This window comes from Pseudomonas sp. LJDD11 (assembly GCF_024584215.1).
Classification (GTDB): Bacteria; Pseudomonadota; Gammaproteobacteria; order Pseudomonadales; family Pseudomonadaceae; genus Aquipseudomonas.
In genome coordinates this window covers 1-56,487 of the sequence record NZ_JANJFL010000013.1, presented here as the reverse complement: position 1 = coordinate 56,487, position 56,487 = coordinate 1, and the positions used below count along the sequence as shown (strand labels likewise).

The 56,487-nt window shown below is 61.1% G+C and carries 52 protein-coding genes and 1 pseudogene (1 of these 53 only partly in view); 23 read left to right on the top strand and 30 right to left on the bottom strand.

Annotation, left to right across the window (positions count from 1 at the left end; genetic code table 11):
* From NRB16_RS16170 to NRB16_RS16145, 6 genes are all read right to left on the bottom strand, one after another.
* On the bottom strand, positions 1–942 hold the 5' portion of the coding sequence (locus NRB16_RS16170; protein ID WP_045482216.1) for an ABC transporter permease. Its footprint begins 84 nt before the window's first position; the window shows 942 of its 1,026 coding nt (coding positions 1–942); the start codon lies at positions 940–942; the stop codon falls past the left edge of the window.
* A 71-nt stretch (positions 943–1,013) separates the two neighbouring features.
* Positions 1,014–2,525 carry a sugar ABC transporter ATP-binding protein gene (locus tag NRB16_RS16165; protein ID WP_231906551.1) on the bottom strand — a complete coding sequence of 504 codons (1,512 nt, stop codon included), beginning with the start codon at positions 2,523–2,525 and terminating at the stop codon, positions 1,014–1,016.
* Positions 2,526–2,622: 97 nt separating this feature from the next.
* Entirely contained in the window at positions 2,623–3,570 is a 948-nt protein-coding gene (locus tag NRB16_RS16160; RefSeq protein WP_045482222.1) for a sugar ABC transporter substrate-binding protein, read from the bottom strand.
* 194 nt (positions 3,571–3,764) lie between these two features.
* The gene (locus NRB16_RS16155) at positions 3,765–4,994 is read right to left on the bottom strand and encodes a carbohydrate porin (RefSeq protein ID WP_045482224.1); all 1,230 of its coding nucleotides are present in this window, start codon (positions 4,992–4,994) and stop codon (positions 3,765–3,767) included.
* A 204-nt stretch (positions 4,995–5,198) separates the two neighbouring features.
* Positions 5,199–6,128, bottom strand: coding sequence for a sugar ABC transporter substrate-binding protein (locus NRB16_RS16150; protein ID WP_045482227.1), 930 nt, complete (start codon positions 6,126–6,128; stop codon positions 5,199–5,201).
* A 390-nt stretch (positions 6,129–6,518) separates the two neighbouring features.
* Positions 6,519–7,517: a LacI family DNA-binding transcriptional regulator gene (locus NRB16_RS16145; protein WP_257106505.1), complete on the bottom strand. Its 999-nt coding sequence runs from the start codon at positions 7,515–7,517 to the stop codon at positions 6,519–6,521.
* A 177-nt stretch (positions 7,518–7,694) separates the two neighbouring features.
* Here NRB16_RS16145 and NRB16_RS16140 point away from each other — a divergent pair, with 177 nt between their 5' ends.
* A complete protein-coding gene (locus NRB16_RS16140; protein ID WP_253115046.1) occupies positions 7,695–8,633 on the top strand; it encodes a TIM barrel protein in 939 nt (312 codons plus the stop codon).
* Positions 8,630–9,799: a Gfo/Idh/MocA family protein gene (locus NRB16_RS16135; RefSeq protein WP_253115045.1), complete on the top strand. Its 1,170-nt coding sequence runs from the start codon at positions 8,630–8,632 to the stop codon at positions 9,797–9,799. Before NRB16_RS16140 ends, NRB16_RS16135 begins: the two co-directional genes overlap by 4 nt.
* A 221-nt stretch (positions 9,800–10,020) precedes the next feature.
* Here the strand turns inward: NRB16_RS16135 and NRB16_RS16130 are convergent, their stop codons facing one another.
* Genes NRB16_RS16130 through iolC form a run of 7 tightly spaced genes read right to left on the bottom strand, consistent with a single transcriptional unit; the run spans position 10,021 to position 18,527 of the window.
* The gene (locus NRB16_RS16130; protein ID WP_045482243.1) at positions 10,021–10,881 is read right to left on the bottom strand and encodes a sugar phosphate isomerase/epimerase family protein; all 861 of its coding nucleotides are present in this window, start codon (positions 10,879–10,881) and stop codon (positions 10,021–10,023) included.
* Positions 10,882–10,893: 12 nt separating this feature from the next.
* Positions 10,894–11,904 carry a Gfo/Idh/MocA family protein gene (locus NRB16_RS16125; RefSeq protein ID WP_045482246.1) on the bottom strand — a complete coding sequence of 337 codons (1,011 nt, stop codon included), beginning with the start codon at positions 11,902–11,904 and terminating at the stop codon, positions 10,894–10,896.
* Between the two features lie 60 nt (positions 11,905–11,964).
* The gene (gene iolD / locus NRB16_RS16120) at positions 11,965–13,902 is read right to left on the bottom strand and encodes a 3D-(3,5/4)-trihydroxycyclohexane-1,2-dione acylhydrolase (decyclizing) (RefSeq protein ID WP_257106504.1); all 1,938 of its coding nucleotides are present in this window, start codon (positions 13,900–13,902) and stop codon (positions 11,965–11,967) included.
* Positions 13,903–13,936: 34 nt separating this feature from the next.
* Entirely contained in the window at positions 13,937–14,773 is an 837-nt protein-coding gene (locus tag NRB16_RS16115; RefSeq protein ID WP_045482252.1) for a TIM barrel protein, read from the bottom strand.
* Positions 14,774–14,821: 48 nt separating this feature from the next.
* On the bottom strand, positions 14,822–15,631 hold the full coding sequence (gene iolB, locus NRB16_RS16110; RefSeq protein WP_257106503.1) for a 5-deoxy-glucuronate isomerase: 810 nt from the start codon (positions 15,629–15,631) through the stop codon (positions 14,822–14,824).
* A gap of 11 nt (positions 15,632–15,642) precedes the next feature.
* On the bottom strand, positions 15,643–16,539 hold the full coding sequence (gene iolE / locus NRB16_RS16105) for a myo-inosose-2 dehydratase (protein WP_253115041.1): 897 nt from the start codon (positions 16,537–16,539) through the stop codon (positions 15,643–15,645).
* 50 nt (positions 16,540–16,589) lie between these two features.
* Positions 16,590–18,527: a 5-dehydro-2-deoxygluconokinase gene (gene iolC / locus NRB16_RS16100; RefSeq protein WP_257106502.1), complete on the bottom strand. Its 1,938-nt coding sequence runs from the start codon at positions 18,525–18,527 to the stop codon at positions 16,590–16,592.
* A 245-nt stretch (positions 18,528–18,772) separates the two neighbouring features.
* Here iolC and NRB16_RS16095 point away from each other — a divergent pair, with 245 nt between their 5' ends.
* Positions 18,773–19,681: a MurR/RpiR family transcriptional regulator gene (locus tag NRB16_RS16095; protein WP_253115039.1), complete on the top strand. Its 909-nt coding sequence runs from the start codon at positions 18,773–18,775 to the stop codon at positions 19,679–19,681.
* 11 nt (positions 19,682–19,692) lie between these two features.
* On the opposite strand, the gene NRB16_RS16090 is transcribed toward NRB16_RS16095, so the two are convergent.
* Positions 19,693–20,823, bottom strand: a complete 1,131-nt coding sequence (locus NRB16_RS16090) for a cysteine desulfurase family protein (RefSeq protein ID WP_257106501.1) — start codon at positions 20,821–20,823, stop codon at positions 19,693–19,695.
* A 196-nt stretch (positions 20,824–21,019) separates the two neighbouring features.
* Here NRB16_RS16090 and NRB16_RS16085 point away from each other — a divergent pair, with 196 nt between their 5' ends.
* The gene (locus NRB16_RS16085) at positions 21,020–21,469 is read left to right on the top strand and encodes an Lrp/AsnC family transcriptional regulator (RefSeq protein ID WP_045482269.1); all 450 of its coding nucleotides are present in this window, start codon (positions 21,020–21,022) and stop codon (positions 21,467–21,469) included.
* A gap of 106 nt (positions 21,470–21,575) precedes the next feature.
* Here the strand turns inward: NRB16_RS16085 and NRB16_RS16080 are convergent, their stop codons facing one another.
* Complete coding sequence (locus NRB16_RS16080; protein WP_253115036.1) at positions 21,576–22,388, bottom strand: helix-turn-helix transcriptional regulator; 813 nt, start codon at positions 22,386–22,388, stop codon at positions 21,576–21,578.
* Positions 22,389–22,556: 168 nt separating this feature from the next.
* Between NRB16_RS16080 and NRB16_RS16075 the strand changes: the two genes are divergently transcribed.
* A complete protein-coding gene (locus NRB16_RS16075) occupies positions 22,557–24,005 on the top strand; it encodes a sodium:alanine symporter family protein (RefSeq protein WP_045482283.1) in 1,449 nt (482 codons plus the stop codon).
* 182 nt (positions 24,006–24,187) lie between these two features.
* A complete protein-coding gene (locus tag NRB16_RS16070; RefSeq protein WP_257106500.1) occupies positions 24,188–25,174 on the top strand; it encodes an asparaginase in 987 nt (328 codons plus the stop codon).
* A gap of 179 nt (positions 25,175–25,353) precedes the next feature.
* Here the strand turns inward: NRB16_RS16070 and NRB16_RS16065 are convergent, their stop codons facing one another.
* The 9 genes from NRB16_RS16065 to speB all read right to left on the bottom strand — a co-directional run bounded on the left by NRB16_RS16065 (position 25,354) and on the right by speB (position 36,055).
* Entirely contained in the window at positions 25,354–26,778 is a 1,425-nt protein-coding gene (locus tag NRB16_RS16065) for an aldehyde dehydrogenase family protein (RefSeq protein ID WP_257106499.1), read from the bottom strand.
* Positions 26,779–26,894: 116 nt separating this feature from the next.
* The gene (locus tag NRB16_RS16060; RefSeq protein WP_257106498.1) at positions 26,895–28,496 is read right to left on the bottom strand and encodes a 5-guanidino-2-oxopentanoate decarboxylase; all 1,602 of its coding nucleotides are present in this window, start codon (positions 28,494–28,496) and stop codon (positions 26,895–26,897) included.
* The gene (locus tag NRB16_RS16055) at positions 28,493–30,010 is read right to left on the bottom strand and encodes an amino acid ABC transporter permease/ATP-binding protein (RefSeq protein ID WP_257106497.1); all 1,518 of its coding nucleotides are present in this window, start codon (positions 30,008–30,010) and stop codon (positions 28,493–28,495) included. The genes NRB16_RS16060 and NRB16_RS16055 overlap by 4 nt, the downstream gene beginning before the upstream one ends.
* Before the next feature lie 200 nt (positions 30,011–30,210).
* Positions 30,211–31,005 carry a transporter substrate-binding domain-containing protein gene (locus NRB16_RS16050; protein WP_257106496.1) on the bottom strand — a complete coding sequence of 265 codons (795 nt, stop codon included), beginning with the start codon at positions 31,003–31,005 and terminating at the stop codon, positions 30,211–30,213.
* A gap of 32 nt (positions 31,006–31,037) precedes the next feature.
* Positions 31,038–32,075 (bottom strand): isopenicillin N synthase family oxygenase, encoded by a 1,038-nt coding sequence (locus tag NRB16_RS16045; RefSeq protein ID WP_257106495.1) that lies wholly within the window; start codon positions 32,073–32,075, stop codon positions 31,038–31,040.
* On the bottom strand, positions 32,072–32,932 hold the full coding sequence (locus NRB16_RS16040; protein WP_257106494.1) for a sugar phosphate isomerase/epimerase: 861 nt from the start codon (positions 32,930–32,932) through the stop codon (positions 32,072–32,074). Before NRB16_RS16040 ends, NRB16_RS16045 begins: the two co-directional genes overlap by 4 nt.
* A 46-nt stretch (positions 32,933–32,978) precedes the next feature.
* Complete coding sequence (locus NRB16_RS16035; protein WP_257106493.1) at positions 32,979–34,481, bottom strand: cytosine permease; 1,503 nt, start codon at positions 34,479–34,481, stop codon at positions 32,979–32,981.
* 228 nt (positions 34,482–34,709) lie between these two features.
* Entirely contained in the window at positions 34,710–35,099 is a 390-nt protein-coding gene (locus NRB16_RS16030) for a nuclear transport factor 2 family protein (protein WP_257106492.1), read from the bottom strand.
* Positions 35,096–36,055: an agmatinase gene (speB, locus tag NRB16_RS16025; protein WP_045482302.1), complete on the bottom strand. Its 960-nt coding sequence runs from the start codon at positions 36,053–36,055 to the stop codon at positions 35,096–35,098. The genes NRB16_RS16030 and speB overlap by 4 nt, the downstream gene beginning before the upstream one ends.
* A gap of 411 nt (positions 36,056–36,466) precedes the next feature.
* Between speB and NRB16_RS16020 the strand changes: the two genes are divergently transcribed.
* Positions 36,467–37,357, top strand: a complete 891-nt coding sequence (locus NRB16_RS16020) for a LysR family transcriptional regulator (RefSeq protein ID WP_253142947.1) — start codon at positions 36,467–36,469, stop codon at positions 37,355–37,357.
* A 48-nt stretch (positions 37,358–37,405) separates the two neighbouring features.
* On the opposite strand, the gene NRB16_RS16015 is transcribed toward NRB16_RS16020, so the two are convergent.
* Positions 37,406–37,642 (bottom strand): hypothetical protein, encoded by a 237-nt coding sequence (locus NRB16_RS16015; protein ID WP_257106491.1) that lies wholly within the window; start codon positions 37,640–37,642, stop codon positions 37,406–37,408.
* Positions 37,642–38,127: a hypothetical protein gene (locus tag NRB16_RS16010; protein ID WP_253115025.1), complete on the bottom strand. Its 486-nt coding sequence runs from the start codon at positions 38,125–38,127 to the stop codon at positions 37,642–37,644. The genes NRB16_RS16015 and NRB16_RS16010 overlap by 1 nt, the downstream gene beginning before the upstream one ends.
* Positions 38,128–38,456: 329 nt before the next feature.
* Between NRB16_RS16010 and NRB16_RS16005 the strand changes: the two genes are divergently transcribed.
* The 6 genes and pseudogenes from NRB16_RS16005 to NRB16_RS15980 all read left to right on the top strand — a co-directional run.
* Entirely contained in the window at positions 38,457–39,560 is a 1,104-nt protein-coding gene (locus NRB16_RS16005) for an HNH endonuclease signature motif containing protein (RefSeq protein ID WP_257106490.1), read from the top strand.
* A 277-nt stretch (positions 39,561–39,837) separates the two neighbouring features.
* Entirely contained in the window at positions 39,838–40,353 is a 516-nt protein-coding gene (locus NRB16_RS16000; RefSeq protein ID WP_257106489.1) for a Bro-N domain-containing protein, read from the top strand.
* 244 nt (positions 40,354–40,597) lie between these two features.
* Complete coding sequence (locus NRB16_RS15995) at positions 40,598–40,783, top strand: hypothetical protein (protein WP_257106488.1); 186 nt, start codon at positions 40,598–40,600, stop codon at positions 40,781–40,783.
* Positions 40,780–41,502 (top strand): DUF4225 domain-containing protein, encoded by a 723-nt coding sequence (locus NRB16_RS15990; RefSeq protein ID WP_257106487.1) that lies wholly within the window; start codon positions 40,780–40,782, stop codon positions 41,500–41,502. Before NRB16_RS15995 ends, NRB16_RS15990 begins: the two co-directional genes overlap by 4 nt.
* Before the next feature lie 332 nt (positions 41,503–41,834).
* Positions 41,835–42,245, top strand: coding sequence for a hypothetical protein (locus NRB16_RS15985; RefSeq protein ID WP_257106486.1), 411 nt, complete (start codon positions 41,835–41,837; stop codon positions 42,243–42,245).
* Positions 42,246–42,294: 49 nt separating this feature from the next.
* Positions 42,295–42,606, top strand: a pseudogene (locus NRB16_RS15980) (type II toxin-antitoxin system HigA family antitoxin); the annotation flags it as partial.
* Positions 42,607–42,747: 141 nt separating this feature from the next.
* Here NRB16_RS15980 and NRB16_RS15975 read toward each other — a convergent pair.
* Positions 42,748–43,152, bottom strand: a complete 405-nt coding sequence (locus NRB16_RS15975; protein WP_045482325.1) for a DUF2177 family protein — start codon at positions 43,150–43,152, stop codon at positions 42,748–42,750.
* Between the two features lie 121 nt (positions 43,153–43,273).
* Between NRB16_RS15975 and NRB16_RS15970 the strand changes: the two genes are divergently transcribed.
* The gene (locus NRB16_RS15970; RefSeq protein ID WP_045482327.1) at positions 43,274–43,906 is read left to right on the top strand and encodes a DsbA family protein; all 633 of its coding nucleotides are present in this window, start codon (positions 43,274–43,276) and stop codon (positions 43,904–43,906) included.
* Between the two features lie 185 nt (positions 43,907–44,091).
* On the opposite strand, the gene NRB16_RS15965 is transcribed toward NRB16_RS15970, so the two are convergent.
* Entirely contained in the window at positions 44,092–44,928 is an 837-nt protein-coding gene (locus tag NRB16_RS15965; protein ID WP_257106485.1) for a S1 RNA-binding domain-containing protein, read from the bottom strand.
* Between the two features lie 224 nt (positions 44,929–45,152).
* Between NRB16_RS15965 and NRB16_RS15960 the strand changes: the two genes are divergently transcribed.
* Together NRB16_RS15960 and NRB16_RS15955 are read left to right on the top strand one after the other, a co-directional pair.
* Positions 45,153–45,881 carry a TorF family putative porin gene (locus NRB16_RS15960; protein WP_253118173.1) on the top strand — a complete coding sequence of 243 codons (729 nt, stop codon included), beginning with the start codon at positions 45,153–45,155 and terminating at the stop codon, positions 45,879–45,881.
* A gap of 62 nt (positions 45,882–45,943) precedes the next feature.
* On the top strand, positions 45,944–46,849 hold the full coding sequence (locus NRB16_RS15955) for a DUF6279 family lipoprotein (protein WP_257106484.1): 906 nt from the start codon (positions 45,944–45,946) through the stop codon (positions 46,847–46,849).
* 266 nt (positions 46,850–47,115) lie between these two features.
* On the opposite strand, the gene NRB16_RS15950 is transcribed toward NRB16_RS15955, so the two are convergent.
* Both NRB16_RS15950 and NRB16_RS15945 read right to left on the bottom strand, forming a co-directional pair.
* Positions 47,116–47,505, bottom strand: coding sequence for a hypothetical protein (locus tag NRB16_RS15950; protein ID WP_045482340.1), 390 nt, complete (start codon positions 47,503–47,505; stop codon positions 47,116–47,118).
* A gap of 120 nt (positions 47,506–47,625) precedes the next feature.
* Entirely contained in the window at positions 47,626–48,960 is a 1,335-nt protein-coding gene (locus NRB16_RS15945) for a DEAD/DEAH box helicase (RefSeq protein ID WP_045493702.1), read from the bottom strand.
* Positions 48,961–49,128: 168 nt separating this feature from the next.
* Here NRB16_RS15945 and NRB16_RS15940 point away from each other — a divergent pair, with 168 nt between their 5' ends.
* The 7 genes from NRB16_RS15940 (at position 49,129) to NRB16_RS15910 (ending at position 56,355) form a co-directional block, all read left to right on the top strand.
* Complete coding sequence (locus NRB16_RS15940; protein ID WP_257106483.1) at positions 49,129–50,154, top strand: ligase-associated DNA damage response exonuclease; 1,026 nt, start codon at positions 49,129–49,131, stop codon at positions 50,152–50,154.
* The gene (locus NRB16_RS15935; RefSeq protein WP_257106482.1) at positions 50,151–51,851 is read left to right on the top strand and encodes an ATP-dependent DNA ligase; all 1,701 of its coding nucleotides are present in this window, start codon (positions 50,151–50,153) and stop codon (positions 51,849–51,851) included. Before NRB16_RS15940 ends, NRB16_RS15935 begins: the two co-directional genes overlap by 4 nt.
* 309 nt (positions 51,852–52,160) lie before the next feature.
* Positions 52,161–52,943: a transporter substrate-binding domain-containing protein gene (locus NRB16_RS15930; RefSeq protein WP_045482349.1), complete on the top strand. Its 783-nt coding sequence runs from the start codon at positions 52,161–52,163 to the stop codon at positions 52,941–52,943.
* A 79-nt stretch (positions 52,944–53,022) separates the two neighbouring features.
* The gene (locus NRB16_RS15925) at positions 53,023–53,751 is read left to right on the top strand and encodes an ABC transporter permease (RefSeq protein WP_257106481.1); all 729 of its coding nucleotides are present in this window, start codon (positions 53,023–53,025) and stop codon (positions 53,749–53,751) included.
* Positions 53,748–54,458 carry an ABC transporter permease gene (locus tag NRB16_RS15920; protein ID WP_257106480.1) on the top strand — a complete coding sequence of 237 codons (711 nt, stop codon included), beginning with the start codon at positions 53,748–53,750 and terminating at the stop codon, positions 54,456–54,458. Before NRB16_RS15925 ends, NRB16_RS15920 begins: the two co-directional genes overlap by 4 nt.
* Positions 54,459–54,469: 11 nt before the next feature.
* Positions 54,470–55,582 carry a succinylglutamate desuccinylase/aspartoacylase family protein gene (locus tag NRB16_RS15915; RefSeq protein ID WP_253116866.1) on the top strand — a complete coding sequence of 371 codons (1,113 nt, stop codon included), beginning with the start codon at positions 54,470–54,472 and terminating at the stop codon, positions 55,580–55,582.
* Between the two features lie 8 nt (positions 55,583–55,590).
* Complete coding sequence (locus NRB16_RS15910; protein ID WP_257106479.1) at positions 55,591–56,355, top strand: ABC transporter ATP-binding protein; 765 nt, start codon at positions 55,591–55,593, stop codon at positions 56,353–56,355.
* The last annotated feature ends 132 nt before the right edge of the window (positions 56,356–56,487 follow it).

Below are 56,487 nucleotides of genomic sequence, written 5' to 3'. Positions count from 1 at the left end.
GTAAGCGTCCACGCCGAGGAAGGTGAAGCCGCTGGCCATCACGCCAAGGATCAACGCGCCGATTACCGTACCGGTGATACGGCCCACGCCGCCCGCCAAACTGGTCCCGCCGATCACCGCAGCGGCGATCGCGTCCAGCTCATAGGACATGCCCATGCCGGCCTGGCCGGTGGCGGCACGTGCCGAAGCCACCACCCCGGCCAGCCCCGCCAGCAGACCGGCGATGCTGTAAACGATGACCAGATGGCGTTTGACGTTGATCCCGGAAATGCGCGCGGCCTGCATGTTGCCGCCAATCGCGTAGGTGTACTTGCCGTATTTGGTATAGCGCAGGGCGACATGGAAAATCACTGCCACCACCAGGAAGATAATCACCGGCATAGCGCCATTGCCGATCGCGGTATAGCTGTCTGAAAGCATGCTGACCGGCTGACCTTCGGTGTAGTAACGGGCCAGGCCACGGGCCGAGACCATCATGCCGAGGGTGACGATAAAAGGCGGGATGCCGGTAATGGCAATCAAGCTGCCGTTCACCGCACCGGCGAGCAGCCCGACGAACAGGCCCGCCATGACCGGCACCCAGACCGGCATGTCGGTCAGCGAAGGAAACACCGCCCGGCCAAAATCAGAGGTTTGCGCCAGACTGGCAGCGACCATCGCTGACAACGCCAGCACCGAGCCGGAGGACAGGTCGATACCGGTGGTGATAATCACTTGGGTAACCCCAATGGCCAGCAGGCCGATCACCGAGACTTGCAGGATCATCAGCACCAGGCGCTGAGAGTTCATCAAAAAGCTCTGGTCGCGAATCACCCAGCCGAACGCTTCAAAGGCCAGGCCAATACCGAACAGTACAAGCAAAATACCCAATTCGGTGGGCATGCGCCGCCGGCGGCGTGGAGCGGATGTTTCCAGGGTCTTCTTGTCGGAGACGGCAGTCATGGGAAGGTCCTCTTGTTCTTGGAATTTTCGACGAATGAACGGGCGCCGCTGCTGCGCCCGTCAGGCGCAAGTCAATGGATCACGGTGTTGCCCGACGCCAGGTGCATGACCCGCTCCTGGGTCGCCTCCTCACGATCCAGGACACCGGTGACCTGCCCCTCGTGCATGACCATGACCCGATCGCTCATGCCGAGCACTTCGGGCAATTCGGAAGAAATCATGATCACCGCCAGGCCTTCACCGGCCAGGGCGGCGATCAACCGGTAGATCTCGGCCTTGGCCCCCACATCGATACCACGGGTGGGTTCATCAAGAATCAGAATCCGCGGGTGGGTCATCAGCCAGCGCGCCAGCAGTGCCTTTTGTTGGTTGCCGCCAGACAGGTTGGCGATGCATTGGTCCAGTGAGGGGGTCTTGACGCGCAACTGCGTCCGCATCTCTTCACACAGTTCGTGCAGCCGCTGCTGCTGCACGAAACCGCTGCTGGTATGGCTGGAGAGCACCGCCACCTCCATGTTTTCCTGCACGCTCAGGCAGGCAAAGATGCCGGTGTCCTTGCGATCTTCGGTGAGCAACGCCAGGCCCTTGCGAATCGCCAGGCAGGGGTCACTCATATTCACCACCTCACCGTCGATGATGATCTCGCCGGAAGTGGCCGGGGTCACGCCGAACAGGGTCTCGGCAACATTGGTGCGCCCGGAGCCCATCAGCCCGGCGATACCCAGAATCTCGCCGGCATGCAGGTCGAACGAGACGTTCTCGAATACCCCTTGCAGGCTCAGGTCGCGCACCGACAGCAGTAACTTGTCGGTGGGTGCACTGCGCTCGGGAAACAGCTGAGTCAGCGGCCGGCCGACCATCATCGAAATCAGGCTGTCGCCATCCATGCTCTCGGCACTTTGCAGACCGATGTAAGCGCCATCACGAAACACTGCCACTTCATCGGCAATGGCAAAGACTTCATCCATTTTGTGGGTGATGTAGATAATGCCCTTACCCTGGCTCTTGAGGTCGCTGATGATCGAAAACAGATGGGCTACCTCTTTCTCGGTAATGGCCGAGGTCGGCTCATCCATGATCAGTACGTCGCTGTCGTAAGACACCGCCTTGGCGATCTCGACCATCTGCCGACCGGCGATGCTCAGGCTGCCGACCAGCTCTTCAGGGTCCAGGTCCATGCGCAGGCGGTCGAGTAACTCTTGTGTGTTTCGATGCATGACCCCGTGATCAACCATGTGTAGCGCATTGAGGGGCTCGCGACCCAGCCAGATGTTCTCGGCGATGGTCATGTAGGGCATCAGGTTAAGCTCCTGATGGATCATCGCGATGCCTGCCTGCAAGGCCTGCAAAGGCGTCTCGAAGCTGATCGGCTCTCCACGCAGGCGCAGCTCGCCGGCATCAGGCTGATAGATACCGGCGATGATCTTCATCAGCGTCGACTTGCCCGCACCGTTTTCGCCCATCAACGCCAGCACACTGCCGGGCCGTACCCGCAGTTGCACATCGGACAGGGCAACCACGCCGGGGAAACCTTTGGTCAGGTGAGTGATTTCGAGCAGGAACTCGCCGTTCACAGAGGCCATGCGGCTGGCGGCAAGTGTGGCGGTCGAAGGGGCAGCACTGAGCATGTTCACGATCTCCTCAAAGGGCCCAGGGCGACGGGCGCCCACGGGCGTCGGATCATTTTTGTTTGAATTGCGCGTAGTTGTCCGGGGTGACCAGGTGCACGGGAATCCAGATGTCGCCCTGCAGCGCCTCGCCGTGAGCCAGCTTGACGGCGGCATCGACAGCGCCCTCGCCCATCGCCACCGGGTCACGCAGCACGGTCACCGCCAGTTGCTTGCGTTTGATCGCTTCGAGGCCATCAGGTGTGCCATCAATGCCACCGACCAGCACCGTGGAAGCACCGGCACGTTGCAGCGCCATTGCCGCGCCAATGCCCATTTCGTCGTTGTTCGCGGCGACTGCATCAATTGCACGGCCACCCAGAATCCAGTTGTTCATCAGGTCCAGGCCCTTGTCGCGCTGCCAGTCGCCGGACTGCTCCTCAACCACCTTGATAGCGGGGTAATCGGCCAGTACATCCTTGACCCCTTGGGTGCGCTTGCGTGTGTCGTCGTGGGCCAGACGGCCAAGGATGATCGCCAGATTGCCCTTGCCGTCCATTTTCCTGGCCAGATACTCCATCTGCAGACGGCCGATGGCACGCTCGTCGGTACCGACGAACACCACCTTGGCGGGAAACGCTGCGACTTCAGGGCGACTGTTGAGATACACCAGAGGTATACCAGCCTTGGTCGCACGCTCGGTGATCTTCGCGGTGGCGGCGGTGTCGGCCGGGTTGACGATGATTACGTCGACTTTCTGCGAAATGAAGTTCTCGACGTGGCCGAGCTGGCGCACCACATCGCTGGCCGAATCCTCGACCTGCAGGCTGGCACCGCCCTCTACGGTCTTGGCGCGGTCCTGCATGGCACGCACCAGGTAGGCGATGTAGTTATCGAGGTTGCCGACCGTGACACCGACTTTCAGCTCGGCGAGAACGGGCGTACTGCCCAGCGTTAATACAGCCGCCAATAGCAGGCCACGGGGACGGAAAAGCGTTCGCAGGGAACGAGAGATTTGCATGACGACACCTTATTTATTTTTGTTGGTCGCTACGGCACCAAGGTGGTCCGTGCAGTTATTCGTCTACCTTGAAGACGACTTTATTGGAAAATATTTTCCAGTCAACATGTTTTTGGAATTTTTGTTTGTTCGGGAATTTTAGACGCAAAAAGGCACCTCCCACCAGGCGAGGTGCCTTTTTTTAAACGTCGCGCTTACCAGCTGTGATCGATGTGCACGCCGATGTTAGAGCCATGCAGGTCCGAGCCGAAGCTGCCGGTGCTGGACAACGCCGAGTCAGGGTCATAGAGGTCCGCAGCTTGCTGAGCGGCGCGGTTCCAGGCGGCGTAGGTGTAGAACAGACGCACCTCGGTGGGCGATTTGAATTGTGGCCCTTTGGGTGACCAGGTCGGCGCCAGGGTGATCTTGCTCAGTTGCCGGGTGCCAGCCGGAGCCTGTACGCGGTCATGGCCGATTTCAGTGGAGAACTTGAACTGCTCGCTGATGCCGTAGACCAGACGCGCACCGAGCGAGGTCCAGCGCAGGTCATCACCGTTGGGTCGCCGGTCTTTCTGGTACACAGCAGCGACCTGGCCACCCCAGCGTGGTGTGATCTGCCAGTCGAAGAAATCGAGCACCCGGTAAGACACATCCGCACTGCTCAGGTTGTTGTCGCCGGTACTGCCCAGCCCGGTGCCCGGACCCTGCCCGCGTTGCAGCGCGACGGTGTTCACGCCGTTCCAGCCCATGAAGTTCTGCTGTTTATGCTGCAAGGTCACTGCCCAGCCGCTGTTGGCATTGGGCCGGTTGGAGGGTTTGTCCAGATAGCTCACCCCGACTTCCAGGCTGCCATTGGGGTTGGTGTCAAAGCCTGCGACGTTGAAGTCGTAACGATTGACGTAGTCCTTCTGGTTGAAGTTGTCCTTGCGCGAGAACGCCAGACTGTACTTCAGCCCGCCGATCTCGACGTTCTCGATGCCGCCCCCGGTGGCACTCTGGTTCCAGTAGAAGAAGTCAGAAATGGCGATGTCATTACGTTTGTAGTAACGCCGCCCCGCCCACAAAGAGCCGCCGTTAAGAGCCGCCACATTCTTCCAGTAGCCGTAGGCCTGAGGCAGGCGGATTTCACCGCGCTCACCATTGAACGTCGGCGTGCGGTCGTACTGGTTGTACAGGCTGCCCATGCCAAACACGCCCACGGTGGAGCCGTCATCGAGCTTGGTGATCTCCTGCTCCAGCGACAGCTCGGCGTACTGCTCACACTCGTTACCAAGGCGATATTTCGACTGTGCGCCCTGCAGCTTGAAACAGCGCTGGGAATCGGACCCCGAAGACGTCCCGAGGCCGCCGCGCAAATAGCCGGTGAACTCCAGTGCCTGCGCCGGCGGTTGTGCAGCCACCAGTGCGCAGAAAGCTAGCCCGGTCTTGATTGTTGTCCTGCTCATTGCATCACTCCGTGTCTTGTTGTTGTTCGAAGCGTGTGGGTCAATCACTCTTGCCAGGCCGTTTTGCGTACGCACACGAACGCCCCGCCAGCGATGCCGGCAAGTGTCGGGAGCATTCAGGGAGTACGGCGCGAGCGAACAGCTGTCGCCCGCGCCAGGCATGGCAGGTTCAGCAATCCGGAGCCAGGGCTGCGGACACGATGACTATTGCTTGGTCAGCGCCTGGAATTGGGCCAGGTTGTCGACGGTGATCAGACGAAACGGAATCAGAATGTTCTTCTCGACCGGCTGCTTGTTGATCAACTTGACGGCAGCCTCCAGCGAGCCCTCGGCCTGGCCCCGGGCGTCCTGGAATACCGATACCGTCAGCAAACCACGCTTGATCGACGCGAGACCATCAGGCGTACCGTCGACACCGCCAACCAATACATCTTTTTTCCCGGCCTGGCGCAGGGCCATGGCCGCGCCGATGCCCATCTCGTCATTATTCGACAGCACTGCGTCAATCTGCTTGCCCGCCAGCAACCAGTTGCTGGTCAGGTCCATGCCCTTGTCGCGCTGCCACAGGCCGGTCTGTTCTTCAACAATCTTGATGTTGGGGTGTTTGGCCAGTACTTCCTTGAATCCAGCGGTGCGGTTTTGCGTCGAGTTGTTGGTCAGATCACCGAGCAGAATGGCGACCTGGCCTTTGCCGCCGAGCTTGTCGGCAATGTACTCGGCCTGCAGACGTCCGGCTTCCTTGTCGTCCGACGTCACCGTGACCGCACGCTCAGGCAGCTTTGGATCGTCCGGTTTGCGATTGATATAGACCAACGGAATGCCGGCCTTGATGGCCGCCTCGTTGATGCCCTTGGTCGCAGCCGTGTCCACCGGGTTGACGATGATCGCGTCGACTCCCTGACTGGTGAAGCTTTGCACCTGGTTGAGCTGTTTGACCACATCGTTGCGGGCATCTTCGAACTGCAGCGTTACCCCCTCGGTCTTGGCCTTGGTGCTCAGGTATTCACGCAGGTAGGTGAGCCAGTTGTCATCGAAGGTCGACATGCTGACCCCGATTCTGATGTCCGCAAGCGCGGCAGTACTTGTCATCAACAGCGAAAGAGCGATAGCGGCAAAACGTGGCTTGAGGCGCATGGAATGACTCCGATCGTTATTGTTGTTGCGGAACGGGGCTGGGCGTGGGTCCGTAGACGCCTTGGACTATGGACGTGACGACTCGCCGACACTGGGCGGCAAGCAAGGAACGTAGGGATGGTGAATCAGCAGAAGCAGATGCTCACAGCGCTCGGCAAGGACAGCTGTGATCTGCGGAGCAATAGCGCGGAGCCTGTTACGCAGGCGTGCAGCAGCGAAGCGAAAAGACAGTTTCATGGGCCGGCACCTATCTTGTTTTTTTCGAAGGTCCGCTTGCCAGCGCTCACTGGCAAACAGGTATTGCGGCAACGTGAAGGCCAATCTATTGGAATATTAATTCCAGATCAATATTAATTAGAAAATATTTTTCCTCTGGATTTTACCGTCCCCCTAGATGCTCTCTGCCACGCTCAGTTGCAATGCCAGCCAGTGTTTCTCGGCGTGCGCATCGCCTGGCTGAGTCAGCGCTGCCAGCGCCTGCTCGGCCAGTGCCGGCAACGGGTGGGACAACACCGCCTGCACCAGCCCCTCAGCCAGAGCGCTGCGGGTAATGGCAGTGAGGTCATGACAGATCACCGGCGGCAATGCGCCGCGTGCCGCACGCAACTCGCGTAATGCCGGTAATACCCCCTCTATTCCGCCGCCGCCGACGTAGAGCCCGGCCAGGTCGGGCCGGGCACTGAACAGATCAAGCGTGTTCTCATAGGCATACGCCTCGTCCTCCAGGGTCAGGCGCGGCGATAGCAATTCCCAGTCATCGCCCTGCTCGGCCCAGAACGAACGAAAGCTCATTTCGCCCAACTCTTGGCATTGAAAACGCTGAGTGCCCAGCAACACAGCGACCGGTCCGGGCTGTGCCGCCAATTGTCGGATGAACCAGGCAGCAGTGCGCCCGACCTTGCGGTTATCCAGGCCGACATAGCCCACACCGCCCAGCTCGGACACCAGCGACAGCACTGCCATGCCCGATTCACGCAAGCTGCTTACCGCCGTGCGGATCGCCGGATGATCGGGCACCACCACCCCCAGCGCATCGATCTCGCCTTGCAATGCCAGCAAGCGCTGGGCAGTGGCGAGCGGATCCAGGTTGTCCAGATAGCTGATCACGACCCGCACCTGAGCGTGTTCACAGACCGTGGCCGCGGTATTGAGCGCTTGAGCAAGACCTTGATAGAACGCCGTGCCGCGCTTTTGCAGAACAAAGCCTACGCGCATAACCGGCCGCGCATTGGCCACCCGCCGCTCAAGTACCCCGCTGGCGTGAAAACCGAGCTGGGCCGCCGCCTCGGCGATCCGCTGTGCGGTGTCACCGCGCACCTTGGCGCGCAAGCTCAGCACCCGATCCACCGTCGAGACGCTCACACCGGCCCTGTCGGCTACATCCTGCATGGTGGGTCGGCGGCGAACCAAGGGGGGATTCTCTGACATGTTTTGACAGCCTATGAAGGGTTTATGACAGGTTTTGAAAGATAGTGAAGGCGCACTATAGCGGTCATTTCGACGCGGCCCTAGCATCCAGAAGCGAGGCAATATCCTCCGACAACAACAAACATAGGGAGCCCTCCAATGGCCATGCACATCTGCACCGCCCCTTGCTGCTGGGGCATCGACGACATCAACAATCCCTACCTGCCGCCCTGGACACGGGTGCTGGACGAAGCCTCCCAGGCCGGTTACCACGGCCTGGAACTCGGCCCCATCGGCTACATGCCGCTCGACGCCGGGCCATTGGCTGAGGCGCTGGGCGAGCGGCAGTTGCGTATCGTCGCGGGCACCATTTTCGATAACCTGGTGGCGCCGACCAACCTCGCCAACCTGCTCGACCAGACTCACCAGATCTGCGCCCTGCTGCGCCAGTTGCCAGCCATTGCCATGGAGCCGGGGCAGCGTTATGGCGCGCCTTATCTGGTGGTCATGGACTGGGGCCACGAAGAGCGCGACTACGCCGCCGGACACAGCGACCGCGCCCCGCGTCTGGCTCCTGCGCAGTGGCAGGCGATGATGGATCACATCCGCCAGATCGCCGAACTGGCCTGGCAGGAATATCGCGTGCGTGCGGTCATTCACCCGCACGCGGGCGGCTACATCGAATTCGCCGATGAGCTTGCCCGGTTGACACAGGACATCCCGTACCAGACGGCCGGGCTGTGCCTGGACACCGGTCACCTTTACTACGCCGGCATGGACCCGGTCGCCACCCTGCGCCAGTACGCCGCCCACATCGACTACCTGCACTTCAAAGACATTGATCAGGCGGTGTTCGAGCAGGTATTGGGCGAACGCATCCGCTTCTTCGATGCCTGCGCCAAGGGCGTGATGTGTCCGATCGGTCGGGGCGTGATCGACTACCCGGCGATTCGCCGGTTGCTTGCCGAGCTCGATTACCACGGCCATATCACCGTCGAACAGGAGCGCGATCCGCGTAACGCCGCTGGCAGCCTGCAAGACGTCGCCGCCAGCCGCCAGTTTCTCATCACCGCCGGATTCACAGGAGTCGCCGCATGATCAATGGAAGCAAACGTATCGCCCAACCCATCCGCTGGGCCATGGTCGGCGGCGGATCAGCCAGCCAGATCGGCTATATCCACCGCAGCGCCGCCCTGCGCGACCAGAACTTTGAACTGGTCGCCGGTGCGTTCGACATCGACGCCGAACGGGGTCGCAGCTTCGGCGTACAACTGGGCGTCAGCGCCGAACGCTGCTACCCCGACTACCTGAGCCTGTTCGAACAGGAAGCGCAGCGCCCCGATGGCATTCAGGCAGTCTCGGTGGCCACGCCCAATGGCACTCACTTCGCGATTACCCAGGCCGCGCTGGAAGCCGGGTTGCATGTGGTTTGCGAGAAGCCGCTGTGTTTTACCCTGGAGCAAGCCGAGATTCTGCGGCGCCTCGCCAAAGCCCGTAACCGGATCGTCGGGGTCACCTACGGCTATGCCGGGCACCAGTTGATCGAGCAGGCCCGCGCCATGATTGCCGCCGACGAGTTGGGCGAGATACGCCTGGTGCACATGCAGTTCGCCCATGGTTTTCACAGCGCCCCGGTGGAAGCCCGGAACGCGGCCACCCAATGGCGCGTCGACCCGCGTCTGGCCGGCCCCAGCTATGTGCTCGGCGATGTCGGCACCCACCCGCTGTACCTCTCTGAGGTGATGCTGCCGCAGTTGAAGATCAAGCGCTTGATGTGCTCGCGGCAGAGCTTCGTGAAAAGCCGCGCACCGCTGGAAGACAACGCCTACACCTTGATGGAATACGAAGGCGGTGCCATGGGCATGGTCTGGTCCAGCGCGGTTAATGCCGGCTCCATGCACGGCCAGAAGATTCGCGTCATCGGCTCGCGGGCCAGCCTTGAATGGTGGGACGAGCGGCCCAACCAGTTGTCGTTTGAAATTCAGGGGCAGCCGGCGCAGATCCTGGAGCGGGGTATGGGCTATCTGCATCCCGACGCGTTGCTCGATGACCGCATCGGCGGTGGTCACCCGGAAGGCCTGTTTGAGGCCTGGTCGAACCTCTACTACCGCTTCGCCCTGGCCATGGACGCCAGCGACCGTGATGACCAGCAAACGCTAAGCACCCTGCGCTATCCGGATATCGAGGCTGGTGTTAAAGGAGTGCGTTGGGTTGAACGCTGTGTGGCGTCAGCAGACCAGGGTGCGATCTGGGTCGACTATTAAGGAGCGAGCGAACGGCGATCCGTCTCGCTCGTGAAAGGGCGCATAAAACCGGCACATCTGCTGTGAAGGTAATGCCGTCTTCACGAGCTAGTTCCCACCGTATTTCAGGTCAGAATCGAGGTGGGCCAGCTTGCTAGCGAAGACTGCCGCACATTCACAGCAGAAACGACGCGAAGCCGTTGCAGTACCTGCCAACGGCTTCACGGCTCACGAGCAGAGGCTCAGCGCATCAACTCGCTGCGCACCCGCTCAAGCATGAAGCGGCTCGACTCGTCGGCCCGTTCTTCCTGGCCGAATACCGCCACCGTGGCAATGCCGTCGAACTTCATCTCACGCAAGGTACCGAAGAAGGCATCCCAGTTGACCTCGCCCTGGCCGATGTCGAAGTGCTGGTGCACGGTGGCGACCACACCGGGCGGGTTGACGATATAGCGCAGCCCCGATGAAGCCCGGTGGTTCCAGGTGTCGGCGATGATCACGTGGGTCAGCTTGTCACCCGCGTACTTGAGCATAGAGGCGATATCGCCCTTGCCGTCGTCATAGAAGAAGGTGTGCGGCGCAGCGTAGAGATAATTGACGATGTCCGTGTCGAGACCACGAATCAGATCAACCGATTCGTTATTACGCTCGCAAAAATCGTACGGATGCGCCTGGATGTCGACCTTGATGCCCTCACGCTCGAATATCGGCAACAGTTCTTCCATAGACTTCATGAACTGGTTTTCGCACACCAGTGCTTCGTCGGCCTTGCCCGCGAACTCGGTGTTGATCAACGGGCAGTCCAGCTCCACGGCAATCTGTACCACACGCTTCCAGTTGCGCACGGCCGCCTTGCGCAGTTCTTCATCAGGCCCGGCCCAGTGGTACACCGGCAACAGCGAAGACAGACCGACCCCGGCATCGCGCAGTGCGGTCTTGATCTCCTTGATTTTGGCCTTGTCTACGCGCGGGTATTTGTAGAACGGCAGGATGTCGTCGCGCGGCGACAGTTCGATCCATTCGTAACCAAGCTCCGCGGCCTTGTCGATGGTTTCTCGAATGGACAGGAAGCGATACATATTGGGGTCAAGAGCGATACGCATGGCTTATCTCCTTCACGCGTAGAACGTCGGGCGCTGCGGTAGCTTGACCGGCTCAATTGCACCGCTGCGCTGGGCGGCGACGCAGGCATCGGCGGTGACCGCCGCGGTGTAGCCATCCCAGGCACTTGGGCCTTGAAGCTGACCACGGGCAACACTGTTGATGAAGTCCTGCAACTCGACGTCATAGGCGGCAATGAAGCGCTGCTTCCAGTCGACGAGGATGTCGGTCGACAGCTTGGCGCCGCTGCGCATCTGTACCGAGGACGGCTCGGGCAACTTGGCGATGCCTTTCTCGCCGACCACTTCGCACTGGATGTCGTAGCCGTACTGACAGTTGACGAACACCTCGACGTCGATGCGCACCCCCTTGGCGGTTTCGAGCAGGACGATCTGCGGATCCTTGAGGTGGGCAAAGGCCTGGGAGGTCTTGCGCGGATAGATGACCTGGGCCGAGACATACTGGTCGTCGAGCAACCAAGCCAGGGCGTTGATTTCATGAATCAGCGTGTCGACGACGGCCATGTCTGTGGTGTAGGACTCACCCACGGTCGGGTTGCGGTGCGCGCAGTGCAGCATCAGCGGCTCGCCGATGCGGCCCTCGTCGATGGCCGCCTTGAGCGCCCGATAGCCTTGGTCGTACGGGCGCATGAAGCCCACCTGAACCAGGCGTTTGCCATGCGCCATCTCGGCCTCGACGATGTTCTTGCAGCCCTCAGCGGTGACCGCCAGCGGCTTCTCGCAGAACACCGGCTTGCCGGCACGAATCGCCGAGAGCACGAACTCTTCATGGCTCGGCCCCCAGGAGGTGACGAGAATGGCATCGACGTTGGGCGCGGCGATCAACTCGTGACCACTGGCGTAGACCTCAGCCTCGATACCCAGATCCTGTACCACCTTGCGTGCCTGCTCCGGGTTGATGTCGTTGACCGCGACGATCTGCGCGCCGGACAGCGCGAAGTGGCAACGACGGATGTGGTCCTGACCGATCATGCCTGTTCCGATTACACCGATATTTAGCGCCACGTTTGTGTTCTCCAGTTGGAATTGTTGTATTCGAACGCACACTTCATTTGCAGCCGATGATCAATATTGCCGGGCCTTGGCGGTGTTCTCTTTGAGCATCCGCGAGACCGCCTGCACCCGCTCACTGGTCGAGACTTCGGCACCGCCGACCCGCCACCACGACAGGTACTTGTGGATCATGGTCTTGGGCAGGACCTTGATGTCGATCAGGGTCGAGACTGTCTGCTGGCGGGCGTCCTGCAACGCTGCATGCAGCTCATCGAGGGTCTTGACCCGGTAGGTCTTGCAACCATAGGCCGCCGCACTCATGGCGAAATCCACCGGTACGAAACCGCCATCAAGCTTGCCGGTTTCGGGGTTGCGGTAGCGGAACTCGGTGCCGAAGCTGTCCATGCCGTGTTCCATCTGCAGGTTGTTGATGCAGCCGAAGGTCATGTTGTCGAGCAGCACCACGTTGATCTTGCGCCGCTCCTGAATCGAGGTGGCCAGCTCCGAATGCAGCATCAGGTAAGAGCCGTCACCGACCAGTGCGTAGACCTCCTTGTCCGGCTCGGCGAGCTTGACCCCCAACGCGGCATTGACCTCGTAGCCCATGCAGGAATAGCCATACTCCATGTGGTAGGTGTTCTCGCCCAGGGTGCGCCAGGCACGTTGCAAGTCGCCCGGAAGGCTGCCAGCGGCGCCGACAATAATGTCCCTGGCGCCAAGGCTGGCATTCAGAACGCCGAGCACACGGCTCTGGGTCAGGCAGGAGCCGGTCAGTTCTATGAACTCTTCGAGCACCGCACGCGGCATGGCATCGGCGATTTCCGGGACGAAATCCTGCGCGGCATATTCGACACCGTAGACCCGGTCGATCTCCACCCGATAGGCCTCGCGCGCCTCGGCGACGGCATTGCCCCAACTGGCGCTGTAGCCACTGCTGGCCAATCGCGTGGTCAGTTCGCCTAGCGCCTCACGGGCATCAGCGAGCACCGCGAGTGCGTCCAGCTTGCCCGCGTCGAAGCGGCCGATATTGAGGTTGAGAAACTGCACCTCGGGGTTCTGGTACAGCCACTTCGATGAGGTGGTGAAATCGGTGTAACGGGTGCCGACGCCAATGATCAGGTCGGCCTCTTTGGCCAGCGTGTTCGCCGCCAGGCAGCCGGTCTCGCCGATGCCACCGACGTTCAGCTCATGGGCAGAAACGATCGCGCTCTTGCCCGCCTGGGTTTCCGCGAAGGGAATCCCGAACTTCTCGGCGAAGCGCTGCAGTGCCTGCCCGGCGCCGGAATACTTGACCCCGCCACCGCAGATCAGCAGCGGCTTGCGCTTGCCTTTGAGCAGGGCCACGGCCTCTTCCAGCACCGCTTCGCTCGGCCGGGGCCGCTCGATACGGTGCACCCTTTTGGCGAAGAAGTACGTCGGGTAATCGTAAGCCTCACCCTGTACGTCCTGCGGCAACGACAAGGTCACCGCACCGGTTTCGGCCGGATCCGTGAGCACCCGCATGGCACTGATTGCGGCGCTCATCAACTGCTCGGGACGGTTGATCCGGTCCCAGTATTTGCTCACCGCCCGGAACGCATCGTTGGTGCTGATCGACAGGTCATGGAACTGCTCGATCTGCTGCAGCACCGGGTCTGGCTGGCGGCTGGCGTAGACATCGCCGGGCAGCAACAGCAATGGAATGCGATTGGCCGTGGCGGTGGCCGCCGCCGTCAGCATGTTCGCCGCCCCCGGCCCTACCGACGAGGTGCAGGCGTAGATCTTGCGCCGCAGGTTCTGCTTGGCAAAGCCGATCGCGGCATGGGCCATGCCCTGTTCATTACGGCCTTGGTGAACTACCAGCGAACCGGCGTCCTGCTCCAGGGCCTGACCCAGACCCAGCACGTTGCCGTGGCCAAAGATCGTAAAAATGCCCTCGACGAATTTGCTTTCGACACCGTCGACGCTGACGTACTGGTTGTCGAGAAACTTGACCAGCGCCTGGGCCATGGTCAGTCGGATCGTGCTCATGTACTCACCTTATGTTCGTCTTGAGAGCAGAAACTCACGCCGCCTTGCCAGCGGCCACACGCTCGCACAGATGCTTGATGCTCGCCTGCAAAGCCGGCTGCACATCGTCCAGACCGTGCACACTCGCGGCAAAGGGCTCGAACGACAGATGCCCGTTGTAACCGCTGCTCAGCAGGCGCTCGATCTGCGCGGCATTGCCGAGAATGTCTGCATCGCTGACCAGTACCCGGTGGGCGTCACGGATGGTGCTGAGCGGCAGCGCGCCGTCTTCCACGCCGGAGATATGCACCAGCCCGGTCAGTTCGGGGAAGAACTCCTCCTCACCGGCCAGATGGTGGTGAAAGGTGTCGTGCACCAGACGGAACACATCCAGCCCGCCGACCGCCTTGATCGCGTCCACGGCCTGACGCTTGGTGCGCAGCGAACACTCGACAAACCCCAGCGGCTCAACGAAACCGAGCAGACCGTGATCGCGCAGGATCGGCGCCAGCGCAGTGAGCGCGGTGCGCAGGTCACGGGCACGTTCGGCCGTGGAGCGGGTATCGCCGGTGTCGTTCAGCGGGCACATTACCAGCGCCTCGGCGCCGCACGCCTGGGCATAGGCCGCAAGCTTGAGGGTCTGCTCGCGGCGTTCGTCGTTCCACACATCGAACGGGTACAGGGCATTGATCGACAGCACCCGCAGCCCGGCGGCCTGGCATTGCTCGCGCACCTGGCTGGTCGGGGTGCCGTCTTCAATCTCGATGCCCTTGAGGTCGTTGCGCAGCTCGATGGCATCACTGCCAAGGGTCTTGGCCAAGGCGATGAAATTGGCCAGGGTCAGGTTAGGGGCAACCATCCGATTAAGGGCAAAACGCAGCGGCTGATTCATTGTTATTGGGCTCCGGTACGCAGGGTGTGGGTGAAAGATGCAAAGTTTTTATAGATCAAGCAGCCACTCGTGCTGCGGATCGTTGTGGAATTTCCAGACCCGCTTGGGCCCGGCCATGACATTCAGGTAGTACGAGGTGTAGCCATACGGCACACACACCGGGTGGTAGCCCTTGGGCACCAGCACCACGTCGCTGTCTTCCACGGCCAGCGCCTGATCAATCGAGCGGTCGTCGGTGTAGACCCGCTGAAAGACAAACCCCTGAGCCGGATCAAGGCGGTGGTAATAGCTTTCCTCAAGAAAGCTCTGGGCCGGCAGGTCATCGGTGTCGTGCTTGTGCGGCGGGTAGCTGGAGGAATGCCCGGACGGGGTAATCACCTCCACCACCAGCAGCGAATGGGCTTGGGCGGTGTCCGGCAGGATGTCGCACACATAGCGGGTGTTGGCGCCCTTGCCACGCACCGAGCGTTTCATGTCCGCCGGCTCGATCAGCCGTGGCGCGCGGGTTTCTTCGGGGTTGCCCGGCGCGCGGCATAGGGCAACCTCGGCGCGACCATGGGCCTGGATGCTGATCGAAGTGTGCGGCGGCAGATAGAGGGCATAAGGCGATTTGTCCTCGAACACGCTCTGCCGCTCGCCGATGTGCTCCCAGCTCTGATGGCCATGACGGGCATGCTCGCAGGCGGCGGTGACCTTGCCCAGCAACAGCACCACGCACAGCTCGCGATCATCGCCGGTGATGTTCAGAGACTCGCCGTCAGCCAGTTGATGGGCACTGAAATCGACATACTCCAGTGCATCGACGGGGACCTCGACGAGGGTCGGTGTCTGTTTGTTGGCTTTGACCAGCAGGTTCATCACAGTCCTCCTCAGGCGTAGAGACGCGCCACCAGATCGCGCAGGGTTTGATAGCCCTTCTGGGCGTATTCGTAGGCCGGCGCCACGGCCGGGTCCTGCTCGGCCTCGACCACCAGCCAGCCGTGGTAATCAGCCTTGACCAGCTCGCCCAGCAGCGCGGCGAAGTCGATGTCGCCATCACCCGGTACGGTGAAGGTGCCATTGATGATGCAATCGGGAAAACTCCACTGGTTATTGCGCGCCAACTGCACCACGTCCTTGCGCACATCCTTGAAATGCACGTGACAGACACGGCCAATGTGTTTCTTGAGCACGCTCAGCGGATCACCGCCGCCCATGTAGCAATGCCCCGAGTCGAACAACAGCCCCACTTGCGGGTCGGTCAGCGACATCAGCCGGTCGATGTCTTCAGGCGCTTCGACATAGGCGCCCATGTGGTGGTGGTACGCCAGACGCACGCCGCGTGACAGGGTGAATTCGGCGAGCCGGGAAATCTTGTCAGCGTAGGTTTGCCAGGCGGCATCGCTATGAAATTTCGGCCGCTCGATCAACGGCACGCGCTGGCCCTGAATGGAACCTGCGACTTCGCCATAGACCATCACCTTGGCGCCGTTCTCGGCCAGCAGTCGCAGGTGTGGCTCGATGGCCGCGATTTCGCTTTCGACGTCACGATGGGCCAGGCCGCTGGAGTACCAGCCGGACACCAGTTGCAGGTCGTATTGGCCCAGCACATCGCGCAGGGCATCGGGCTCGCTGGGAAACTTGCCACCGAGTTCGAAGCCCTGAAAACCGATCTCTTTGCCTTCACGCAAGATGGTGTCCAGCGGAGTATCGCCGCCCAGCGAAGGCAGGTCGTCGTTGGCCCAGGAGATCGGGTTGATGCCGATCTTCACTTTGGTTTGAGTCATGTCCACACCTGTTTATTGTTGAGTTATCGACGGTGCAATGCAGGCACATCTCAGGCGCGTGCGTCGCGCCAGGAGCGGATCAGAAATTCGAAGGTCTCACGCACCCTGGACACCACCTCGGCGTCATCGATCTCACCGGCCAGCCAGGCCCGGGCAGGCTGCTGGAAGATCGTCCGGCCCACCGCAAATCCGCGGCAGACCTGGCTGTTCGCCGCCTGGCGAAAGCCTTCGGCGAGCGCTTCAACCGGTGCATTGAGCCCGAGCAATACGACGCCACGGCAATACGGATCACGGGCGGTGATCAGCTCGTCGAGCTGACGCCATACCGATCCGGGCTGCGTTTCGATCTTCCACCAGTCCGGGTAGATGCCGATGTTGTACAGCCGCTTGATCGCCCGATACAACACGTCGGGGCGGGTCGAAGCATGGTTCTTCGCCGGGATCACTTCCAGCAGCAGTTCGTGGCCGCTGATCTGCGCGGCGTCATAAAGCCCCTTGAGCTGGGCTTCCTGCTCCAGCCGCAGCAGCGGCTCATCGTCCGGGTGAAATTGCACCAGGCACTTGATGATCTGCTCACCTGGCCACTTGACCAGGTTGCTGCCAATCGAGCGGCCATGCTCAAACGCCAGCGGCCGCGAGTTCTGCAGCTCGACCGGACGGGCCAGCCACCAGCCGCGACCGGTGGCGGCATTGAGCGCATCCTGGCCGAAACGTTCATCGGCCAACAGACCGACATCTGCCACCACACCCTGGGCGGCCAGGCTGCGTTCGACCTGCTCTATGGCCTGCACGAACAACTGCTTGAGCTGTGGTATCCGGGCCGGATCGGCGCCGGCCTGCTGGGCACTTTCGACCAACTGGAAACGGTGGTCGAAGGCAAAGATAAACAGCGGATTCCAGCTGCGACGCGGCACGCTGACCCGGTGCAGGCGGTTGAGCACAGGGTCCAGATCAGGGCGGACAATCGGCACCGGGCTATTGAACAGATAGTCCAGTTCGGCAAGGCTCGGCATCGCCGGCGCACAGGCATGGCGCGAGACCACCAGGGCGCCGCAAGCGTTGGCCAGCTGGCAGCAGCGCGCATCGTCGTCGCCGCTGAGCCAGCCGCGCAGGAAGCCAGACATAAAGGCATCGCCGGCACCCAGCACATTGAGCACTTCGACGCGCACGCCCCGGTGAATCTCGCCATCCTCAAGGCACGCCGGAATCGCCCCGTGGATCACCGTACAGCCTTGCGCACCGAGCTTGACCACCAGGGTTGCGGCAGTAATTTCACGTACCCGACGCAGTGCGTCGAGCAGGTCTTCGCTGCCTCCGGCGATCTGGAATTCTTCTTCAGTACCCACGATCAAATCGAAGCGCGGCAGGATCTTCTGCACATGGGCGCTGACCTCGGCGCTGGCGATAAAGCGTGTTTCGCCGTCGGCCTTACCGGTCAGGCCCCAGAGCACCGGCCGGTAGTCGATATCGAGGACGCGTTTGACGTTGTGTTTCTCGGCGTAGTCCAGCGCCTTGCTGCTGGCCTTGAACACGCTCGGCGTCGAGAAATGGGTGCCGGTGATCAGCAACGATTTACTGCTGGCTATAAAGGCTTCGTCGACATCTTCCTCGACCAGTGCCATATCGGCGCAGTTCTCGCGGTAGAACACCAGCGGAAAGGTTTCACGATCTTTGATGCCCAGCAGCACCATGGCGGTCAGCCGCTGGGAATCGACCTTGATACCACGGGTATCACAGCCCTCGCTGCGCAGTGACTCGGTCAGGAAGCGGCCCATATGGTCATCACCCACGCGGGTCAGCATCGCTGACTTCAATCCCAGACGCGCCGTACCGAACGCAATGTTGGCAGAGGATCCGCCCAGGTACTTGGCAAAGCTACTGACATCTTCAAGGCGCGCACCGACTTGCTGCGCGTAGAGATCCACACCCAGTCGACCCAGACAGATCACATCCAGCTGGCGGCCTGATGAAAAGGAAATGTCACCCATCGATGGCTCCTGTTTATTGTTATTCAGCCATGGAACGCGCACCCGTCAGGGGGTCTGGCTCCAGTTGCGTTCAGGCTAGAACGCCGCCAACAAATAATCAATAAATTTTCCACAAAACTCAATATGGAATTTAATTTCCATAAAAGCTCAACATCCGTTACCCTGCCAGCCAACGTGCAAGCTTTCGACGTCAGCCCATGAATGCTGTAACGTGCGATGTCAAAACAAGATGATTGAGGTCCCGTATGCCAATCGCTTCGTCCGAATCGCCCACCAGCGGCCAGACGCCGGAAGCCCCTTCCACCGTCGAGCAGTTGCTGCAGCTGATTACCGAGGACTACGAAGCGTTGCCGCGCCAACTCAAGCGCGTGGCCGGTTATATCAGCCAGCAGAGCGACCGGGTGATGGTCGATCGCATCAGCGATATCGCCCAGCAATGCGAAGTCCACCCTTCGGCCATCGTGCGGTTTTCTCAGCGCTTCGGTTTCAAGGGCTTCAGCGAGATGCAGGCGCTGTTTCGCGAAGCCTATACGCACAAGACCACGCCGGTGCAGAACTACCAGCAGCGCATCCGCAGCATGATCGCCAACAAGAGCCAGCGCGCAGCCAGCGCCGATCTGGCGCGCGAGTGCATCAACGCGACCCGCTCAGGCCTGGACCGGCTGAGTGAGGATCTGGACGACAAGGCCTTTGAGAAAGCCGTAGACCTGCTGGTCAATGCTGACAATATCTATGTGGTGGGTGTGCGCCGCTCTTTCGCCGTGGCCGACTATCTGGTGTACAACCTGCAGCACACCAACAAACGCATCCATCTGGTCAGCGGTATCGGCGGCGGCTACCGCGAGCAAATGCGCAGCATCCGCGCCGGCGACCTGCTGGTCGCCATCAGCTTCAGCCCCTACGGCAAGGAAAGCCAGCAGTGCGTGCGCATCGCCCAGCACAACCAGGCCGACACGCTGATCATCACCGACAGCACCCTGTCACCGCTGGCCAAACGGGCCAGCTCGTTGCTGCTGGTCAGTGAAGGCAGCGCCTTCGCCTTTCGCTCACTCAGCGCCACCCTGTGCCTGTGCCAGGCGCTGTTCCTGGCCGTGGGTTATCGCCTGGAGTTGAAGCTGGACGAGATCCAGCTGAATCTGGATGAGGATGACTGAGGGGGTGTTCGTCAGCCCAAACGCTGAAGCACCACCTCAATGGCCTGATTCACATCCTCATCGGTGGTAAAGCGTCCCAGGCTGATGCGCATCGACTGACCGGCCTGCATGGGGTTGAGGCCCAGCGCCAGCAGCACATGCGAAGGCGCATTGCTGGCCGAGTTGCACGCCGAGGTCGAAGACAGGGCGATCTGGCCGGTAAAGGCCGCAGGGCTGAAGGCAAAGCGCTCGATGCTGACGTTCAGGGTATGCGGGATACGCTGCACCGGGTCACCGTTCAGACGCACCCCTGGCAGGGTCAGCAGCACTTCGCTCAGCCGCGCTGACAGCCGCTCAATACGCTCGAACTCCGAATGCATTTCTTCAGCCGCCAAGGCATAGGCACGGCCCATACCGACGATCTGGTGGGTGGCCAGGGTGCCGGAGCGCAGCCCCTGCTCATGCCCGCCGCCATGAATCTGCGCCTCCAACACACCACGGGCACGCTCGCCGACATATAGAGCACCAATGCCCTTGGGGCCATAGGTCTTGTGCGCCGAAATGGACATCAGGTCCACCGCCAGGCTGGCCAGGTCGATGGCCACCTTGCCGGTCGCCTGCGCCGCATCGACATGCAACAGCGCGCCATGCGCACGCACGATCTGGCCGATGCGCTGAACATCAGTCAGGGTGCCCAGCTCGTTATTGACCAGCATCAGTGACACCAACAGCGTGTCTTCGCGCAACGCATCAGCGACCATCTGCGGGTGAATCAGGCCATCGCTGCCGGGCTTGAGCCAGGTCACTTCATGGCCCTGCTGCTCCAGCTGCCTGACGCTGTCGATCACCGCCTTGTGCTCGATGCAACTGCTGATCAGATGACGCCGCCCTTCGGGCGCCATCGCGCAGACACCTTTGAGCGCCAGGTTGTTGGATTCGGTCGCGCCGGAAGTCCAGACCATCTGCTCAGGCTTGGCGCCGATCAACGCCGCCACCTGTTGACGTGCCTGCTCCACGGCCAGGCGCGCCTGCAGACCATGTTGATGAGAACTGGAAGCGGGGTTACCAAAAACCGCGCGCTGGCCCATGTAGGCCAGCATGTCAGTGACGACACGATCATCGATGGGGGTGGTAGCGGCGTAATCGAAATAGAGTTCAGACATGGGCGTTCACGGATAACCGGGTCGGTGAAGGATGGAAAAATGATAGAGCCGAACCCAGGAAAACCGATTGATAAATAAAGAACGGAATTGACCTTTTATAGAAATTTATTCCGGTTAAATACAATAAAAAGAAATAGAATTCCACAACCGGGCTTAATGGGTAAATCCAGGCCAAGCGACACCTGAAGGTGACTGAGTGGATAAATTCGATAAAGCGATTCTGGAACTGCTGCAACAGGACTGCACCATCGCCCTGGCCAACATCGCCGAGCGGGTCGGGCTGAGCAACACCGCCTGCTGGCGACGCATCCAGAAGCTGGAAGAAACCGGCGTGATCCTCAAGCGCGTGGCGCTGCTGAGCCCCAAGCAAGTTGGCGTGCCGGTCACGGTATTCGCCTTCGTGCGCACCAGCCGCCACGATCTGGAATGGCTGGAGACCTTCCACCGGCGGGTCAGCGAAATCAGGGAAGTGGTCGAGCTGTACCGCATGGCCGGCGTGACGGATTACCTGCTGCGGCTGGTGGTGCCGGATATCGCGGGGTACGACGTGGTGTACAAACAGCTGATCCAGATACCGGGCATTACCGACATCAGCTCCAGCTTCGCGATGGAGCAGATCAAATCGACGACGTCGTTGCCGTTGTAGCGCTCCGGTGGTCAGACTGGCTGGCAGCGCGATGCGTTGCATTCGTCGGCTGAGCCACCCCCCACCGAGACCCAGCCAGACCGCAAGATGGCTTGACCAATCAGCCTCACTCCACCTCAAACAACCCATCCCTCACCGGCGCATGCGCCAGTATCTGGCGGATCTCTGGATCTATGCGTGGGTCATCAGGCGCATACAGCATCACTTGCCGGTAGGCGCTGATGCGGTTGATCTCGGTGCCGAGAAACTCCCAGACCACGCGGGTGCAGGCCGGGGTGCGGCGGTCGCCGCTGGAGACGCCGGTTTTCAGGCCGTTGAGGCGGGTGATGCGGCTTTTGAAGCTGGGGATCAGGATGGTCTGGCTGACTTCGTTGAAGGTCAGAGACTCGTAGTCGATCAAAAACAACCGGTCTTGCAACTGGAAGGCCGCGCCCAGATAGCGGCAGCGCGCCGACTCTTCGACTTGCCCGCCATTGGACAGCACCTGGCGCTCCTGGCGTTCGAACATGAACACCCCGCCCTCTTCGCGCATGTGCACCAGTGACAGCAGGATGGTGCCTGGCACTGACATGCAGTTGGCGTATTCGAAGTAGTAACCGCAGTAGCGGGTCAGGTCGCCGGAGTGATCGCGCAGGGGCTGGAGCAAGGTCTGTAGCGCATCTTGCTGCGCCGGCGCCCCCACATGGTTGCCGCGTGCGCCGATCAGGCGGGCGAACTGCTCGCCCGGCAGGCCAAGCTCATAGGTCTCGACGCCGAAAAAATCACCGATCTTTTTCAGGTTGTAGGCCGTCGGCTGGCTTTCGCCGGACAGGTAGCGGTTGAACTGCGCACGGTTGAGGCCGAGCTTGCGGCAGACCTGCGCAATAGAGCGGTAGTGGCTGCACAACAGGCGCAGGTTTTCACCAAGATGACTGGACATGGATAGACGGCTCAGATGACGCGACTGGCGCCAATATAGCATCAAGTAGCGCCATATCGGATCGACCCGCGAAATTGTTTCGGCAAATGTCTTGCTCAAAAATCAGCCACCGCATAACGCGTCGCCTTGGCGTGCCAACAATCACAAGAAGAATCGAGGATTCTCATCATGCTCGAAGTACTGAACGACTTCCTGTCCGGGAAGGTGTTGATCGTGCTTATCGTCGGCCTGGGTAGCTACTTCACCCTGCGCTCGCGCTTCGTCCAGTTCCGCCACTTCATCCACATGTTCAGCGTGTTCAAGGAATCGCTGCGCAGCAGCGGCGGGCAACTCAGCTCGTTTCAAGCATTGATGCTCAGCCTCGCCGGCCGCGTTGGCGCCGGTAACATCGCCGGTGTCGGCATCGCGGTCACCCTCGGTGGCCCAGGCGCCGTGTTCTGGATGTGGGTCACCGCACTGGTCGGCATGTCGAGCAGTTACTTCGAATGTACCCTGGCCCAGGTCTACAAGCGCAGCGACGGTGACGGCCTGTACCGTGGCGGCCCGGCCTACTACATTCAGCACGGCCTGAAGCTGCGCTGGATGGCAATGACCTTTGCGGTCCTGCTGCTGGTCACCTACGGCCTGGCGTTCAACGGCCTGCAGTCGTACACCGTGACCCACTCGCTGCAAAACGCCTTCGACATCCCGGTCCAGTACAGCGGTATCGCCCTGGCCGTGCTGCTGGCGCTGGTATTCCTCGGCGGCATCAAGCGTATTGCTGCGGTCTCTGACCTGTTGGTGCCAGTCAAAACCCTGATCTACATCGCGGTGACCATCTACGTCATCGCCATCCAGATCGAACACGTACCGGCCATGCTGATGACCATCGTCAAGAGCGCCTTCGGTCTGGACCCGGTGTTCGGCGGCCTGATCGGCAGCGCCATCGTAATGGGCGTCAAGCGCGGCGTGTTCGCCAACGAAGCCGGTCTGGGCAGCGCCCCGAACGTGGCAGCCGTAGCCTCGGTCAAGCACCCGGCCGCACAGGGTGTGGTTCAGGCGTTCAGCGTGTTCCTCGACACCTTCGTGATCTGCACCTGCACCGCGCTGCTGATTCTGCTGTCGGGCATCTACGACGTGGGCTATAGCGGCGACGGCATCGTCCTGGCGCAAAACTCGCTGGCCGCGGTGGTAGGTGACTGGGGTCGCACGTTCATCAGCGTCGCGCTGAGCCTGTTCGTGTTCACCTGCATCCTCTACAACTACTACCTCGGTGAAAACGCCCTGCAGTTCATGTTCGGCCGCAGTAAGGTCGCCCTGCTGACCTACCGTGGCATGGTACTGGCGCTGATCTGCTGGGGTTCGATGCAGAACCTGGGCACCGTGTTCGCCTTCGCCGACATCACCATGACCTGCTTGGCATTCGTCAACCTGACCGCCTTGGCCATGCTGATCAAAATCGGCCTGCGGGTGATGAAAGACTACGACGAGCAGCGCAAGGCCGGTATCGAGCAACCCGTGTTCGACGGTTCGAAGTTCACCGACCTGGACCTGGACCGCGCTTCGTGGCCTGCGGTCAAGGCCGCCGACAGCGTGCAAGCTACTGCCACCGCTGAAGGCTTGCAGACTCAACGCTGAGTCTCGCTGAGCGAACGGCACATTCGCTGCCGTTCGCTGGCCCCCTTCTTGCTGCCGCTTCTGCTCCGCCTGAGCAAAGCGGCACGCTAATTTTCAGGAAACCGGATTTGCCGCCTGCCTCACAAGGCAATCGGCGCTATCCTGCCCGTTTCCAAATCCCTAACTCTAATAAGGAAATCGTTATGCCCGCCGTGCAAAACCTTCTCGTGCTCTATACCGGTGGCACGATTGGCATGCAGATGAGCGCCGACGGCCTGGCCCCGGCTTCCGGTTTTGAAGCACGCCTGCGTGCCCAGCAGGCTGAGCAACCGCAACAAGTGCCCGCGTGGACCTTCCGCGAGCTGCTACCGCTGATCGACAGCGCCAACATGAGTCAGAGCAACTGGCTGGCGATGGTGGCGGCCATTCGCCAGGGCGTAGAACAAGGGTGCGACGGCGTGCTGGTGCTGCATGGCACCGATACCCTGGCCTACAGCGCAGCGGCGCTGAGTTTCCTGCTGCTGGGCCTGCCAGTGCCAGTGGTACTGACCGGCTCGATGCTGCCGGCCGGCGCTGACAACAGCGATGCCTGGCCCAACCTGTTCGGTGCCCTGCAAGCCCTGCACGACGGTGTGCCAGCGGGCGTGCACTTGTATTTCAATGGTGCGCTGATGCACGGCGCCCGGGTCAGCAAGCTGCGCAGCGATGCCTTCGATGCCTTCCAGGTGATGCCGCGTCTGCGTCAGGGCGAGCACCTGGCCGAGTTGCCAGCGAGCATCGACTACCGCCAGCCGCGCGAAGCGGTCAATCTGCTCAGCCTGCCACTGGTTCCCGGCCTGCGCGCCGAACACCTGCGCGCCCTGCTGGGCAGCGGCGTACAGGGCCTGCTGCTGGAATGCTACGGCAGCGGCACCGGGCCTTCGGACAACGCCGAACTGCTCGAGGTACTGCGCCAGGCGCATGCCCAAGGCGTGGTGCTGGCCGCTATCAGCCAGTGCCCGCAGGGGCACGTGGACTTTGGTGTGTACGCGGCGGGCAGCCAGCTGGCCTCGACCGGCTTGGTGTCTGGCGGTGGCATGACCCGTGAAGCGGCGCTGGGCAAACTGTTTGCGCTGATTGGCGCGGGGTTGGCGCAGAAAGAGGTTGAGCAGTTGTTTGTGCTGGACTTGTGTGGCGAGCGTAGCGAGTGAGGGGTCATTGATTTACATCGATGCCCCGGTGGGAGCAGCCGGCCGGCGCTCCGGTTGCTCGTGAAGAGGCCAGTAAAGTCACAGCATCTACTGCGAATGTGCGGCAGTCTTCGCGACCAAGGTCGCTCCCACAAAGGCATGCTGCGCGACAGCGCGGCGCCGAGGCGGCGGGCGATCTCCTACAGGCAACGGGTCACGTGCTTGACCGACTGATACGCTGCCAGCCCCCACGGCCCCAGCTCGCGGCCAATGCCGCTGGCTTTGGTGCCGCCCCAGGAGGTTTCGACAAACACCGCCTGGACCGAGTTGATCCACACATGCCCCACTTCCAGCGCATCGGCGACCCGCTCGGCACGTCGCAGATCTGCGCTGGCCACCGTGGCAACCAGGCCGAAGCGGCTGTCATTGGCCAGGGCAATGGCCTGTTGTTCGGTGCTGAAACGCCGGGTGCACAACACCGGGCCGAAGATTTCTTCCTGCCACAGGCGGCTGCTGTCTGGCACGTCGACATACAGCGTCGGGCTGACGAACCAGCCGGCGCGCTGCGGCACTGAACCACCGGCCAGGCACTGCAACCCCTCGTTACGGGCAAACGCCAGATACTCAGTAACCTTTTGCCATTGCGCCTCGCTGGTCAGCGGGCCCATGTCGATGTCTTCGGTCAGCGGGTTACCCACACGCAACGCAGCAAAGGCCGCCTGCAAGCGCGGAATCAACGCTTCGGCAATGCCCTCCTGAATCAACAAGCGCGAGGTGGCCGAACACATTTGCCCGGCGTTCCAGCAGATCCCTGCAACGATCCAGTCGACGGCCTGGTCCGGGTCGCAATCATCGAACACGATAAACGCCGACTTGCCGCCCAGCTCCAGGGTCACCGGTCGGCAATAAGCAGCAGCGCTGCGCATCACCTGGCTGCCGACGCCGTTGCTGCCGGTGAACGACAGCTTGTCGAGGCCGCGATGCTCGCTGAGCGCCGCGCCGGTGGCGGCCTTGCCGGTAACGATGTTCAAAACGCCGACGGGCAAGCCAAGTTGCTCGGCGATCTGGCCGTAGGTCTGCTCGATCAGCGGGGTGATTTCCGACGGTTTGAGCACCACGGTGCAGCCCGCCGCCAAGGCCGGGGCGAGCTTCCAGGCGCTGGTGACCAGCGGAAAATTCCACGGCACGATCAGGCCCACCACACCCACCGGCTCCAGGCGGGTGCGCGCAGTGAAGCCCGGTGCCGCCAACTCGACCTGGCGGTCGGCGGGCTGGGTTTCGATCAGGTTGGCGTAGTAATTGAAGGTCGCCACGGCATCGTCGAGATCCACCTCGGCCTCATGCCGGGGTTTGCCGTTGTTGCGCATTTGCAGGGTGATCAAGGCTTCACGGCGCTGAGTCAGTTGCCCGGCAAACTGGCGCAGGATAGCGGCACGCTCGGCAACCGGCGTGGCTTTCCAGACCGGCAAGGCCAAACGGGCAGCCGCGACCGCCTGATCGACCTGGGCGGCGCTGGCCGAGATCAGTTCAGCGATGGGCTGACCGAGCGCCGGGTCGTGTACCACAAGGACGTCATCGCCCTCGCCGGTCAGCCACTGGCCGTTGATGTAATGAGGGGTGTGCATGGTCAGTCTTTCCAGAGTGTGAAATGGAATGCGCGTTGTAGGAGCGGCTTCAGCCGCGAAGGCTTCGCCGCTAACGCAGATCGCCGCCCGGTCGCTCCTGCAGGGTCAGGCCGATATCAAGGCGCAAACGGCGGAGCCTGGTTGATTTCGATAATCAACGGCCGATCACTCGGCGCTTCGCGCAGCAGCGCTTGTATATGCGCATGGTCGCGGGCGCGTTCGGCGGCGCAGCCGAAGCCGCGGGCGATGGTCAGAAAATCAGGGGTATAGATATCCACGCCCAACGGGGTGATGTCGCGGCGCTGCATGTAGCTTTTGATCTCGCCATAGCCCTGGTTATTCCACAGCAGCACGATGATCGCGACCTGCGCCTCCACGGCGCTGGCCAGTTCCGGCAGGCTGAACTGCATGCCGCCGTCGCCCATCAGGCTGATCACCGGTCGACCCGGCTCGGCCAGTTTGGCGCCTATGGCGGCCGGCAGGCCGTAACCCAAAGTGCCGTAGCCGGTGGACGAGTTGAACCAGCGGCGCGGGCCGGGCAGTTCCATCAGGTGGTTGCCGCTGTACACGGTCTGGGTCGAGTCGCCGACAAAACGCGCTTCGGGTAACACCTCCAGCACAGCGTCGAACAACCGCCGGTAATGCGCCCAGCCACTAAAATCCTCGGCCAATTGCCCGCGCACCTCGGCGGCACGTTGGGCGCCGGGGCTGTCAGCGCTCAACGTCCGGTCCGGCAATAGCGCCAACAGCGCCTGCATGGCCTGGCGTGCGTCACTGACAATCGCCAGAGCCGGCGCATGGTTGCGGGTCAGTTGTTCGGCGTCGATGTCGATGCGGATCAGCTCGCCGCCAATCCGGAAATTGCCATCGAACACCACGTCGTAATCGGTCTCGCCCAGTTCGGTGCCAATCGCCAGAACCACATCGGCGCGCAGCGCCAGTTGCCGCACCGGCACCAACGACTGGTTGCTGCCCAGCAGCAGCGGATGATCGCCCGGCAGCAAGCCCTTGGCATTGATGGTCAGTGCAGTCGGTGCGTCGAGCCGGGTGGCCAGTTCCGCCGCCTCCTGCACCGCTTCGACACACCCGCCGCCCAGCAACAGCAAGGGACGTTGGGCCTGGGTCAGCCGCCGTGCAGCTTCAGCGATGGCCCCGGCCTCCGCTACCGGGCGCGGCACCCGACAGCGCGGCGCAAGCACCAGGTGATCGGCCGGCGCAGTAATGATGTCCAACGGCAACTCGATATGCACCGGCCGTGGCCGCTGGCTGTCGAACACCGCAAAGGCGCGGGCCAGCACGGCAGGCAGTTCCTCAACGCTCATCAGGGTATGGCTGAAGGCACTGACCCCGGCGGCCATCGCCCGCTGGTTGGGCAGTTCGTGCAGGTAACCCTTGCCGAGCCCGAGCCGCGCGCGTTCATTCACGCTGCTGATTACCAGCATTGGGATCGAGTCGGCGTAGGCCTGGCCCATCGCGGTAAGGATGTTGGTCATGCCCGGCCCGGTGATGATGAAGCACACACCCGGCTGGCCGCTGACCCGCGCATAACCGTCGGCCATAAAACCCGCGCCCTGTTCATGGCGCGGGGTGACGTGGCGGATGCCGCTGCTCGGCAGGCCGCGATACAGCTCAACGGTGTGCACACCGGGGATGCCGAATACCGTATCGACGCCCCAGGCCTGCAGTTGTTTGACGAGGAATTCTCCACAGGTGGTCATGCCAACGCCTCCTGTTCCAGACCAATGAAACGCCGCACCCTGGCATGCCCTTCGTTACGAATCGCATGGGGTGAAGCGTCGGTGACCACGTGGCCGTTTTCCATGAACACGATGCGATCGGAAATCGACAGTGCAAAGTCCATCTCGTGGGTGACGATCAGCATGGTCATGCCCTCCTGAGCCAGGTCGCCAATGACTTTGAGCACATCGCCCACCAGCTCCGGGTCGAGCGCCGAGGTGGGTTCGTCGAACAGCATGATGTCCGGTTCCATCGCCAGGGCGCGGGCAATCGCCACACGTTGCTGCTGGCCACCGGAAAGCTGATGCGGGTACTTGTAGGCATGCGCCAGCAGCCCGACCCGGTCGAGCAGCGCATAGCCCCGGTTACGCAGCTCGCTGACACTGGCCAGCCGGTGATAACGCGGCGCAATGATCACGTTGTCGAGAATGGTGCGGTGCGGGAACAGGTTGAAGTTCTGGAACACCATGCCAATACGCCCCAGCCCTTGACGCTGGGCCGGTGAGTCACCGCGCTGGCCGGCGGCGATGAAGTCATTGCCGAACAGCACGATCTCGCCCTTGTCGATGCTTTCCAGGCTGTTGATGGTGCGGATCAGCGACGTCTTGCCGGAGCCCGACGGGCCGATGATGGAAATCACCTCGCCAGGGCGAACCCTAAGGTCGATGCCCTTGAGCACTTCATGGTTGCCGTAGCGCTTGTGAATGCCGCGCAGTTGCAAGGCGTCGGCTTGCCCGGCAACGGGCTCGCTACGGCTTTTGCCAAGCGTGGCGGGTTGGCGCAAGGCACTGGCCTGATGCGCGTCGAGGGTCTGGGCGCTCTTGCGCGACAGGTCCAGATGCCGCTCGGCCCACTGCAAGAGCCAGCCAAACAGGGTGACGATCAACACGTAGTACACGGCAACCGCAGCTAGGGTTTCCATGACCAGAAAGTTCTGCGCATACAGGCGCTGGCCGACCAGCAGCAGCTCGTTGAGGGAGATGACCGAGACCAGTGAGGTGAGCTTGACGATGGTCACGTACTCGTTGGTCAGGGTCGGCAAGGCGATGCGGATCGCCTGCGGAATAATCACCAGACGTTGCTCGCCCAGCCCGCGGATGCCCAAGGCCTTGGCGGCCTCGCGCTGGCCCTTAAGCACCGACAGCAAACCGCCGCGATGGATCTCGGCCATGTAAGCGGTCTCGGTCAGCACCAGGGCGATCAACCCGGAGTAAAACGGTTGCGACAACAGGCTGCCGGTGACTGGAAACAGCTGCGGCAGGTTGTAGACAAAGATCAGCAACACCAGCAGCGGAATGCTGCGAAACAGCCAGATATACAGGCCTGCCGGCACCCGCAGCCAGACATGGCTGGACAGCTTGGCGCTGGCCAGCACAAAGCCCAGCACCAGGCCAATGCCCCAGGACAAGGCGCTGAGTTGAACCACGGTCAAACAGGCTTTCCAGAATGCCCCAACCGAAAACAGCGAATAAAAGTAAGCCCAATCGAATGCCATGATGACCTCGGCGCAGCAGATGAAAGATAAAGCGCTGACGCGCCAGGAACCGCACCAGGCCCGCTACATCCCTGTGATACGTCCCCGTAGGAGATCGCCCGCCGCCTCGGCGCCGCGCTGTCGCGCAGCAAACACGGGCCCCGTAGGACCTGCTTTAGCAGGGAAGCTTTCGCGGCTAAAGCCGCTCCTACGGGGTTAACTCACGCCGGTTCGATGTTGTATTTCTTGAGCAGCTCGGTGTATTCGCTGCTCTGCTTGAACTCCTGCACCACCGCGCGCAGTTTCTCCAGCAGCTCAGGATTGTTCTTGTTCACATAGATACCCAGGGTCTGCGGGTATAGGGCTTTGGGTGAGCTGATCAGAATCCGGCCACGGGCCTTTTCGATGATCATCTGCGCGGCTGCGGAGATTTCCAGGTGCGCCTGAATGTTGCCCGACACCAGTGCCTGGGACGCCTCGGCGGTGGTCGGGAACTCGCTGATAGCGATCTCGCCCTTGCCATTTTTCACGCAGTCTTCGGCGGAGACTTTCTTGAGCTGGTTGATCCAGTTGGTGCCCTGCTGCAAGCCGACTTTAAGGCCGCACAAGTCTGCAGGCTGCTGCGGTTTGGCGGTGCTGTCGCTGCGCACCATGATCGACGCGCCGACCTGCGCGTAAGGAATCGCCTCGGCCTGGCGGGTGCGCTCTTCAGTGATGTACATGCCAGAAATGATGCTGTCGAAGCGGTTGGCGTTCAGACCCAGAATCAGGTTCGGGAAGCGCGTGTCGACGAACTCCACCTTGAGGTCGCCCAAGCGCTTGGCCAATGCGACAGACACCTCGGGGTCGAAGCCGACCACCGTGTTACCGTCGTAAGACTCAAACGGCGGATAAGAAATCTCCATGCCGACCTTGAGGGTGCCAGCGGTGGCAACCGGTGCAGCCTGAGCGATGCCCGCAAACAGGGCCAGGCCCGCTACAGAAACGGCAAGGCGCGAAAGTGTGCTTTTTTTCATAGTCATCATTCCAGGTCGAGAGAGAAGGCAGATCACGAAGTCACACTCTGGTTTTTCAAGTGCCCGAAGCTTGATGGCTTTCTGGCGTGTGCCGGCAAGGCAAGCTGCCCGCTGGCGACGCGCTGGCGTAGGTACTGGTAAGTCTGCAAGGCCTGCGACCACATGTGCTCGCCGATGGCGATGGCCTCATAGTCCGCGCCCGCCTGAGTGAACTGCGGCAGCGGCTTGATCAAAGTGTGGTAGTCGCAGGCATAGAACAGCGGGAACGAATAACGCTCCTGCTTAACCTTGCGCACCCGGTGTGCGGTGGCGACAAAGGCGCCGCTGGTCATCACCTCAAGCATGTCGCCGATATTCACCACGAAGGCATTGGCCAACGGCGGTGCGTCGATCCACTCGCCCTGCTCGTTCATCACTTCCAGGCCGGGCTGGTCGGCCTTGAGAATGGTGAAACACTCGTAATCGGTATGCGCACCGATGCCTGGCGCATCATGCGCATCGCCGTCGTAGGGGTAATGGATCAGGCGCAGTTTGGACGGTGGGAAACAGGCCATGTCATCGAACGAATGCTCGTCCAGCCCCAACGCCAGGGCAAAGCCACGAAACAACTGATGGCCCAGCGCAATCACCGCCTGATAGTAGGCCTGCACCGCCGGTTTGAAGCCCGGCAGGGTCGGCCAGTCGTTCGGCCCCAGCAGCGGCGTGCCAGCTTGCACCAGCGGGTGATCGGCCGGCACCTCAAAACCGATATCAAACGCCTCTTTGTGATCCGGCTTGCCGCTGCCGTAAACCTCTTCGCCCTCCGGCACAAAGCCTTTGTGGCTCTGCGAAGCACCGATGTAATGGCGCATCTTGGCCGCCAGTGGCTGGGCAAAATAGTCCTCGGCGGCGCGGTGCAAATTGTCGATCAACTCCGGCGCGATGCCGTGCCCGGTGATGTACAAAAAGCCCACCTGCCGGGCCGCCTCGCCCAGCACCTGGGCCACGGCCTGACGGTCTTCAAGGCGCTCGCTGAACAGGCCGTGGATATCGACCACGGGAATACGGGTGAAAGCAGGACGTTCACTCATAGCTGCAGGCTCGCGGGTTGATTGATAAAGGCATCGAAGTGCTGGCGCTCGGTGCGGCCCATCCAGGCATTGAGCCCCCACAGGTCGGCCACCGGCACATCGGTAAACGGCAAGTGATGCAAATAACCGTCCGGGCCGAACTCCGGGGTCAGGGTGGTGCCGGTGTAGCCCCGCGCTTGCTGGGCACGCCACACCGCCTGCCAATGCTGCTGATGAAACGCCAGCGCCGCGGCATATTCCGGGGCCGCCGGGTGCGGCACTTGCGGGCCCTGGTCGTAACCCACGCGTGCCTGAATATGATGCACACGCTCGACAAAAGCGCTCAGGTCATCAGCCGGATCGTCGAGCAGGCGCTCGCAAGTCACCACCCAATGGCTGATGTCCGTGGTGAAGCGCAAATCCGGCACCTGCTCGATCAGTTGCAGGGTCAGCCAGGGGTTGAACAGCGAGCGCGCACGGTGAGTCTCGAAGCTGCAGGTCAGCCCGCTGCGCGCCGCGATATCCAGCGCCGCACCGAAGAAATCCACCTGCTGGGCCAGCGGCCAGCGGTCGTTGCCGGCCAGCACATTGACGAAGCGCGGCGACAGCTCGCTGGCAAGCTCCAGCTTGCGGGCAAAGTCGCTCAAATGCTCGGCAGGCGTGGCCGATTGCACCGGCAATACCGGCGTGGAAGTGAACAGGATGGCGATGTACGGCACCTGCTGCTCGCGCAGAAACGCGGCGAAGGCGGCGCGTTCAGCGGCCGGCTCCGGGATGCGTGCTTCTAAGCCATCGAAGCCCGCCGCACGGGCTTCATCCAGCGCCTGCTGCCAGGTCCCGCGATAGCCCCACAGGGTGCGAAAGATTTCCAGTTTCATAAGCAAGCCTTACCGACGGAGCCCCCTCGCAGGGGCACCGTGCGGATCACGAGTGGACGGGCGCTGGCGCCGTGGCGTTACGCAGCGCGTTGCGGCCAAGCAGCGGATGCGCCCCGCGTGGGCCGTACACCCCGGCCGGCTCCGGAAAGGTGCGCAGCAGGGTCAGGTAAAGCAGCGTCGCCATCCCCAGGGTGATCGGCAGGCTGATATCGATGCCGCCGGCCAGCTCGCCCAGTGGCCCGACAAACTGCCCCGGCAGGTTGACGAAGCACAGGCCCAGCGCCGCGCTGGGCAACCACGCCCCCAGGCCGCGCCAGTTCCAGCCGTGGTGAAACCAGTAATGGCCGCCGCGCTCGCCACGGGTGAACACCTGCAAGTCGTCGGCGTGGTAAAAGCCGCGCCGGGTGATCAGGCCGAGGATCATCACCACCATCCACGGGCTGGTGCAGGTGATGATCAGCACCGCAAAGGTCGACACGCTCTGCACCAGGTTGAAGGCAAACCGGCCAATGAAGATAAAGGCGATGGCCGCCACGCCGATCAGCAGCGTGGCGCCGGCGCGGCTGAGCAGCCGCGGGAACATGCTCGACATGTCCAGGCCGGTGCCGTACAGCGCCGTGGTGCCGGTCGACAGCCCGCCGATCACCGCAATCAGGCACACCGGCAGGAAGAACCAGCCCGGCGAAATCGCCAGCAGACCACCGACATAGTTATTGGCCTCGATGTACTGCGGCGCCTGGCTGGCCACCAGCGTGGCGGTGCACAGGCCGAACAGGAACGGAATCAAGGTGCCGGCCTGGGCCGCCAGCACGGCCAGCATGATGCGAATTTTGGAGGTTTCACGCGGGATATAGCGCGACCAGTCGCCGAGAAACGCGCCGAACGACACCGGGTTGCTCATCGCCAACAGCGCCGCACCAACGAACGCCGCCCAGAACCCGGCCTGGCCGAGATTCACGCTACCGGCATAGCCCGCATCGAACGGCCCGGCAAAGGCTGCGATGCCCAGCAAGAACAACAGGCTCGATGCCCACACCGCAATCTTGTTGACCCACAGCATGAAGCGAAAGCCAAAGATGCACACCACCAGCACCAGCACCGCAAACAACCCGTAGGCCAGGCCCAGACTCAGGTCGTTTTCCGGCAGGCCGACCAAGCGCTGCGCGCCGCCGACCAAGGCATCGCCAGAACTCCACACCGACAGCGAGAAGAACGCCACCGCCGTGAGCAACGACAGGAATGAACCGACGATCCGCCCGTGCACGCCGAAATGTGCCCCGGACGACACCGCATTGTTGGTGCCGTTGAGCGCACCAAACAGCCCCATCGGCGCCAGGATCAACGCACCGACTGCCACCCCCAGCACAATCGCCCAGACCCCGGCCTGAAACGACAGCCCGAACAACACCGGGAAACTGCCCAGCACCGCCGTGGAAAAGGTATTGGCCCCGCCGAAGATCAGCCGGAACAGATCAATAGGGGATGCATCGCGTTGGTTGTCGGGGATCTGCTCGACACCAAAGGTTTCGATACCAGTCGAATGACTCATGGGTAACTCCAGCGCCTGTCACGGTTGTTGTAAGGCCAGCGCAGGCACGCTGACCCTTTATGGCCGCCCGTTAACCCCGGGCGGAAGGTTGGATCTGATTCTTGTAATGTTGCCGGCTCTGCTGGATCTGACGGTCCTGTGCGGTCCCGTAGGACCGGCTTCAGCCGGGAATGCTGGCTACCATTCGCGGCTGAAGCCGCTCCTACAGCGACCCAAACAGCGCCACCGTCATCCGCCCGTCACAGCCGACAAATGCTCATGCCACGCCACCCAGCGCTGGCCCTCACGGCGAAACACGATGGTTTCGCGCTCTTGCACGTCCACGTCCTCACCCGCCAGCCGCAAACGGGTCGCGACGTCATGCACAAAGATCGCCGCCTCACCCTGCACGCTGACCGTGGCGTTGCTCGACTCACAGCCCAGCACGGCAAAGCCGTCAGCCTGCCACTCGCGCCACAGCGCCTCATACTCGGCCCGGCTGTTCAGCCGCTTGCCCACGGTATGAAAAACAAAGCTGGCGTCTTCACTGAAACAGGCGAAATACGCCGCCGTGTCGTTACTGGCAAAGGCCCGCACCAGCGCCGCCGCCGCTTCATGCACCTCAAGCTCGCGGCTCATCGGCGCACCACACCCGGCAACACACAGAGCATTTCGTAAAGCAGGTTGGCGCCCAACAGCGAGGTATTGCCGGTGGTGTCATACGGCGGCGACACCTCGACCAGATCGCAGCCGATCAGGTCCAGCCCCTGGCAACCGCGAATAATCTCCAGCGCCTGAATGGTGGTCAGGCCACCGACCTCCGGCGTCCCGGTGCCCGGCGCCCAGGCCGGGTCGATGCCGTCGATATCGAACGACAGATACACCGGCCCGCCGCCGACCTTCTCGCGCACTTCAGCCATCAGCGGGGTCAGCGACTGGTGCCAGCACTGTTCGGCCTGCACCACCCGAAAGCCCTGCTTGCGGCTCCAGTTGAAATCCTCGGCGGTATAGCCCTGGGCACGCAGGCCGATCTGCACCACCCGGTCGCTGTCCAGCAGGCCCTCTTCCTGCGCGCGGCGGAAGGTGGTGCCGTGGGCGATCTTCTCGCCGAACATGTGGTCGTTGACGTCGGCATGCGCATCGATATGCACCAGCCCGACCTTGCCGTGCTTCTTCTTGATGGCGCGCAGGATCGGCAGGGTCAGGGTGTGGTCACCGCCCAGCGTCAGCGGGATGATGCCGTGATCGAGAATGCGGTCGTATTCCTGCTCGATGATGCGTACGGCATCCAGCAGGTTGAAGGTATTGATGGCAACGTCGCCAATGTCCGCCACGTTCAGCGAATCGAACGGCGCGGCACCGGTGGCCATGTTGTAAGGGCGGATCATCACCGACTCGGCACGAATCTCCCGCGGCCCGAATCGGGTGCCGGAACGCAGCGACGTACCGATATCCAGCGGAATGCCGACAAACGCGGCGTCGAGCTTGTTCAGCTCTTCAGGGCTTTGCACATGCGGCAGGCGCAACATGGTGGCGATACCACCGAAACGGGGCATCTCGTTGCCGCCCAAAGGCTGGTGGAAGGTCTTGTCCACGGGGTGGCCTCACATTGTTCTAATTGGTGTGCGGCCATTCTGGTGACGCCCCGCAGGCAGAAGAATCGCTGCGGGCAAATACTTAGTTCAGAGATTTCTAAACTATCGGCCAGGCGCTCGCGGTCGCTCGGCCAGCCACGAAATCTACGTCCGACGCGCACCCGGTGGGAGTTGGCTTGCCAACGAATGCGGCGGCACATCCACTGCAGATGGGCTGGCTTGCTGGCTATCTCATGGGCGACCGCCTGGTTCCTCCCGCAGATCAGAGTCAAATCTGAACTTGAGCACGACACAAAACTGATGGCCCCAGCTCGCTAGCGAAACGGCCCATCAGCCCAACCCAAACCCCACACCTACCCCACAAACCCCAACCCCAATTAAACTGCCACCAGTCCAAAGCCCGGTGCCCTCATGTCCTCTGCCCTGCCCGACCTCAAACTGCTGCGCATCTTCGCCTGCGTGGTGCGCCATCAGGGCTTTGCAGCAGCGCAGCAAGAACTCAACCTCTCGACCTCGGCCATCAGCACCTACATGAGCCAGCTCGAAACCCAGCTCGGCATCGTGCTCTGCCATCGGGGCCGTGGCGGCTTCAGCCTGACCAGCAAGGGCGAACTGTTCCACCAGGAAACCCTGCGCTTGCTGGCCGAACTCGAAGGCTTCGAACGCTACAGCGCCGCCCTCAAAGGCGAACTGCGCGGCACCCTCAACCTCGGCGTGCTCGACTCCACCGTCAGCGACCCGGCCTTGCCGCTGGCCGATGTCATCGGCGCCTACAGCAAAGAACACCCCGCCGTGCACCTGCACCTGTCCGTGCTCAGCCCCGCGCAACTGCAACTGGGCGTCCAGGAAAACCGCCTGGACCTCGCCATCGGCGCCTTCTCGGTGCGCATGAACGGCCTCATGTACCAGGCCCTGTACCGCGAACAACATTGGCTGTACTGCAGCGACCGCCACGAACTGTTCGACCAGCGCCGCATCCCGGCGCAAACCATCACCCAACAACGCATGGTCGGCCGCGGCTACTGGAGCCAGGCCGAACTGGCCCGCCACGGCTTCAAACACAGCGCAGCGACCGTGGAGTCGATGGAAGCGCAGCTGATATTGGTGCTGTCCGGGGCGTATATCGGGTATTTGCCGGAGCACTATGCACAGACCTGGGTGGAGCAGAAGCGGCTCAAGGTGTTGCTGCCAGCGGTGTTTGGGTATCAGGCACCGTTTGAACTGGCGATACGTAGAGGGCGGGCGCGGGAGCCGTTGATTATGAGTTTTCGGGATCGGTTGAAGGGGTGGTTTGAGGGGTAGCTTTGGTTCGCCTCGTAGGAGCGGCTTCAGCCGCGAAGCCAACTGCATTCAATCCGAATCAATATAACGGTCGCGCTCAAAAAACAGACTCAACCCGGTCAGCCACATGATCAGGAAGACATTGAACGGATCGAAATCGGCCAACTGCGGGATGCTCCAGAAAGTGCCCGCGAAACCAGTGATCATCAGCGCTATGCCCAGCCACTTGCGCCAGATGCGCTGTTTCAGACAGAACATCAGCACAAAAGCCAACGTCGCCGTAAAGCCAAAGATCAGGTTGTCCATCAGCCGCCGCCTTTGGACTTGATCAAAATCGACTGCATGGACCGCTGCGGGCCGATGCCTCCACTCACCGAAGCCTGCACCGAGAACATGATGTCTCCAGCGTGGTAAGTGCGCAATTCACGCTGCGTCATGTAACCCGCTGCCCCACCCGCCCCGATAGACGCCGCCTTGCCCAACGGGCCCGCCACAGTACCGGCAATAGAACCGACGACCTTGGCAATCGTTGCCCGTTGGCTGTTGAGCGCATCGGCCTGCTCGCGCAGCAATGGCTTGGAGACCCGAATCAACATGTCACAAGGACGCTGACCGGCTTGCATGCGGTCGTAAAGCTCGACGATCAAGTCACTGGCTTGCCAACAACCGGCGCCGAGATCGCAGAGGTACAGCGCACGCAGATTTGGCCGATCTTCGGGCATGACGGTGAGTTTGGTGAGGGTAAAGATGATGCCGAAATGGGCTTGATGCTGGGTTCTTTCGGGTTGCACTGGGTGGCTCCGCTGGTGGGGGTCGGCGGAGTGTGGTGGGTTGGTGTCGGTCAGCGGCCATGGGGCTGTGAAAAAGGAAATGAGCTACGGGGCTTGGGGAATGGGGGCTACGGACATGTCTTACGGTTGGCAGGACTTGTCCCATGAAAATGCTCTGGCGGCTTCTAACTTCTACCAAGCCAGCGACGTGCTTCGGCAATGCCAATAAACCCATGCCATTCGTGAAGGCGAAACGCCAGCTAACTTCCTCATTCACATATTGAAAACGGACTGTTCTTTCGCCACGATAGGAAATTTCCTACAAACCTGAGCGAAAAAGGGCACGTCCAGTGGCGATCAAAGCTGTTTCGAAGGAACGAATTGAGCAAGCGTTACTGGATTTTGATCGACGGTTGCGCAACACACATCAATGGCATGATTGGACGCAAAACCCGGTCTACCGCCATGCCATCCAGGTGGCTAACAACCTTTACCCACCCAAAAAAATTGTGTCCCTGGCCACCGGCGTACCAGAGGATCAGTTTGTAGGCGGGCACTCAGTCAGAAAATACTTGCAAAAGCGGGGCTTCACGATCGCGGAGCTCCCGCCTAATGAAGGTCGACCAGCACTACAGTTCACACGCGGAGCGATCTACGACCGCCAGACCGAGATAAACGGCCCATTTGGGGGTAGCAGGCAGAGCGGAATTTCGCCGTCCAAATTATTCCCGGCAATTTTTTTGTTTACCGGCGAGAGTGGCGAACAATACGGATACGAGGACGGATGGGACGCGAAGAAAGAGTTTTATTTGTATACCGGGCAAGGGCAACAGGGCGAAATGACTTTGACCTTGGGCAATAAGGCAATCGCAGAGCATGCAGAGAATGGCAAAGCTCTGCACTTATTCCAGTCTCTCGGCAAAAGCAATGGCTATTCCTACGTCGGTGAATTTTGCTGTGCAGACAGATTCACCCGAATCCAACCAGATTTGAAAGGTCAGGACAGAACCGCAATTGTTTTCCGATTAGTACCGGTAGATGCCATCGCTGAAACGCCCGAGTATGACGTTGATTACGAAGTAGACGCGCCTAACCTCATAATCGAAGCACGAAAAGCCGCATTGGCAGCTTGTAAGCCCGAAAGCGGCGTGCAAACCCAATCTGCACCACGTAATGTCTATCAACGTAGCCGTCAGGTTGCGCGCTACGTATTGATGCGCGCGAAAGGACGATGCGAGAGCTGTGAGAAGCCAGCACCTTTTACGAAGAAAGACGGTTCTCCATACCTGGAGCCTCATCACGTTAATCGGCTTTCTGACGGCGGGTTGGACCATCCTCAGTTCGTAGGGGCTGTCTGCCCAAACTGCCATCGAGAAATTCATTCAGGCGTTGATGGAGCAAAGTTGAATGAACAGCTCAAGACGTACCTGAAAAGCATCGAAAGCCAAAACTGATCTTTTCTCAGTGTCTCCTAATTCACCAGCTTAAAGTGACTTTTGGTCAAGGTAATTGCTGCCATTTCCCACAAAGCTCTCCGAAAACGAGATATTCACGCCCGCAGCCGAGCTCTGTATTATTTTTCGCGGTGCTTAAGAACACCCAACGTAGAAATCGCTACCAACGCCCCATTCCTCTATCTGAAGAATGTGAGCTTTGGCGGGCGTCGTTGGGATTCTTCTGCCCCTCTACGTTGGTCACCAGCACCTTGAACCCAAAACGTAGAGGCTTCCTATGCAAAACGATCTATCTCCGCTCACCCCCACCATCTTCCACCGCTACGGCCGCCAGCTCCGCGTCACCCTCCTGGAAAACCAAGTCTGGTTCTGCGCCCGCGATCTCGGTCGCTTGATCGCCTGGCCGCTTAACACCCGCTCCACCTGCAAGCTAGACCCGGACCAGCGCCGTACCCTCTGGCTTGAAAGCCATGGCCGTTGTGAGGAAGAACTGATGATCAGCGAGTCCGGGGTTTATGTGCTGCTGGTGCATCACCATCACCCCGAGCAGCGCAGCCTGCGGCAGTGGATCACCAATGAGGTGGTTGCGGCGGTGCGGGATGCGCAGCCGTCGGCGGGTGATCAGGCGCCAATGCTGAGTCTGTTGCAGTGGCCGGGGTTGTCGATGAGCATGCTGCATTGGCAGAACGAGCCGTGGATTCGGCTGCGCGATGTGCCGCAGGTGTTGCCGGTGCCGGAGGCCGAGGCGTTGAAGGCGGGTGAGTCGTGGTGGCGGGCTTGTATCGGGCGGTAACCGCTTGGATGCCGGGACGGTGCAGACCGCCCCGGCTGTGGCTGCAATTCAGATCAACAGAGATCGCACCGCAGTGCTGAACGCACCCGCTATGACCGCTGGTTGACTGAGTCCAGTCGCTCACGAGCAGGGCATGTCACCGGCATGGTTTGCTGTCTCGCCCGACAGAGGTTTCGGACGTTTCTTACATATCCTGAGCAAGTCAAAAAATACACTGCGCCTCCACTTCACGGAGGATCCCAGGATGGCTGCTTACGGTTACATCACGCTCAGAGACGAGCGCCAATGCCTGATGTTCGCAGGCTGCCCGACTCTGCCGTCACTCGGCACCCCGTACCGGGCCGGCCATGAAAACCAGACCCAGGACCTCACCTGCTCCAAGGTGACGGCCAGACTGTGCGACTGTGCGTCTTGGGGGGCCGAACGATGAGGACGCTTGAGGCTGGTTCACAAACGAGCGGGCAGAATCTTGAGGATGTGAGGCAAGCGGCGGCGCTTCTCAAGGGGCAGGCTTGTACGGTAGCGGCGCGAACTATCAGCGATGGAATCCTCAGGCTGCAGTTCAATCGGGACATTGCTTATTTTGCACAAGGTATCGTCAGTGACGTCGAGCGTGGCTTAAAAACGGCTGAGCAGGGACTGGCAGCTATTAAAGAAGAGAGCAACTGGTTCTCTCACCCCGCAATGATAAAAATCGAGAACAGCCTTGGACTCGTAGGTGGCGTAGGTCAAGTTGCCGCTGGCGTCGGGCTTTGTTATGCCAGCGGCGGCTTTTTATGCGTGACCGGCGGCGCGGCCCTTATCAGCCATGGGGCTAACAACATCTATGAAAGTAGCCGAAATCTTATAAAAGGCCGTTCGGACTCAGAAGGCTGGGTTCGCCAAGCTTATCAAGAAGCCGCACAGGCAGCGGGCGGAACAAAAACTGATGGGAATGTTGCTTACCTCGTAACTGATCTGACTCTGTCTGGGTGGGGTCTGACTCGAAAAGTCGTTTCTCCAGAAGCTCGAAAACTTTTCAGGTATATCGACGAAGACTTTGTAAGAGGCTTTAAGGCTATGACCAAGCAAGCGTTACGTACCGAAATTTCAGTCAATGTAATTACCTTTAAAAACCTTACCCTTGAGATACTGAAGGATGATGAGTAGTTTTTTTACACATTTTTTATTCATAATATTTTCCGTTCTGCTCTACCTGCCCGCGCGCAGAATGAAATACGCCTTCTCAGGACGGAACTACTCAGGAAAAAAATTCTGGCTGGCGACACTCTATAGCCTTCTTCTCGCATGCCTTTATTTTGACTACTTTAAAAGCGGTACAATTCCATTCTATGGACCTCTAGACCGAACCATTTTAGGCTGGGTGTCCATATTGATGTTCCTCCTGCATACTTCCACCTTCCCGAGAGAGTGGAAAGTGAGACGCTGGTATCTAATAAGGCGTTTTAACTTGAAGATATGCAAGCACAAAAAAACTCTTGATGAGTATCGAATGGCTCATCGCCGAAAGTAATACTGTTTTCTTTGAAAATAAAAGGCAGCACTTCAAGCGTCAACGCTATCCACTCGGGCGGGACACTGAATATGACAACAGAAGACCATTGGAAACTCCTATTAGCATATGCAAAAGCCTCGCTATTCCCTTACGTCCTTGCGCTGAATCTGGAGTCCGACTTAAAGGAGAAAAAGCCCACCCGCCTCCGCTTCTGGTCGGTACTGGGTTACAACACATTCCTCTTCACTCACCATCTGACATTCTTTATCACCGGCTATCTATTTTTCTCTTTGGAAACAGACAGCGCCGTCGCAGGCTGGCTCGCCTTTCTTCTATCGATACTTCATGGCCGGCTAATCCTCAGGCAGATACGCAGCAGGTCGTGGTCGATCCTTAACCACTTTGATCCACGGCTTTGAAGTGGCGATGGAGTGAACACCACGAAAATCCGCCCGATCCGCACTGAAGAAGAGTATCAAGCGGCTCTCAACGAGATATCGCCTCTGTTCGATAACGAGCCAGAACCTGGCCCCCCGGAAGGCGGCGCGTTCGAGGTCATGATCACGCTGATCGAAGCCTATCAAGCCAAGCACTTTCCGGTTGATTTACCGGACCCGATTGAGGCGATCAAATTGCGCATGGAGCAGTCAGGGCTGACCGTAGCTGACCTCGTCCCTGCCATCGGCAGAACCAATCGGGTCAACGAGGTGCTTAACCGAACACGCTCACTGGCATTGCCCATGATCTGGAAGCTGCACAGATCTCGTGTGGGAGTGGCCGACCAGCGCGCCGGTTGCCGACGAAGACGCCAGCACATTCGCTACAGATGCTGTGACTTTACTGGCCTCTTCGCGAGCAAGCTCGCTCCTACTGGGCGGTGGACTGAAGCGCCTACAGGCTCAGCGCAACAACCGCGACGTCAGCACATAAGCCACTGTCCCCGCCAATGTGGTCACCACCACGCCCCAGGCCAGGTCTACCAAGGCCATTTGCGCTGGCCAGCCGCGCAGGGTGGCCCAGTTGGTCAGGTCGTAGGTGCCGTAGGCCACCAGGCCCAGCAAGGCGCTGTGGCCGACCGCTTGCCCGAGGCGTTGCACGTTGAGGGCCGGCAGCACGGCCAGCACCACGATGCCCACGCCGTACATCAGGTAGAACGCGACCGCCGGGCCGATGACCGGTGTGTCGAGCATCAGTGGGCCGAGCCAGGCGCGGTAGGTCGGGCCCATCAGCCCGCCCAGCCATAAGCCGTCGAAGATCAGAAACGCGACCAGGGTTGCAGCGTAGGCGGTGAGAAATCGTTTCATGGCGATGTGTCCTGAGAGGGTTATGGCTGGGACAGCGACCGTTTGGGAATTGATCCGCGAAATAGCCGGACTTTTCCCATAAGTGGGCAGTCACTGCTAATAGAGCTAAGGAGCCAGGCGAATGCATACAGACACACAACCCGCCCTGAGGGTCGATATATGGAGCGACTATGTCTGCCCATTCTGCTACCTGCAATTGCCGGTTCTCGAACAGCTTCAGGCCCGTTACGGCGCGATGATCGAGTGGTGCTGGCATGCATTTGAGTTGCGGCCCGAGCCATTGACCACCCCGGACCCGCAGGCTGATTACCTGCGCATGACCTGGTTGCAGGCGGTGTTGCCGATGGCCGACCGGCGCCAGTTGACGATGAAGATTCCGCCTGTGCAGCCGCACAGCCGCAAGGCGCTGGAAGCGGCGAACTTTGCGCGCAGCCAGGGCCGGTTTGGGGATTTCAATCGGGCGTTGTTCCGGGCGTTTTTCGAGTACGGTCAGAATATTGGTGAGGATCAGGTGCTGCTGCAGTTGGCCAGCGCAACCGGGCTCAAGCCCGAGGCGCTGCACCTGGCATTGCAGGAGCAGCAGCACCGGGTGGCGGTCAGCGATGACGAGGCGCTGGCTGATACGCTGGGGCTGCGGGCCGTGCCGGTGCTGCTGTTGCGTAAGGCCAGTCAGCCGCTGAGCGAGGCGCAGGTGCTCAATGGCACCCTGCCCTTGCAGCGGCTGACGAGGGAGATTGATGCTTTGCTTGCCTGAGGGGCATTTTTAAAATTGGCTGTTGGCTGGGCGGTGTTTAGATGCAAAGGTCGGCACATTTATAGAATCTGCTGACGCCTTCGTCGGCTGAGCCGACTCCCACCGGCCCAGCGTAGTGCCGACAATTTGAACGCAACTCAAACCGGTGGGTGATCTGCCACCGGCCTGGCCGGCCAATGCCGTCCTCAGGTCAGTTCGATGCGGTCGGCATGGATGGAGATCTGGCCTTGTTTGTACAGCCCGCCGATGGCCTTTTTGAAGTTGCCTTTGCTGACCCCGAACAGGTCGCTGATCAGTTTGGGGTCGCTCTTGTCGCTGACTTCCAGTACACCGCCGTTTTCACGCAGCTTGGCGATGATTTGCCCGGACAGGTCGTCGGCGGCCGCCGCGCCGATGGGTTGCAGGCTGAGGCTGACTTTGCCGTCGGCGCGCACTTCTTTGATAAAGCCTTTCTCTTGCATGCCGGGGCGCAGAAATTTGAACACTTCGTTTTTGTGGATCAGGCCCCAGTGCTTGTTCTCGATGATCGCCTTGAAGCCCAGGTCGGTGCGCTCGACCACCAGCAGGTTGACCGCCTGGCCGGGGCTGTAGGTGGCCGGGGTCTTGTCGAGGTAGCGGTCCAGCCGCGAGGTGGCGGTGATGCGCCGGGTGTGTTTGTCGAGGTAGGCATGCACCACGCAGTATTCGCCGGCTTCCATCTGGCGCTTTTCTTCCGAGAACGGCAGCAGCAGGTCTTTGGGCAGGCCCCAGTCGAGGAACACCCCGATGTTGTTGACCTGCACCGCCTTGAGGCTGGCAAAGCCGCCGACCTGAATTTTCGGTTTGAGGGTGGTGGCGATCAGCTTGTCATCGCTGTCGAGGTAGATGAATACGTTGAGCCAGTCATCGACCTCCGTGGGCGCGTCCTTGGGGATGTAGCGGTTGGGCAGGAGGATTTCGCCGTCCGCGCCGCCGTCCAGATACAACCCGAAATTGGTGTGCTTGACGATTTGCAAGCTGTTGAAGCGCCCGATTAAAGCCATGTGCCGATCACTCTGAATTGCGTGGCGGGCATTCTAACCGGTTTTGTTGACGGGCATTCATGTGGTCCTTGATCGTGGCCGAATTGGCGTTGAATCGACGAACGGTCATGCCCCGGCGGATTTCATCGGTATTCTTGCGATGGCTCTGGCTCGCGGGTTGCGCGCACCAGCCCAATCCAAACCCTATTTTTTCCACACTCCTCGCCCATCACCTGGAGTGCTTTATGCGTGTTATTCGATGCCTGACGCCGTTGCTCGGCGCCTTGTTGGTTTGTCAGCCGGCTTCTGCCCAGGTTCTGGAACGAAGCCTGGGCGACTTCAGCCTGAAACTGGGAACCACGCCGACGCGCAGCATGGCCCAGGGCCTGGTGGCACCCTCAAGCGGCGGTGATTCGTTTCATGGCGGGCTGGACCTGACCCATGAGAGCGGCCTGTATTTCGGCCAGTGGTCACCGAACATGGGCCTGACGCCAGACAGCAACATGGAGCTGGACTCTTACATGGGCTTCAAGAAGCCCTTTGATCAGAGCACCGGTTACGAGCTGGGGATGATCCGCTACAGCTACCCGGACACCAATCAGGTGGCCAGCCATGAGCTGTACGCTGGCCTGCGGATTCTCGACAGCCGGCTGGGCGCGGCCTTCAGCAACGACACCGGCACGCGCAACAACACCCTGTTCGTTGATCTGGGCAGCATGCCGCAACTGGGGGTGAACGTGCGCATGCAGTACACCACCCACGAGTTCGGCAGCGCACAGATTGCCAGTGACGGCCGGCTGGTCGGCGGCTTCAACGACTGGTCGCTGAAGTTGTCCCGGCCCTGGCTGGGCATCGACATGAACCTGATCTACAGCGACTCCAGCCTGAGCGGTGATGATTGCGGCCTGTACAGCGGGCATAACCCGCGCTGCGAGCAGACAGTCACGCTCAAGGCGGTGCGTGCGCTGTTCTGATTGCAGGGAACTGCCATGATCCGCCACTCTCTACAACAAGGCCGATGTTGTGAGGAAAGGTCATGGATTACCTGTCGAAAGTTGTTATTACCCTGTTGCTGACGGTGTCGCTGCTGAGCGGCTGTGGCCAGGTGAGCCTGGCCTATCGCAACCTGGATGTGATCATCCCTTGGTCGCTCAGCGATTACCTCAAGGTGCGTGGCGAGCAGAAAGACTGGCTCGATGAACGCCTCAAGCAGCATTTGCAGTGGCATTGCAGTACCCAGTTGCCGGGTTATCTGACCTGGCTCGACCGGCTTGAGCAGATGGTGCGTGACGATCAGGTCAGCCCTGCCGCGCTGCAAACCCGTACTCGTGAGGCCGAACAGGCGATCGCCCGCATTGCCCGGCAGGTCACCCCTTCGGTGGTCGAGTTGCTCAGCCGCCTGGATGACAAGCAGGTGCAAGAGATGCAACAAGCCTTCGAGCGCGATCAGAGCAAACGCCAGAAGGAATACCTCAACCAGCCGCTGGACAAGCAGATCGCCGACCGCGCCGGGCGCATGGAGAAACGCCTGTCGCCGTGGATGGGGTCGCTGACCGCCGAGCAAAAGGCGCGGGTCCAGCAGTGGTCGGTGTCGCTGGGTGAGCAGAACCAGGCCTGGCTGGCCAACCGCGCCAGTTGGCAGCAACGCTTCCTGGCGGCACTGCAACAGCGCCAGCAACCTGACTTCGCCCCGCGCATCAGCGCCCTGCTGCAAGACCGCCAGACCTTCTGGACCGCCGACTACCGCGACGCCTATGACCGCACCGAACAGGCCGCGATCAACCTGGTGGCGGATATCTACGCCATGAGTACCGCGCAGCAAAAGCAGAAGCTGCTGAGCCGGATTGATGACATGCGCAAGGATTTTCAGGACCTGGATTGTTTAAAGGCAGCGCAACAGGTGTCGATGGTGATGGCCCTGGAGCCAACACAATCGCTGTAGGAGTAATGCTGATCAGTTAAGAGCTGAGCGGACTCTGTGGGAACGAGCTCGCTCGTGAAGGCGGCATTACATCAACAGCAGATGTGCCGGTTTTACTGGCCCTTTCGTCGGAATGCCGCCCAGACCAAGGTCGCTCCCACAAGGATCGCGCCGGCCTTAACTGATCGGCATTACGCTGTAGGAGCGGCCGGGCGGCGATCCGCTTTAGCCGCGAAAGGGCTTCGCTGCTAAAGCAGCTCCTACAGCGGTATCCCAACCAATCGAGATCAAGCCACCTGCGGTTTGGCCGCCACATGGTCGAAGGTCGCCGGGTCCAGTGCATCGGCTTGTTCATCGAGCACCAAACGCGGGTGGTCGTTGCCCGGAATGCTGCTGTCGATCATCGCCAGCAGGCTGGCGCCGCGGGGGGTGAGGATGAAGTTGGTGCCGGTGCCGCCTTCCTGTTCAGGGCGGGGCTGGATGAAGCCGCGTTGCAGCAGCAGCGCTTCAAGATCTGCCGCCTGTTGCTTCAGGTGGTCCAGGTTGCCGGCGGGATCGCCTTGCGCGGCCTGGGCCTGGGCATGATCTTCAGCGTATTGGCGCGGCGCAAAGGGCTGGCCTGCGCCGTTCTGTACTTCGTGCAGCAGACGTTCGATAAGGTCCCAATCGTAAGCCATGGTGTAAAACCTCCGTCCAGCATGGATGAGTGGCCCGCACCTTAACGGTGGCGGGCAGCTTCATCGGTTGTGACAGAGGGGGGTCAGCGGCGTTCAGAGCAATCGCCGGATGGTCGCCGGTTACTCGGCGGCCGGGGCTGGGGTGCTGCGCTTTTTCAGCGGCGCCAGGCCGTCCTGGCTGACCAGCTCAGACTTCGGCTTGTTGGCCGTGCGACGCTTGGTCGGGGTTTTGCTGGCGGTTTTTTTCTTGTCGCCCTTGGCGTCGGTCTTTTTCTTTTTGCCGACCGCTTTACCGGAAGCCTTGACCTTCTTCGGCCCGCTGTAGGTGCCTTTGAGTTCCTTGATCACCCGGCGCTCGAAGGTCTGCTTCAGATAACGCTCGACGCTCGACATCAGGTTCCAGTCGGAGTGGTCGATCAGCGAAATGGCCAGGCCTTCGCTGCCGGCACGACCGGTACGGCCCACCCGGTGCACGTAGTCGTCGCCGCTGCGTGGCATGTCGAAGTTGATCACCAGGTCCAGACCGTCGATGTCCAGACCGCGGGCCGCGACGTCGGTGGCCACCAGCACTTTCGAGCCGCCCTGCTTGAAGCGGTCGATGGCCGCCTTGCGGTCTTTCTGGTCTTTGTCGCCGTGCAGCACGAAGGCTTTGATGTCTTGTGCGACCAAGCGCCCGTACAGGCGGTCGGCCCAGGCTTTGGTGTTGGTGAAGATGATTGCCTTCTGGTAGGTCTCGTTGGCCACCAGCCAGTTGATGATCGCCTCTTTGTGCTGGTCGTGGTCGGCGGTGATGATCTGCTGGCGGGTGCCTTCAGCCAGCTCGCTGACCTGGTTGAGCAGCAGGTGCTTGGGCTCGCGCAGGACTTTCTGGGTCATTTCGCGCAGCGCGTTGCCGCCGGTGGTCGCCGAGAACAGCAGGGTCTGCTGACGGTTCGGGCATTCGCCGGTCAGCCGCTCGACGTCTTCCGAAAAGCCCATGTCGAGCATGCGGTCGGCTTCATCGAGCACCAGCACTTCGACCTTTTTCAGGTCCAGGTTGCCGGCATTGAGGTGTTCGAGCAGGCGACCCGGGGTGCCGATCAGGATGTCCGGAACCTTGCGCAGCATCGCGGCCTGGACCTTGAAGTCCTCGCCGCCGGTGATCATCCCGGCCTTGATAAAGGTGAACTGCGAGAAACGCTCGACCTCTTTGAGGGTTTGCTGGGCCAGCTCGCGGGTCGGCAGCAGGATCAGCGCGCGGATATCGACGCGCACCTGGGCCGGGCCGATCAGGCGGTTGAGGATCGGTAGTACGAATGCAGCGGTCTTGCCGCTGCCGGTCTGCGCCGTAACCCGCAGGTCGTGCCCTTGCAATGCCAGGGGAATGGCCGCGGCCTGCACAGGTGTAGGCTCGGCAAACTTGAGCTCTTCCACGGCTTTGAGCAGGCGTTCGTGCAGGGCTAATTCGGAAAACACGGGTGCTACCTCGAAGAAATACAAAAATACAGGCGCATAGCGTAACGGTTTCCCGCGCCAACGCCGAATTTCTTTAGCGTGATTTACGGATTTTTGTCCGCCAGATCCATCGAACTTGTACGCCGCCGGCCGGTTCATAACAGGCAAGCCCCTCGTGATGGTTGTGTTATGGATCTTGTCGTTGCCCGCCCTGAAGGTCTGTACTGCCCGCCTGGCGACTTCTATATCGACCCGTGGCGCCCGGTAGAGCGGGCGGTGATCACCCATGGCCATGGCGACCACGCGCGCACCGGCAGCCGTCACTACCTGGCCACGGCCAGCGGTGAGGGCATCCTGCGCTGGCGGCTGGGCCAGGACATCAACCTGCAGACCCTCGAATACGGCGAGTGCATTAATCATCATGGTGTGACGGTGAGCCTGCACCCGGCCGGGCATGTGCTGGGCTCTGCGCAGGTGCGTCTGGAATACCGGGGCGAAGTCTGGGTGGCGTCGGGCGATTACAAGGTTGAGCCTGATGGGACCTGCGCCACCTTCGAGCCGGTGCGCTGTCATACCTTTATTACCGAGTCGACCTTTGGCCTGCCGATCTACCGCTGGACGCCTCAGGCGCAGATTTTCGCCGGCATCAATGACTGGTGGCGCCAGAACGCCGCGCAAGGCAAAGCCAGCGTGTTGTTCGCCTATGCCTTTGGCAAGGCGCAGCGCATTTTGCATGGCATTGACCCCGAGATCGGGCCGATCCTGGCCCACGGCTCGGTCGAGCCATTGAACCGAGTCTATCGCGAGGGCGGTATTCGCATTCCGCCAACCCAATACGCCGGTGACTTCAAGAAGACTGACCCGGCGCTGCGCCAGGCGCTGATCATTGCGCCGCCATCGGCCGGTGGCAGCACCTGGATGAAACGCTTTGGTGACTACAGCGACGCTTTTGCCAGCGGCTGGATGATGCTGCGCGGCACCCGGCGGCGGCGCGGGGTGGACCGGGGCTTTGTGCTGTCGGACCACGCCGACTGGCCGGGGCTGTTGTGGGCCATCGAGCAGACCGGCGCCGAGCGGGTGATGGTCACCCACGGTTCGGTGGCGATTCTGGTGCGTTATCTGCGCGAGCTGGGCCTGGATGCCCTGGGGTTCAGCACTGAATACGGCGAGGAGGATGACGACCGTACGCCCGCCAGCGAGGAGCCTGCGGCATGAAAGCCTTTGCCGAACTTTATGCCCGGCTCGACGCCACCACCTCCAGCAACGCCAAGCTGGCGGCGTTGCATGACTATTTTGCCCAGGCGCCGGCCGAGGATGCAGCTTGGGCGGTGTACTTCCTGGCCGGTGGCCGACCACGGCAACTGGTGCCCAGCCGGGTGCTGCGTGAGCAGGCCACGGCGCTGAGCGACCTGCCGCCCTGGCTGTTCGAAGAAAGCTATCAGGCGGTGGGCGACCTGGCCGAAACCCTGTCGTTGCTGCTGCCCCATGCCGAACACAGCAACGATGAGGGCCTGGCAGTGTGGCTGGAGCAACACCTGCTGCCGCTACGTGGCCTGCCACCCGAGGAATTGGCCGAGCGGTTGCCGGCGTTGTGGGCGCAGCTGGACCGCAACAGCCTGATGGTGTGCATCAAGCTGATCACCGGCAGTTTTCGGGTCGGCGTGTCGAAGCTGTTGGTGACCCGCGCCCTCGCCGCACTGACCGGGCTGGACAGCAAGCGCATTGCCCAAAGACTGGTCGGCTACACCGACCTTTCGCACCGTCCTGGTGCGCAGGCTTATCTGAAACTCATCGCCCCGGAGTCTGACGACGAACACGCACAGCGCGGCGGCCAGCCCTACCCGTTTTTTCTGGCACATGCGTTACAGCAGCCGGTCGAGCAGTTCGAGACCCTGCTCGGCCCCGCGCAAGACTGGCTGGTGGAGTGGAAATGGGATGGTATTCGGGCGCAACTGGTCAAACGCGATGGGCAGTTGTGGGTTTGGTCGCGGGGTGAAGAACTGATGACCGAACGCTTTCCGGAGCTGCACAGCCTGGCCCAGATACTGCCCGACGGCACAGTGATCGATGGCGAAATAGTGGTCTGGAAAGCCGCCGAGACGCCTGCCGATGAAACAAAGGACTTTGCGCTCAGCGGTGAGCCCGACAACGCGCCTTGGGTACAGCCGTTTGCCCTGCTGCAACAACGCATTGGCCGCAAGACCTTGGGCAAGAAGCTGCTTGGCGATGCGCCGGTGGTGCTGCTCGGCTACGACTTGCTGGAGTGGCAAGGCGAAGACTGGCGCAGCCACCCGCAACACCAGCGCCGCGCACAACTGGACCAGTTGATCGAGGCCAGCCAGAGCCCGGTGCTGCTGCCCTCGCCGGTGCTGAGCGGGCAGAACTGGGAGGCGCTGGCCGAGCTGCGCGAAGACGCCCGCCGCCTGGGCGTCGAAGGCATGATGCTCAAGGCCCGCGATTCACTGTATGGCGTGGGCCGCACCAAGGACATGGGCGTGTGGTGGAAGTGGAAGCTCGACCCGTTCAGCGTCGATGCGGTGCTGATCTACGCCCAACGCGGCCACGGCCGACGCGCCAGCCTGTACAGCGACTACACCTTTGCGGTGTGGGACAGCCCGCCCGGTAGCAGTGAACGCACGCTGGTGCCGTTCGCCAAGGCCTATTCCGGGCTGACCGATGAAGAAATGCGCAAGGTCGATGCAATCATCCGCAAGACCACCGTCGAAAAATTCGGCCCGGTGCGCAGCGTGACACCGACTCTGGTGTTCGAGCTGGGTTTTGAAGGCATTGCGTTGTCCAAGCGCCACAAGAGCGGCATCGCCGTGCGCTTTCCGAGGATGCTGCGCTGGCGTCAGGACAAACCGGTGGACGAAGCCGACAGCCTGGCGACGTTGCAGGATTTACTGGGGTGATGAGCCGGTTTGGTGCAATCAAAAAACCATAGATTCATTTTGGTGCACATTTATAAATGCTCTGTGCTACCGCGACACCCGTAGGAGCTGCTTTAGCAGCGAAGGCCGCGAAGGCCAGGAAGACATCGCGGCTAAAGCCGCTCCTACAGGGCTCACCCCATACCGTTGATAAATGTAGAAATGCGACAAGCGCGTACATTTCAAACGCACGTTCGTCCTACTGGTTCAGAAATTGCTACCTCATGGCAGTCTGGCATCCGCCGGTAGCAGTTTTTAACTGCTGCGCCCCACTCTGGTTAGGATTGAATAATGAAAAAAGCCTGGTTGACCCTTTCTGCATTGGCCTTGTGTGTAGCCGCTGGTAGTGCGATGGCCAAGGAGTACAAGGAACTGCGCTTTGGCGTCGATCCGTCTTATGCGCCGTTCGAGTCCAAGGCCGCCGATGGCAGCCTGCAAGGCTTCGATATCGACCTGGGCAACGCGATCTGCAAAGAGCTGAAGGTCACCTGCAAATGGGTCGAAAGCGATTTCGACGGCATGATTCCGGGCTTGAAGGCACGCAAATTCGACGGCGTGATCTCGTCGATGACCGTCACCAAGGCCCGCGAGAAGGTCATCGACTTCTCCAACGAGCTGTTCTCTGGCCCGACTTCTTTTGTCTTCAAGAAAGGCTCAGGCCTGTCCGCCGACATCACCACCCTCAAGGGCAAAACCGTCGGCTACGAGCAAGGCACCATCCAGGAAGCCTATGCCAAGGCCGTGCTGGACAAGGCCGGTGTGAGCACCAAAGCCTACGCCAACCAGGACCAGGTCTACGCCGACCTGACCTCCGGCCGCCTGGACGCTTCGATCCAGGACATGCTGCAGGCTGAACTGGGTTTCCTGAAGTCGCCCAAGGGTGCCGACTATGAAGTCAGCGCGCCGGTCGACAGCGACCTGCTGCCGTCCAAGACCGCCATCGGTATCGCCAAAGGTAACACTGAGCTCAAGGAACTCCTGAACAAAGGTATCAAAGCGTTACACGACGACGGTACTTACGCTGAAATTCAGAAAAAGCACTTCGGTGATCTGAACCTGTACAGCGGCAAATAAAAAAGCCCCGACGCCCGGTGATTTAGGTGAGAATCCGCCGCCTTTTTACCGGGCGTTTTCGTTGCTGAAGGCTTTATCCATGCTCGACACTCTGCTGAACCATTTAGGACTCTCGGCGTTCAGCCTCAGGGGCTTCGGCCCGCTGTTGCTTGAAGGCACATGGATGACAATCAAACTCTCGCTGCTGTCGCTGACCCTGAGCATCCTGCTCGGGTTGCTGGGCGCCAGCGCCAAGCTGTCTGGCTCGCCACTGCTGCGGGTCCCGGCGCAGCTTTACACCACCTTGATTCGCGGCGTGCCCGACCTGGTGCTGATGCTGTTGATCTATTACAGCCTGCAGACCGGGCTGACCATGCTCACCGATGCGCTGGAATGGGAATACATCGAGATTGACCCGTTCAGTGCCGGGGTCATCACCCTGGGCTTTATCTATGGTGCGTACTTCACCGAGACCTTTCGCGGCGCGATTTTGTCGGTGCCGCGCGGTCAGGTCGAAGCGGCGATTGCCTACGGCCTGGGGCGCAGCCAGCGGTTTCGCTACGTGGTGTTTCCGCAGATGATGCGTTTTGCCCTGCCCGGCATCGGCAATAACTGGCAAGTGCTGCTCAAGGCCACCGCACTGGTGTCGATCATCGGCCTGGCCGATCTGGTCAAGGCGTCCCAGGACGCCGGCAAGAGCAGCTATCAATTGTTCTACTTTCTGGTGGTGGCAGCGTTTATCTACCTGATGATCACCAGCGCTTCGAACCTGGCCCTGCGCTGGGCTGAACGGCATTACGCCACCGGCAGCCGGGAGGCCAGACGATGATTGAGCTTATCCAGGAATACTGGCGCCCGTTTCTGTACAGCGACGGCGTGCACCTGACCGGCCTGGCGATGACGATGTGGCTGCTGAGTGCCTCGATCGCCATGGGCTTTTGCCTGTCGATTCCGCTGTCGATTGCACGGGTTTCGGAAAACCGCTGGCTGCGCTGGCCGGTGCAGTTCTACACCTACGTGTTCCGTGGCACGCCGCTGTATATCCAGTTGCTGATTTGCTACACCGGCATCTATAGCATCGCCGCCGTGCGTGAGCAGCCGCTGCTCGATGCATTCTTTCGCGATGCGATGAATTGCACGCTGCTGGCCTTCACCCTCAACACCTGCGCCTACACCACCGAGATTTTCGCCGGGGCGATCCGCAGCATGGCCCACGGTGAAATCGAAGCCGCCAAGGCCTACGGCTTGTCGGGCTGGAAGCTCTACGCCCATGTGATCATGCCCTCGGTGCTGCGCCGCTCGCTGCCGTACTACAGCAACGAGGTGATCCTGATGCTGCACTCCACCACGGTGGCCTTCACCGCCACCGTGCCGGACATTCTCAAGGTGGCGCGGGACGCCAACTCGGCGACCTTCATGACCTTTCAGTCGTTCGGCATCGCGGCGCTGCTGTACCTGGCCATCACCTTTATTCTGGTCGGGCTGTTCCGCCTGGCCGAACGCCGCTGGCTGGCCTTTCTCGGCCCCGCTCACTAGGACTGCTCCCCATGCGTCAACTCACTCACGCGCTGGTGGCGCCAGTGCCGGGCACCGCGCGGCAGATTCACAGCTTCCACTACGGTCCGGAGCACGGCACCTGCAAGATCTACATTCAGGCCTCGCTGCACGCCGACGAACTGCCCGGCATGCTGGTGGCCTGGTACCTCAAGCAGCGTCTTGAAGAACTGGAGCGCGCCGGCAAGCTCAAGGGCGAAATCGTCGTGGTGCCGGTGGCCAACCCGCAGGGCCTGGAGCAGGTGCTGATGGACACCCCGCTGGGCCGCTACGAGCTGGAAAGCGGGCAGAACTTCAACCGGCATTTTGTCGACCTGGCTGACCAGGTCGGCGACGCGGTGCAGGCGCAGTTGAACGCCGATCCACAGCACAACCTGCAAGTGATCCGCGCCGCACTGCGTCAGGCGCTCGCGGCTCACAGCGCCGGCACCCAGTTGCAATCGCAACGGCTGACCTTGCAGCGCCTGGCTTGCGACGCCGATATGGTGCTGGACCTGCACTGTGACTTCGAGTCGGTGGAACACCTGTACACCACCCCCGAGGCCTGGCCGCAGGTCGAGCCGCTGGCACGTTACATCGGCGCCCAGGCCAGCATGCTGGCCACCGATTCGGGCGGTCAGTCGTTCGATGAATGCTTCAGCCTGGTCTGGTGGCAACTGCGCCAGCGCTTCGGTGAGCGGGTGCCGTTGGGCAGCTTCTCGGTCACCCTGGAGCTGCGCGGTCAGGGCGATGTCAGCCATGCCCTGGCCAGCCGCGACTGCCAGGCGATCATCCAGTACCTGATCGGCTTTGGCGCCATCGACGGCGACCAGCAACCCGCGCCGGCGCTGCTCTACCCGGCCACGCCGCTGGCCGCGGTCGAGCCGGTCGCCACCCCGGTCGGTGGCCTGCTGGTGTTCTGCGCCCTGCCTGGCGAGCACGTCGAAGCCGGGCAACTGATCGCCGATATCATCGACCCCATCAGCGATGCCGTGACCCAGGTCCGCGCACCGCAAGCCGGCCTGCTCTATGCCCGCTCGCTGCGGCGCATGGCCACCGCCGGCATGGTCATTGCCCACATCGCCGGCACCAAGGCCTGGCGCAGCGGCTACCTTCTTTCGCCATGAGAACCGATATGTACAAACTGACCATCGACGGCCTGCACAAGCGCTACGGCGATAACGAAGTGCTCAAGGGCGTGTCGCTCAAGGCCAAGAGTGGCGACGTGATCTGCCTGATCGGCGCCAGCGGCTCGGGCAAGAGCACCTTTTTGCGCTGCATCAACTTTCTTGAACAGCCCAACGACGGCGCCATGAGCCTGGACGGCAAGCCGGTGCGCATGGTTCAGGACAAGGACGGCATGCGCGTTGCCGACCCCGATGAGCTGCAACGCCTGCGCACCCGCCTGGCCATGGTGTTCCAGCACTTCAACCTGTGGGCGCACATGACCGTGCTGGAAAACGTCAGCATGGCGCCGCGCCGGGTGTTGGGCGTCCCCAAGGCCGAAGCCGAAGCGCGGGCGCGCAAGTACCTGGAGAAAGTCGGCCTGCCCGAGCGGGTTGCCGAGCAGTACCCGGCGTTTTTGTCAGGCGGCCAGCAACAGCGGGTAGCGATTGCCCGTGCCTTGGCGATGGAGCCGGACATCATGCTGTTTGATGAGCCGACTTCAGCGCTGGACCCGGAACTGGTCGGTGAAGTGCTCAAAGTGATCCAGGGCCTGGCCGAAGAAGGCCGGACCATGATTCTGGTCACCCACGAGATGGGCTTTGCGCGCAAGGTCGCGACCCAGGTGGTATTTCTGCATCAGGGCCAGATCATCGAGTCCGGGCATCCGAACGAGGTGCTCAATAACCCGCAGAGCGAGCGCTTGCAGCAATTTTTGAGCGGCAACCTCAAGTAATTGCCGTACTCAGGCCCTGTGGGAGATCGCCCGCCGCCTCGGCGCCGCGCTGTCGCGTAGCCAACACGCAACCCCGTAGGAGCAGCTTTAGCTGCGAAAGGCTTCGCAGCTAAAACTGCACCTACGGGAGGG

What these genes read in the sequence shown, in the direction of transcription:
- NRB16_RS16165 (WP_231906551.1), bottom strand. Translation starts at nt 2,525, where the DNA reads ATGGCCTCTGTGAACGGCGAGTTCCTGCTCGAAATCACTCACCTGACC.
- NRB16_RS16160 (WP_045482222.1), bottom strand. Translation starts at nt 3,570, where the DNA reads ATGCAAATCTCTCGTTCCCTGCGAACGCTTTTCCGTCCCCGTGGCCTG.
- NRB16_RS16155 (WP_045482224.1), bottom strand. Translation starts at nt 4,994, where the DNA reads ATGAGCAGGACAACAATCAAGACCGGGCTAGCTTTCTGCGCACTGGTG.
- NRB16_RS16150 (WP_045482227.1), bottom strand. Translation starts at nt 6,128, where the DNA reads ATGCGCCTCAAGCCACGTTTTGCCGCTATCGCTCTTTCGCTGTTGATG.
- NRB16_RS16145 (WP_257106505.1), bottom strand. Translation starts at nt 7,517, where the DNA reads ATGCAGGATGTAGCCGACAGGGCCGGTGTGAGCGTCTCGACGGTGGAT.
- NRB16_RS16140 (WP_253115046.1), top strand. Translation starts at nt 7,695, where the DNA reads ATGGCCATGCACATCTGCACCGCCCCTTGCTGCTGGGGCATCGACGAC.
- NRB16_RS16135 (WP_253115045.1), top strand. Translation starts at nt 8,630, where the DNA reads ATGATCAATGGAAGCAAACGTATCGCCCAACCCATCCGCTGGGCCATG.
- NRB16_RS16130 (WP_045482243.1), bottom strand. Translation starts at nt 10,881, where the DNA reads ATGCGTATCGCTCTTGACCCCAATATGTATCGCTTCCTGTCCATTCGA.
- iolD (WP_257106504.1), bottom strand. Translation starts at nt 13,902, where the DNA reads ATGAGCACGATCCGACTGACCATGGCCCAGGCGCTGGTCAAGTTTCTC.
- NRB16_RS16115 (WP_045482252.1), bottom strand. Translation starts at nt 14,773, where the DNA reads ATGAATCAGCCGCTGCGTTTTGCCCTTAATCGGATGGTTGCCCCTAAC.
- iolB (WP_257106503.1), bottom strand. Translation starts at nt 15,631, where the DNA reads ATGAACCTGCTGGTCAAAGCCAACAAACAGACACCGACCCTCGTCGAG.
- iolE (WP_253115041.1), bottom strand. Translation starts at nt 16,539, where the DNA reads ATGACTCAAACCAAAGTGAAGATCGGCATCAACCCGATCTCCTGGGCC.
- iolC (WP_257106502.1), bottom strand. Translation starts at nt 18,527, where the DNA reads ATGGGTGACATTTCCTTTTCATCAGGCCGCCAGCTGGATGTGATCTGT.
- NRB16_RS16095 (WP_253115039.1), top strand. Translation starts at nt 18,773, where the DNA reads ATGCCAATCGCTTCGTCCGAATCGCCCACCAGCGGCCAGACGCCGGAA.
- NRB16_RS16090 (WP_257106501.1), bottom strand. Translation starts at nt 20,823, where the DNA reads ATGTCTGAACTCTATTTCGATTACGCCGCTACCACCCCCATCGATGAT.
- NRB16_RS16080 (WP_253115036.1), bottom strand. Translation starts at nt 22,388, where the DNA reads ATGTCCAGTCATCTTGGTGAAAACCTGCGCCTGTTGTGCAGCCACTAC.
- NRB16_RS16075 (WP_045482283.1), top strand. Translation starts at nt 22,557, where the DNA reads ATGCTCGAAGTACTGAACGACTTCCTGTCCGGGAAGGTGTTGATCGTG.
- NRB16_RS16070 (WP_257106500.1), top strand. Translation starts at nt 24,188, where the DNA reads ATGCCCGCCGTGCAAAACCTTCTCGTGCTCTATACCGGTGGCACGATT.
- NRB16_RS16065 (WP_257106499.1), bottom strand. Translation starts at nt 26,778, where the DNA reads ATGCACACCCCTCATTACATCAACGGCCAGTGGCTGACCGGCGAGGGC.
- NRB16_RS16060 (WP_257106498.1), bottom strand. Translation starts at nt 28,496, where the DNA reads ATGACCACCTGTGGAGAATTCCTCGTCAAACAACTGCAGGCCTGGGGC.
- NRB16_RS16055 (WP_257106497.1), bottom strand. Translation starts at nt 30,010, where the DNA reads ATGGCATTCGATTGGGCTTACTTTTATTCGCTGTTTTCGGTTGGGGCA.
- NRB16_RS16050 (WP_257106496.1), bottom strand. Translation starts at nt 31,005, where the DNA reads ATGAAAAAAAGCACACTTTCGCGCCTTGCCGTTTCTGTAGCGGGCCTG.
- NRB16_RS16045 (WP_257106495.1), bottom strand. Translation starts at nt 32,075, where the DNA reads ATGAGTGAACGTCCTGCTTTCACCCGTATTCCCGTGGTCGATATCCAC.
- NRB16_RS16040 (WP_257106494.1), bottom strand. Translation starts at nt 32,932, where the DNA reads ATGAAACTGGAAATCTTTCGCACCCTGTGGGGCTATCGCGGGACCTGG.
- NRB16_RS16035 (WP_257106493.1), bottom strand. Translation starts at nt 34,481, where the DNA reads ATGAGTCATTCGACTGGTATCGAAACCTTTGGTGTCGAGCAGATCCCC.
- NRB16_RS16030 (WP_257106492.1), bottom strand. Translation starts at nt 35,099, where the DNA reads ATGAGCCGCGAGCTTGAGGTGCATGAAGCGGCGGCGGCGCTGGTGCGG.
- NRB16_RS16020 (WP_253142947.1), top strand. Translation starts at nt 36,467, where the DNA reads ATGTCCTCTGCCCTGCCCGACCTCAAACTGCTGCGCATCTTCGCCTGC.
- NRB16_RS16015 (WP_257106491.1), bottom strand. Translation starts at nt 37,642, where the DNA reads ATGGACAACCTGATCTTTGGCTTTACGGCGACGTTGGCTTTTGTGCTG.
- NRB16_RS16000 (WP_257106489.1), top strand. Translation starts at nt 39,838, where the DNA reads ATGCAAAACGATCTATCTCCGCTCACCCCCACCATCTTCCACCGCTAC.
- NRB16_RS15995 (WP_257106488.1), top strand. Translation starts at nt 40,598, where the DNA reads ATGGCTGCTTACGGTTACATCACGCTCAGAGACGAGCGCCAATGCCTG.
- NRB16_RS15990 (WP_257106487.1), top strand. Translation starts at nt 40,780, where the DNA reads ATGAGGACGCTTGAGGCTGGTTCACAAACGAGCGGGCAGAATCTTGAG.
- NRB16_RS15985 (WP_257106486.1), top strand. Translation starts at nt 41,835, where the DNA reads ATGAGTATCGAATGGCTCATCGCCGAAAGTAATACTGTTTTCTTTGAA.
- NRB16_RS15975 (WP_045482325.1), bottom strand. Translation starts at nt 43,152, where the DNA reads ATGAAACGATTTCTCACCGCCTACGCTGCAACCCTGGTCGCGTTTCTG.
- NRB16_RS15970 (WP_045482327.1), top strand. Translation starts at nt 43,274, where the DNA reads ATGCATACAGACACACAACCCGCCCTGAGGGTCGATATATGGAGCGAC.
- NRB16_RS15965 (WP_257106485.1), bottom strand. Translation starts at nt 44,928, where the DNA reads ATGGCTTTAATCGGGCGCTTCAACAGCTTGCAAATCGTCAAGCACACC.
- NRB16_RS15960 (WP_253118173.1), top strand. Translation starts at nt 45,153, where the DNA reads ATGCGTGTTATTCGATGCCTGACGCCGTTGCTCGGCGCCTTGTTGGTT.
- NRB16_RS15955 (WP_257106484.1), top strand. Translation starts at nt 45,944, where the DNA reads ATGGATTACCTGTCGAAAGTTGTTATTACCCTGTTGCTGACGGTGTCG.
- NRB16_RS15950 (WP_045482340.1), bottom strand. Translation starts at nt 47,505, where the DNA reads ATGGCTTACGATTGGGACCTTATCGAACGTCTGCTGCACGAAGTACAG.
- NRB16_RS15940 (WP_257106483.1), top strand. Translation starts at nt 49,129, where the DNA reads ATGGATCTTGTCGTTGCCCGCCCTGAAGGTCTGTACTGCCCGCCTGGC.
- NRB16_RS15935 (WP_257106482.1), top strand. Translation starts at nt 50,151, where the DNA reads ATGAAAGCCTTTGCCGAACTTTATGCCCGGCTCGACGCCACCACCTCC.
- NRB16_RS15930 (WP_045482349.1), top strand. Translation starts at nt 52,161, where the DNA reads ATGAAAAAAGCCTGGTTGACCCTTTCTGCATTGGCCTTGTGTGTAGCC.
- NRB16_RS15925 (WP_257106481.1), top strand. Translation starts at nt 53,023, where the DNA reads ATGCTCGACACTCTGCTGAACCATTTAGGACTCTCGGCGTTCAGCCTC.
- NRB16_RS15920 (WP_257106480.1), top strand. Translation starts at nt 53,748, where the DNA reads ATGATTGAGCTTATCCAGGAATACTGGCGCCCGTTTCTGTACAGCGAC.
- NRB16_RS15915 (WP_253116866.1), top strand. Translation starts at nt 54,470, where the DNA reads ATGCGTCAACTCACTCACGCGCTGGTGGCGCCAGTGCCGGGCACCGCG.
- NRB16_RS15910 (WP_257106479.1), top strand. Translation starts at nt 55,591, where the DNA reads ATGTACAAACTGACCATCGACGGCCTGCACAAGCGCTACGGCGATAAC.